The following is a 57,671-nucleotide window of genomic DNA, read 5'->3' on the forward strand; positions in this document are numbered from 1 at the left end:
GCGCAGCGCTGGCGGCGCCGCGCCGATCATCCGCTCAACGATCCGTTCACCGCCCGGGCCTGCCGGGCCGCGGTGCGCAGCGCCGAGGCGATCGTCGCGCTCTACTCCGCGCGGCCCTGACCGGATCGGGCCCGGATCAGGGCGACTCGGTGACCGTCTGGGTCTGGGTCTCGGTCTGGGTGACGGTGCTGGTGCTGACCGAGACGCTGGGACCGGTCGTCGTCTCGGTCGTCGTCTCGGTGGTGGTCGGTGTGGTGGTGGTCGTGGTGGTGGTCGGCTCGGTGGTCGTCGGCTCGGCCGTGACCGTCTCGGTCACCGTCGACGGCGCCACCACGGGCGCCGAGGTGGAGGTCAACGGCGTCAACGGTGTCGGAGTCTGGTCGGTCCCCGGGCCGGAGTCACCGGTGATCGCGCGGGCCAGGCCGTAGACCACCAACGCGATCAGCACCGCGCCCAGCGCGCCGAAGGACACCAGCGCGACAGGCTTGCGGTACCACGGGACGTCTCCGCCGGCCGGCGGGTACGGCGCCTGGCCCGCCGCGTCGCCGTAGCCGCCGCCGAGACGCCTGGTCGGCTCGTTGTCGGGGTAGTTCGGGTCGTCTGGTCCGTAACGTGCCACGAAGCCCGATAGTAGGCGCTGGGGTCAGGGCTCCGACGGCGTTCTCTGGGTGAGCCTGGGCCGGCGGGTCGTGGTCGCGGTCAGGTCGGTCTCCTTGGTCCGGGGAGGCCGGGTGGTGAGCGTGGACGGGCCGGACTCGGTGGTCTCGGTGATGACGGGTTCGGGGTTGATGTCGGTGGTCACCGGGGGGCTGGTGCTGGTGATCGTCGCGGTCGTGGTCGGTGTGGTCACGCTGCGGTCGGTCACCGAGTAGGTCGGCTCGACGAAGTTGGTCGGCGCCGGGTCGGGTTCGCTCGCCTGGCGCACCACGTAGCTGATCGACCAGACCAGAACCGCGAGCACCGTCAGCGCCGCGATGCTGACTCCGAGCAGCGTCGATGTCCGGTTGTGCCACGCCACCGGCGGCGCATCGTCACGATCGCGGCCAGTCACGGGCACCGATAGTAACCATGACCTCAGCTGCGACGCTGGGTCAGCGCAGCCGGGTGGCCACCTCGTCGGCGACGAACTCGATGTGTTCGAGATCGCTCATGTCCAGAACCTGCAGGTAGATCCGCTGGACTCCGGCCTGCAGGAACGGGCCGAGCTTGTCGACGATCTCGTCGGGAGTGCCCACGGCGGGGGAGTTCGAGCGCAGTTCGGCGACCTCGCGGCCGATGGCCGCGGCCCGGCGGGCGATCTCGGACTCGTCGCGGCCGGCGCACAGCACGAAAGCCGCCGAATAGGTCAGCGAGTCCTTCGCCCGCCCGGCCTCGTCGACGGCGGCGGCCACCCGCGCGTACTGCCGGGTGAGCGTCTCCAGGTCGACGAACGGGGTGTTGAACTCGGTGGCGAAGCGCGCGGTCAGTGCCGGGGTCCGCTTGGCGCCCAGCCCGCCCAGAATGATCGGCGGGTGCGGCGTCTGGGTGGGTTTGGGCAGTCCGGGCGAGTCGGCGACGGTGTAGTGCGTGCCCGCGTAGTCGAAGGTCTCCCCGATCGGGGTGTCCCACAGTCCGGTGAGGATCTCGAGCTGTTCGGTCAACCGGTCGAACCGTTCACCCAGCGGCGGGAACGGGATGGCGTATGCGCGGTGTTCGGCCTCGAACCATCCGGCGCCGATACCGAACTCGACGCGGCCGCCGCTCATCTCGTCGACCTGTGCCACCGAGATGGCCAGCGGGCCGGGGTGGCGGAAGGTGGCCGAGGTGACCATGGTGCCGAGCCGGATCGAGGACGTTTCGCGGGCGATGCCGGCCAGCGTGACCCACGAGTCGGTCGGGCCGGGCAGCCCGTCGCCGCTCATCGCGAGGTAGTGGTCCGAGCGGAAGAACGCCGAGTACCCGCAGCGCTCGGCGGTGCGGGCGACGGCGAGCTGATCGGCGTAGCTCGCTCCCTGCTGGGGTTCGACGAAAACACGGAAATCCACGGGGTCCACGGGTCGCCAGCCTAGAGCCCGGCCCGGGACTTCTTGACCGCATCCACGGCGTCGGCGGGACCGTCGACACCGACCCTGGCCTCGTCACGTCCCGCGGCGAACATCAGCAGCTCGCCCGGATCGCCGGTGACGACGACCCGGGGCCCTTTGCCGACGGTGGCCAGCGTCCGGCCGTCCGGGGTGGCGAACTCCACCGTGGCCGGGGAGTTGCGCAGCGTCATCCGGGCCATCATCCCCACCGGCCGGCGCAGGGCCGAGGCGGTCTGATCGTCGATCGGGCGGGGCTCCCAGTCCGGGCGGGCCCGCCGGACGTCCTCGTGGTGGATGAACATCTCGGCCACGTTGGCGATCGGGTCGAGCAGCTTGAACGGCGAATACAGCGGCGGCCCGGAGGCCACCTGGTCGAGCAGCTCACCCCAGTCCGAGGACGCCGAAACCTTCTTCTGCACCCGCTCGGTGTAGTCGGCCAGCGCGGGGATCAGGATGCCGGGTGCGGCGTCGAGGCGCCGCTCCCGCACCACCAGGTGCGCGACGAGGTCGCGGGCGTCCCAGCCCTCGCACAGGGTCGGGGCGTCGGGCGGGAGGTCGCGCATGGTGGCCACCAGGGCGGCACGCTCGCGCTGTGCAACGGTCATCTGAACTACCTTCCCTCGTGCGGTCATGTGAAACACCGTCAACCGAGCGCGCGGTCGAGGTGGTACCGCTGACTGTTCAGCGTAGAGCTCGGCGTGACCGGCACGCGGCGCAGTCATCGGGTGGGTTTCCCGATGTCGAGCAAGAAGATCTGGATCAGTGATGCGGGCGTGTTCGCCGAGGATGTGCGCCCCCGGGATGCGGTCCGACGCGGCGTCGGTGAGTACCTTGCACAGCCCGGTGCGGGTCTTGCATCGCCCAGCCGTAGGCGACGTCCTCGTAGCGGGCCACGCCCACCCGGTAGTCCGGGCCCGCCAGTCGCGGGGTGGTGAACACCGCCGACGGCACCGGGCCGTGGTCGACGTGTCTGAGCGGTTTCGCGGTGCTGATGTCGCCGAACGCCCGCTGCGGTTTCCGGGGCGGGTTCGGAGTCAAACCCTGCCGGGAGAACTGTTGCGGCTCAGAAGCTCTCGACGCCTTCGATGCTGATGACCATGCCGTGCCCGGTGCGGTCGTTGGTGAATCGGGTGCCGTTGACGTCCGCGTCGATCGTCCAGCCGACGGCCGAGTAGGTCCGGTAGTCCAGGGTGACCGTCGGGATGGCGCCGAGATTGCCCAGTACCCAACTGATGTCGCCGTCGGTGTTGAGACGCACTCCGTTGGCGGGCATGCCCTCGATCTCGGGAGCGTTGACGAACGAGGATTCGCAGCCCACCTCCTGCGTGTCGAGCTGGCAGCGGGTCTTGCCCGACTTCGTCTCGATGAACACATAGCCGTTCTGCGGGCGCAGGACCTCGGCGCCCGGCGCCGGGGTGGCCGACGGGTCGGGTCGCGGTTCGATCGTCGAGGGCGTAGGCGGTTCGGGCAGCGGCCGGCTCGGCCGGGTGGTGGGGAACTCCGGCTCCTCGAACGAATCGGGGCTCCTGGTCGCGGTGCCGTCGATGGAGGTCGAGCAGCCGGCGAGCAGCGTGCACGCCCCGATCACTCCCGCGACGACCAGTCGAGCCTGCATCACCCCAGCGTACGCAAGCTGTTGCCAGAGTGACGGGAGTGACCCGCGGTGCCGCGCTGGATCTAGTCCTGCCCCGATGCGCCGCGACGCCAGCCGCTGATCCTGCGGCCCACACTGTCGACGGCGGTGGTGGCCGCCTGGCCCACGCCGGTGACGATGCCGCCGACTCCCTCGCGAATTCCCTTGACCAGCGGATCGTCGGACTGATCGAAGCTGCCCCGATAGTGGTCGGACGCCGCGCCGACGTCTTCGGCGAACCGGGCATCCTCGTCGCGGGTCGGGTAGTCGCCCGCCAGGACCGCGCCGTACCCGCCGGAATCCACCCACTGCATCACCGCGTCGGCGCGCAGCGCCGAGAACGGGTGTGTCTGCAGCTCGAGGTTGAGCAGCTTGAGCACACCGTCACGCATGTCGCCGGTGCGTTCGTACTCCCGGGCCTGGGCCAGGAAGGCCTGGGAATCGAGTTTGTCCAGCCGCCGGCCCCCGGCCAGCTTCATCTCGACCCGGATCGCGGTGTCGACGTCCTGGGTGCACAGCAGGCCGGCCCGGTCACCGGACAACTCCGACTTGCGCTGCCACTCGAGCAGCGCGGCGACGATCGCCCGCAGCGCCCAGCCGCCCAGCGGCACGAAGCCGAACGAGTCGGCCACCCGCATCAGGTGCATCAGCATCGTGCGGTAGACGGCATGGCCGCTCAGCGCGTGCCCGAGTTCGTGCCCCAGGACGAAGCGCATCTCCTCGTGGTCCATCAGGTCGCACAGGCCGGAGGTGACGACGATGAACGGGGTGTCCATCCCGATGCAGAACGCGTTGGGCTGCGGGTCCTGGTAGACGAACAGATCGGGTCTGTCGGTCGCGTCGAGCACCGCCACGCAGTCGTCGAGCAGCGCGTCGAGGTCGGCGAACTGGCGCGGGCCCACCTTGGCGGCGCTGGCCAGGTACAACAGCCGATGCTGGCGTTCGCGCAGCATCGCCGACATCACCTTCAGGACCTGGTCGAAGCCCCTCAGGTGGCGCAGCGCGCTCAGCGCCACCCGGTCGGCCGGGTGTTCCCAGGCGCGCGAACTGATGCCGGGGAAGTTCCTGCGCACCGGTGCGGCACCGGTCGCGGGTTGTTGGGTCATCATCGTGCCCTTCGCCGCCCGTTGCCTGCCATCCGCCAGGATAGGCGCGCTGTGGTGGGCCGGATCGCGGCCGGTGACCGGGGGTGTGCGCCCCCGGTCGGCGCCGGGAATCGACGGGATGGACAATAAAGTGGCCCCGCGGCGGTGCGGCCGACGGAGGTCCGGCGGCCGTCGGGGCGGCGCTGAGAGCATGGCGCCGCATGTGGGGATCGGCGGCAGATTCGCTTCACCGGCCCGGCGCGGTGTTGCCAGGGCGCCGGAGAGTGACTTACGACACGTCTTGGATTGACGGCGCCGTCGAATGTGCGGTCTACCTCGACAGGCGGATTCGTGGCCGTTCGGCAACGGCGCTGGTCCGGGAAATTTTTTTGGACTCGAACGGGACCGGAGCTCAGCGGTCCGGTGTCGGCATCGACGTTGCTGGCAGCGCAGGTCGGGACGGAATTGCGGGAACTTGCGGCATTGCTGACGCCCTTGGGCGCTCTCGTCGTGAATTCAATTTGCCCGGCGTACTCCGTCCGGATCTGCCGGTATTGCACCTTGTTATGATCTTGAAACTTCGAAATACGGCGATTGCGGTGTATATTTGCTCCATTTCGTGCTCGGCGCTGGGGGTAGCGCTGAGGCCGTGGGAGGGCTTTCTCAGCGAGGTTCGTTCGTTCGCTCGCCGACAGGTCGATTCCCGTGGTACCAACTACACTCATGCTCTCATCGAGAGGTGCATTGAGAGGTGTGCAAGGTGTCTCGTGTAGGTGTAACGCCGGTCGCGGTCGTCGGTATGGCGTGCCGGCTGCCGGGTGGAATTGATTCGCCTGAGCAACTCTGGCAGGCGTTGCTGCGGGGTGACGACCTGGTCACCGAGATCCCACCGGGCCGGTGGGACGCCGAAGAGTACTTCGACCCCGAGCCGGGCGTTCCGGGTCGCTCCGTGTCCAAGTGGGGCGGCTTCCTCGACGACGCCGCGGCGTTCGACGCCGATTTCTTCGGGATCTCCGAGCGTGAAGCGGTAGCCATCGACCCGCAGCACCGGCTGCTGCTCGAGACCGCCTGGGAGGCGGTCGAGCACGCCGGCATGGACCCGGCGGCCCTCGGCGGGGCGCTGTGCGGGGTGTTCATGGGACTCACCCACAACGACTACGCCTATCTGGCGGCTGACGCCGAGGCGCTGGAGGGGCCCTACGGCTTCACCGGCACGAGCTTCAGCCTGGCGTCCGGCCGCGTCGCCTACGCGCTCGGCGTGCACGGCCCGGCGATGACGGTGGACACGGCATGTTCCTCCGGCCTGAGCGCCATCCACCTGGCCTGCCGCAGCCTCGCCGAGGGTGAGAGCGACATGGCGCTGGCCGGTGGCGTGTCGGTGCTGCTGGAGCCCCGCAAGGCGGCCGGCGGCTCGGCGGCGGGCATGCTCTCGCCGACCGGCCGGTGCCACGCCTTCGACGAGGCGGCCGACGGGTTCGTCTCCTCGGAGGGATCGGTCGTGCTGACCCTCAAGCGGCTCGACGACGCCATGGCCGACGGTGACCGCGTCCTGGCGGTCATCCGGGGAACAGCGGCCAACCAGGACGGCCACACCGTCAACATCTCCACCCCGTCCTCCGAAGCGCAGACCTCCGTCTACCGGTCCGCGCTGGCGGCCGCCGGCGTCGAGGGCCCGACCGTCGGGCTGGTGGAAGCCCACGGGACGGGTACCCCGGTCGGCGACCCGCTCGAGTACGCCAGCGTGGCCGCGGTGTACGGCACCGACGGCCCCTGCGCCCTGGGTTCGGTCAAGACCAACTTCGGGCACACCCAGTCGGCTGCCGGCGTCCTGGGCGTGATGAAGGCGGTGCTGTCGGTGCAGCACGGCGTCATCCCGCGCAACCTGTACTTCAGCCGGCTGCCCGAACAGCTCGAATCGGTCCAGACGGAGCTGTTCGTGCCCCAGGCGACCACGGCCTGGCCCGTCTTCGGCGACCATCCGCGCCGGGCCGCGGTGTCGGCCTACGGTCTGTCCGGCACGAACGTGCACGCCATCGTCGAGCAGGCCCCGGCACCGGTGACGGAATCGCCGGCCGGCGACCGCGCATCCGGGCCGTTGCTGTTCCCGCTGTCCTCGACCTCGGCGCCGGAGCTTCGCCGCACCGCGGGCCGGCTGGCCGACTGGCTGGCCAACAGCGGTGACGGTAACGGCCGCGGACCCGCGATCGATCTTGTCGACGTGGGCTACACCCTGACCCGTCGGCGCGGGCACCGTCCGGTGCGGACGTCGGTCGTCGCCGAGGACCGCGAAAGCCTGATGCAGGCACTGCGGGCCGTCGCCGAGGACGAGGCCCCGTACCTGCCCGCAGTGGCCCAGGACGCCACCGGACCGGTGTGGGTGTTCTCCGGGCAGGGCTCGCAGTGGGCCGGCATGGGTGCCGAGCTGCTGCAGGCCGAACCCGTCTTCGCCGCCACGGTCGCCGAACTGGAGCCGCTGATCGCGGCCGAGTCCGGCTTCTCGGTGACCGAGGCGATGTCGGCGCCCGACGTGGTCACCGGCATCGACAAGGTGCAGCCGACGATCTTCGCCATCCAGGTGGCGCTGGCCGCCGCCATGAAGGCGCACGGCGTGGCCCCCGGGGCCGTCGTCGGGCACTCGATGGGCGAGGCGGCCGCGGCGGTGGTCGCGGGCGCGCTGACGCCCGAGGACGCCGTGAAGGTCATCTGCCGGCGTTCCAAGCTGATGACGACCATCTCCGGCTCCGGCGCGATGGCCTCGGTCGAGCTGCCCGCCCAGCAGGTGCTCTCCGAGCTGGCTGCCCAGGGCATCAAGGACGTCGTCCTCTCGGTGGTGGCCTCGCCGCAGTCCACGGTGGTCGGCGGTGCGACCGACGCGATCCGGGATCTGGTGGCGATGTGGGATGCGCGCGGTGTGATGGCCCGCGAGGTGGCCGTCGACGTCGCGTCCCACTCCCCGCAGGTCGACTCGATCCTCGACGATCTGATCGACGAACTGGCCGACATCGAGCCCACCGATCCGGTGATCCCGTACTACTCGGCGACGCTGTACGACCCGCGTGAGATCCCGCTCATGGATGCCGATTACTGGGCCGACAACCTGCGGCACACGGTGCGGTTCAGCGCCGCGATCGGTGCCGCGCTCGAGGACGGCCACCGGGTCTTCGCCGAGCTGTCACCGCATCCGCTGCTGACCCACGCGGTCGAACAGGTCGCGCGCTCGTCCGATGTGCCGTTCGCCGCCATCGCGGGGATGCGCCGCCAGCAGGAGATGCCGCACGGGCTGCTCGACCTGATCGCCGATCTGCACAGCGTCGGAGCGGCGGTGGACTTCGCCACGCTCTATCCGTCCGGGCGCCTGCTCGACGCTCCGCTGCCGTCGTGGACCCACAACCGGTACGAGTTCGAGTCCGATGCGCTGCACGTGTCGAGCCGGGCCGGCTCGATGGTGCCGGTGCACCCGCTGCTCGGTTCGCACGTGGCCCTCCCCGAGGAGCCGCAGCGGCATGTGTGGGAAGGCGAAGTCGGCACCGGCTCGCATCCCTGGCTCACCGATCACCTCGTGCACAACGTGGCGGTGCTGCCCGGTGCGGCCTTCTGCGAGATGGCCCTGGGCGCCGCGCGTCAGGCGCTCGGCGAGGCCAGCGTCGTGCACGACGTCTCCTTCGAGGAGATGCTGCTGCTCGACGAGGTCACCCCTGTCGCCGCATCCGCCGCTCAGCTGCCCAGCGGGGCAATGGAATTCGTGGTCGAGACGCACAGCGACGGCGAACGCTCCACCCGGGCACGCGCCCAGCTGCGCGCCGACGAGGCGCTGGACAAGCCGCTCAGCCGCGACCTGGACGCGCTGCTCGCGCTGCACCAGAACCACGTCGACGGCGCAGACCTGCGCTCGGCCTTCAAGGCCGTCGGCATCCACCACGGCCCCGCTTTCGCCGGTCTGGCCAACGTCTACACCTCCGACGAGGTGCTCGACACGGTGATCGCCGAGGTCGCGCTGCCCGGCCCGCTGCGCTCGCACCAGGGCGGCTATTTCGTGCATCCGGCACTGCTGGACGCCTGCTTCCAGTCGGTGATGGCCCATCCCGACGTCCAGAACGCGACGGGTCTGCTGTTGCCGCTGGGTGTTCGCCGGTTGCGCGCCTTCGCGTCGGCCCGCAGCGCCCGGTACTGCTACAGCCACATCATCAAGGCCGATTCGAGCGGGGTCGAGGCGGACTTCGACGTGCTCGACGAGCACGGCGAGGTGCTGCTCAGCGTGACCGGTCTGCAGCTCGGTGCCGGTGTCTCCGAGGCGGCCCAGGCCGATCGGCTGCTCAACCAGCGGCTGCTGGCGCTGGACTGGCAGAAGCGCCCCTTCCCCGAGTCCGACGTGGCCGGGCAGGGTGACTGGCTGCTGATCGAGCTGGGCGACGAGAGTGACGCGTTGAGCACGCAGCTCTCCGAGGCCCTGCAGTCTCGCGGTGCCGACTGCGTGACGCTTTCGTGGTCGGGAAGCTGCGACCACGCCACCAACGTCGACACCCTCACCGCCCTGCTACGCGAGCGGACGTTCGCGGGCGTGGCGCTGCTCAGCGGGCCGGTCGAGGGTGGTCCGGACGACCGGACACCTTTCCGGGGTGGGGATTTCGTCCGGCTGCTGGTGCGAATCACCAAGGAGATCACCGAGGCCGCGTCGCGGCTCTACGTGCTGACCCGCAACACCCAGAGCGTGCTGGACGACGATGTGCTCAACCTCGAGCACGCGGGTGTGCGGGGCCTCATGCGCGCGATCGGGATGGAGTACCCGAGGCTGCAGGTCACCCAGATCGACACGGATGCCGCGACCGACCCGCAGCTGCTGGCGCGCCAGCTGCTGCTCGACTCGCCCGAGGACGAGACCGCGTGGCGGGACGGACAGTGGTACACCGCCAGGCTGTGCCCCTCTCCGCTGCGCGCCGACGAGCGGCACCGGATCGTCGCCGACAACGCCGGCGACGGCATCCACCTGCGGGTCGGCACCCCCGGTGACCTCGAGTCGCTGGAGTTCGTGGCCTTCGACCGGGTGACGCCGGGGTTCGGCCAGATCGAGGTCGCGGTCACCGCGTCCAGCATCAACTTCGCCGACGTCCTGGTCGCGTTCGGCCGCTGCCCCAGCTATGACGGGCGGCTGCCCGAACTCGGCTCCGAGTTCGCCGGCACCGTAACGGCCGTCGGCCCCGGGGTCACCACGCACAAGGTCGGTGACCGCGTGGGTGGGGTCTCGCCCAACGGGTGCTGGGGCACCTACGTGCTGTGCGAGGCGGAGCTGGCGACCAAGCTGCCCGACGAACTCTCCGAGTCGGCCGCGGCGGCGGTCGGGCTGGCGTACGCGACGGTGTGGCTGGGCCTCGAAGAGCTGGCCAGGATCCGTACCGGCGACAAGGTCCTGATCCATTCCGCGACCGGCGGAGTCGGTCAGGCCGCGATCGCCGTCGCGCGGGCTGCGGGTGCGGAGATCTACGCGACCGCGGGCAGCGAGCAGCGGCGGCAGTTGTTGCGCGACTGGGGAATCCAGAACGTCTACGACTCACGCACCACGACGTTCGCCGACGAGATCCGCGCCGACACCGACGGCTACGGCGTTGACGTGGTGCTCAATTCGGCCACCGGAGCGCTGCAGCGGGCCGGTCTGGAGCTGCTCGCCTTCGGCGGACGGTTCATCGAGATCGGCAAGCGCGACATCTACGGCGACACCCGGATCGGACTGTTCCCGTTCCGGCGCAACCTGTCCTTCCACGCGGTGGACCTCGCGCTGATGACGGTCACCCACCCGAGCGAGGTTCGCAGGCTGCTGGATGTGGTGTACCGGCTGACCGCCGACGGAACCCTGCCGCTGCCGGACATCACCGAGTACCCGTTGACCGACGCGGCGAACGCGATCCGGCAGATCGCCGGCGCGCAGCACACCGGCAAGCTGGTGCTCACCGTGCCGCGTACCGGCAGCAGCGATGCCGTGCTGCCGCCCGAGCAGGTGCCGGTGTTCCGCCGCGACGGCTCCTACATCGTCACCGGTGGTCTCGGCGGTCTCGGGTTGTTCCTGGCCGAGAAGATGGCCGCGGCCGGGTGCGGACGCATCGTGCTCACCTCGCGCAGCGACCCGTCGCCGAAGTCGCTCGAGATCATCGAGCTCATCCGGGCCACCGGCGCCGACATCGTCGTCGAGTGCGGTGACATCGCCACGGCCGGCACCGCCGAGCGGCTGGTCGCCTCGGCGACGCGCACCGGCCTGCCACTTCGGGGCGTATTGCACGCCGCGGCCGTGGTCGAGGACGCGACGCTGGTCAACATCACCGACGGGCTCGTCGAGCGCGACTGGGCACCGAAGGCGTACGGCGCGTGGAATCTGCACCTGGCCACCGTCGCCGAACCGCTCGACTGGTTCTGCTCGTTCTCCTCGGCGGCGGCCCTGGTCGGTTCGCCCGGGCAGGGCGCTTATGCGGCGGCCAACAGCTGGCTGGATGCGTTCATGCGCTGGCGTCGCGGGCAGGGCCTACCGGCCAGTTCGATCGCGTGGGGCGCGTGGGGTGAGATCGGTCGTGGCACCGCGATGGCCGAAGAGGACGCCGCGATCCTGCCCGACGAGGGCGCGCAGGCGTTCGAGACTCTGCTCCGCTACGACCGTGTCTACACGGGCTATGCCCCCATCCTCGGCGCTCCGTGGTTGACCGCGTTCGCAGAACGCAGCCCGTTCGCCGAGCTGTTCAAGTCTGCGTCCGAAGGGGCGATGGAGTCCAGGAAGTTGCTCGTGGAATTGGCAGCGCTGCCGAAAGAAGAATGGGCGACGCATCTCCGCCGGCTGATCTCCGAACAGGTCAGTCTGCTGTTGCGCCGTCCGATCGATCCCGACCGTCCGCTGTCGGAATACGGTCTCGACTCACTCGGCAATCTGGAGTTGCGCACGCGAATCGAAGCTGAGACAGGCGTTCGCGTGAGCTCGATGGACCTGACCACCGTTCGCGCGTTGGCCCAGGTTCTATGTGACTCCCTGACCGTCGACGAGGTCACGTCGGCTCCGTCCTGAGTCGTCGCGACCACTTTCGCAAGAAGGGAAGCAGTTCATGTTCGAGTTGGCACCCATCCATGAGTGGGAAGGCGATCCCGGCGCACATGTGTCCTGGGTCGCCTCGCCCGCGACATTGGCGAAGGCTCAGCAGGCTCCCATCAGCCCGGTACCCGTCAGCTATCAGCAGGCGCAGCACCTCCGCAGCTACCGCGAGCATCGGGCACGCGGCACCGAGATGGCGCGGTTGACGATCCTGTCCTGGAACATCGACGGGCACTGCGACGTCCGGGCGATGACCTACGTGATCAACGCCTACCTGCGCCGGCACGACACCTATCGCAGCCGGTTCGAGTTCACCGAGGACGACCGCCTCGTCCGGCGCACGCTGCCGAACCCGAGCGACATCAAGTTCGTGGCGAAGAAGCACGGCGAGCAGACCGCACAGGACTGGTGTGCCGACATCCTGGCCACGCCGGGTCCGTTGCAGTGGGACTGCTTCAGGTTCGGGATCATCCAGCGGGAGGACCATTTCACGTTCTACATGAGCGTCGACCACGTCCATGTGGACGCGATGTTCATCGGTCTGCTGTTCGTCGAGATCCACCTGATGTACGCCGCGCTGATCGCCGGCGGTGGACCCATCGCACTGCCGGAGGCCGGCAGCTACGACGACTACTGCCTGCGGCAGCGCCAGTACACTTCGACGTTGACGACCGATTCCCCGCAGGTGAGCGAGTGGATCGAGTTCGCCAAGCGCAACGACGGTACGTTGCCGCGTTTCCCGCTGCCGATCGGCGACCCGTCGGTGCCCTGTGAAGGTGACCTGATGACCTTCGAGCTGATGGACGAGGTGCAGTCGGACCGGTTCGAACAGGTCTGCACCGCGGCGGGCGCCCGCTTCATCGGCGGTGTGTTCGCCTGCGCCGCAATCGCCGAACACAGGCTCACCGGCAGCGCGATGTACCACACGATCACTCCCACGAGCACCCGCGGTCCGGAGGAGATGATGACCACCGGGTGGTTCACCGGCACCGTTCCGATCACGGTCCCGGTGAACCCGTACTCGTTCGCCGAGACCGTCCGCGCCGCGCAGGCGTCGTTCGATTCCGGTCAGCGCCTGGTACACGTCCCGTTCCAACGGGTTCTCGAACTGGCCATGCACGAAGGCGAAGTGCGTAGACCGGACGCGGGGGTGCCGATGATCTCCTACCTCGACGCAACCGTGGCGCCGTTCTCACCGGACGTCGTCGCGCAGTGGAACGCGGTGGGCGGCAAGATCTACAGCGAGATGGGTGCGGCCAATCAGGTCGGCATGTGGGTCAACAGGTTCGGGACGGGCACCACGGCTACGGTCGCGTTCCCCAACAACCCGATCGCGCGGGAATCTGTGACCCGCTACATGTCCGCGATGCGGTCGGCGTTCCTCGGTGTGGTCGACGGCCGTCGCGACGCTGCGTCGACCCGGGTCTCGCTCAACGAGCCCCTGGGATCCGGGATGGCATGAGCATTTCGTGGGGACTGAGGCGTGGTTTCCTCAGTGACTGAGCAGGTGCTTGACCCGGCCGACGACCTGCTCTCGTTCACCGATCAGCTGTTGGTTCTCGGTCAGCACGCCACCGGCCAGGAGCTGGTCATGCAGGTGATGTGGCTCTACGAGCGCCCGATCGACCTGGATGCCCTGAAGCGGTTCCACCGCGACTTCGGCCACGGCTTGCTCGGCCGTCTGGTCGAGCGCTCACCGCTGGGGTTCGGGCGGCACCGGTGGGTGGCCGCACCCGGACCCGCCGGTGGCATCGACTTCGCCGACACCAAGCGGCCCCGGGCCGAACTGTCCGACTGGGTCGAGGAGTGCGCGCAACTGCCTGTCGACCCGGAGCGCGGACCGGGCTGGCGGATGGGCGTGCTGGAGATGGACGACGGCGCGACCGCCGTCAGCCTGGTGATGTCGCACTGTCTGTCCGACGGGATGGGGGCGCTGCTGACGATCGCCGAGACGGTCCGGGGCGAGGTGTACCAGTTCGGCTATCAGCCGCCGCACGCGCGGCCCCGCGCCCGCGCGTTGCGGTCCGATCTGTCCCAGACGGTGCGCGACATGCCGGAGGTGGCCCGGACGCTGGTGGCAGCCGCCCGGGTCGGGTTCGGTCGTCGCCACGACATCGCCGGTTCGAAGCCTCCCCGCGACGGTGCTGCCCGCCCGACGGCCGGTGCTACCGGCGGGGACACCAACGTCGTCCTTCCGTCGATCACCGCTCATGTCGACCTCGATCAGTGGGATTCCCGGGCGGCCGCGCTCGGCGGAACCAGCCACGCCCTGGTCGCCGGATTCGCGGCGAGGATCAGCGAGCGCATCGGGCGCCGCCGGGCCGGCGACGGCGCGGTGACGCTGCAGATCCCGATCAGCGACCGGGAACCCGGTGACACCCGGGCCAACGTGGCCTCGCTGGCCTACGCGACGATCGACCCGACCGACGTGACGACGGATCTGTCGGGGGCCCGGCGCGCGGTCAAGGAGGCGCTGGCGACGCTGCGGGACTCTCCCGACGAGACGCTGGAGCTGCTGCCGCTGACCCCGTTCATCCCGAAATGGGCCGTGCGGCGAGGGTCGGACGTCGTGTTCGGGCTGGCCGATCTGCCGGTCTCGTGCTCCAATCTCGGCGATGTCGACCCGATGGTGGCCCGGGTGGACGGCAGTGACGCCGACTACGTCATGCTGCGCGGGGTGGACCGCCGGGTCAGCCGCGATTTCCTGGAGAAACGCCGTGGCCTGCTGACGGTGCTCGCCGGCCGTCTCGCTGGCAAGATCGCGGTCACGGTCGTCGCGTACCCACCGGGCGGGAAGTTCACCAGGGAACAATTGCGCACGTTGGTGGCGGAAACGCTGGATGAATTTGGCATCGTGGGCGTGGTGGACTTCGAGACGGGGCCACGATGACGAGGGGAGGTGCCCGGATGGCAGCCGACACCTGTCCGCGCCCCGACGCCGACACGGCGACGAACAGCGCCGAGGCCGGCCCGGACAACCGCCTGACCCTGCTGGACCACGCGGGCATCCAGTTGGTGCGCGCCACCGGGCGCAAGCAGCTGATGCAGGTCGCCTGGGTCTACGAGCACCCGGTCGACTTCGACCGGCTCGAGCAGTTCCACCGCGGCCTCGGCTACGGCCTGGCCGGCCGCCGGGTCGAGCGTTCCGTGCTGCCCTTCGGCCGGCATCGCTGGGTGTCGGTGACGGGCCCGCAGGCGCCGCTGGAGATCTCCCCGCGCCGACGCGACCGTAGTGAGCTGTCGGACTGGCTGGACGAACGCGCCCAGGTGCCCGTCGACCCCGAACGCGGCCCCGGCTGGCATGTGGGTGTGCTGCAGATGACCGACGGGTCGACCGCGATCACCATGGTCGGCTCGCACAACCTGGGCGACGGTGTCGCCGGAGTGCTCTCGGTCCTGCAGGCGGTCGCGGGCACCAAGCCCGACTTCGGCTATCCGCCGCCGCGCTCACGGCGCCGCTTCCGCGCCGCCGCCGACGACTTCCGTCAGGCCGTCCGCGAGCTGCCCGAAGCGGCCCGGGTGGCCGCCGCGGCTGCCAAGTTGGTGGTCGGCAGCCGAGACGAGGCCGCACCGGCGGCAGCAGACGACCGGCGCCGCCGCACGTGCGACTGCACCGTGGCCGTGCCGGCCATCACGATCGTCGTCGACGTGTCGGCCTGGGACGCCCGCGCCGAGGCGCTCGGCGGCAACAGCTACTCGCTGCTGGCCGGGGTGGCCGCGAAGATCGGTGCACGGATGGGACGGGCCCGGGCCTCCGACGGAAAGGTCACGCTGTCGATCGCCCTCAACGAGCGCACCGGTGTGGACGACACCCGCGCGCTGGCGCTGTCCTTCGCCAAGGCGAGCATCGACCCGGCCTCGGCGACCATCGACCTGAGCGAGGCCCGCACCACGCTGCGCCACGCCCTCAAGGAGGCGCGCGAGGCCACCGACGCGGCGCTGGAGCTCCTGCCGGTGGTGCCGTGGGTTCCCAAGCGGCTGCTCGCGCGCTACGCGTCCCAGTTCCACGGATCCACCGAAGATCTCTCGGTGTACTGTTCCAACCTCGGCGACCTCGACGCGGCGGTCGGTCGGCCCGACGGCACCGACGCCGAATACGTTCTCTTCCGGGGAGTCGACCAGGACTTCCGGCGCCACGACATGGAGGAGGCCGGTGGCCAGCTCGTGGTCGTATCCGGCCGGGTCAACGGCAAGATGTCCATCGGCATCACCGCCTACCAACTCGACTCCGACAACTCCAAGGCCCGCCTGCGCGAGGTCGCGGCCCGAACGCTGGCTGAATTCGAGCTGTCCGGCGTGATCGACTAGAAGGGTTGACTTCTGTGGCCTATTCCGCCGTGACCGACGTACTCCGCGAGCGCGCCAGCTTGCAGCCCGACGACGTCGCGTTCACCTTCATCGACTACGACAGCGACCCGGACGGCGTCGCCGTCGCGCTGACCTGGTCCCAGCTGAGTCGGCGGGTGCTCAACTTCGCCCACCAGCTCCGGGCCCGGGGCGCGGTCGGCGACCGCGCCGTCATCCTGCTCCCGCAGAGCCTGGACTACATCGTCGCCTTCCTGGGCTCGCTGCACGCCGGTCTCATCGCCGCCCCGCTGTCGGTTCCGTTCCCGGGCCACCACGACGAGCGGGTCAGCGCGGTGCTCCGGGACGCGACGCCGACGGTGATCGTGGCGACCTCGGCGGCCGCCGGCTACCTCTCGGAGTACACCGCCCCGCTCGAGGACCAGGCCAAACCCACGATCATCGAGATCGACGCGCTGGATCTTGACTCGCCGAGCCCGCGTACGCTGCGGCGTCCCAAGACCACCACGGCCTACCTGCAGTACACCTCGGGATCGACCCGCACACCTGCCGGGGTGATGGTGACGCAGCGCAACCTGAGCGCCAACTTCGAGCAGATCATGGCCGGGTTCTTCCCCGACAAGGTGGCCCCGGCGGACACCACCGCGATCTCGTGGCTGCCCTTCTACCACGACATGGGGCTCATGCTGGGTGTCTGCGCCCCGATCCTCGGCGGCTGGCACACCGTGTTCACCTCGCCGGCGGCCTTCCTCACCCGCCCCTCCCGGTGGATCCAGCTGCTGGCCTCCTACCCGTCCACGGTGACCGCGGCCCCGAACTTCGCCTTCGAGCTGGCGGCGGGACGGACCTCCGACGACGACCTCGCCGGCCGAGACCTCAGCGGTGTGCGCTGCGTGTTGAGCGGCAGCGAGCGGGTGCACCACGCCACCCTGAAGCGGTTCGTCGAGCGGTTCTCCCGGTTCAACCTGGCCGAGGAAGCCCTGCGCCCCAGTTACGGGCTGGCCGAGGCGACGCTGTACGTCGCGACCCGCGAACCCGGCCGGCCGCCGCACATCGTGCACTTCGCCGGCGAGAAACTGTCCGCCGGCCACGCCAAGCGCTGCGACAACGAGTCCGGGACGCCGCTGGTCGGCTACGGCACCCCCGAGTCACCGCTGGTCCGCATCGTCGATCCGGAGACCAGAGCCGAGTGCCCCGCCGGGACACTGGGCGAGATCTGGGTGATGGGCGAGAACGTCTGCGCCGGCTACTGGGAGAACCCCCAGCAGTCCGAGGAGACGTTCAACGCCCACATCGAGGCCGCCTCACCCGACACCCCGGCCGGTCCGTGGCTGCGGACGGGCGACCTGGGCTTCATCTCCGAGGACGAGTTGTTCATCGTCGGCCGGATCAAGGACGTCGTGATCGTGCGCGGCCGCAACCACTATCCCGACGACATCGAGGCCACGATCCAGGAGATCACCGGCGGCCGGGTCGCAGCGATCTCGGTGCAGAGCGAGCACACCGAGGAACTGGTCGTCATCGCCGAACTGAAGACCCCGGCGAATCCGGATGCCGACGCGATCGAGCACATGCGCGACAAGGAGCGTGAAGTCACCTCGGCTCTGTCCCGCTCGCACGGCCTCAGCGCAGCCGATCTGGTGCTGGTGCCCCGCGGGTCGATCCCGATCACGACCAGCGGAAAGGTCCGCCGTTCGGCGTGCTCGCAGATGTATCTCGAGGACGCGCTGACCCGCCTCGTACCCAAGTAGCCGGTGTCGCCGATGCCAAGCGCAATGCCGGTGATCGCCGCGATCCCGAACTACAACATGGCCGACAACCTGCGCAGGTTGCTCAGCCAGCTGCTTGAGGAGCAGGGCTACGACGCGATCTTCGTGCTCGACGACGCCTCGAGCGACCACAGCGCCGACGTCGCCGGCGAGTTCGGCGACGCGGTGACGTTCGTCTGGGGCGGGCAGAACAGGGGCGCCGGGGCCAACCGCAACCAGATCATCGGCGTCGTCGACGACGGGGCGATCATCCACTTCATCGATGCGGACATGGAGCTCGAGACGCCCCGGGCGGCCGAGGTGGCCAGGGATCTGTTCGCGCAGTACGCGCCGAGCGGGGTGGGCGCGATCGGCGGACTGGTGGTCCGCGGGGACGGCACCCAGGAGCCGCACAACTACGGTGCGTCGTTCTCGATGTGGGGAAACGTGACCTCGGGGCTACCGCTGGCGGTCGACCGGCTGGGCGACCGGCCCGGGCTCGCCCGTGCGGTGCAGCGGATCGCCGGGCCCCTCATGCACGACTGGCCGAACCTGTTGGCGCCGCCGGCGCCGACCCCGGCGTACTGGCTGCACGAGGGAAACATGCTCATCGAGTCGACCGTGTTGCGCGCGATCGGTGGGTACGACCCGCAGCTGCGGTCCCACGAAGCCCAGGATCTGGCGATCCGGTTGGAGAAGAGGGGTATCAAGCGGCAGTTCGACCCGAGCATCAAGGTGCTGCACCATCACATCGATGTGCGCGGCAAGAACCGGATCAAGTGGGAGAACGACGCCGCGCTGTACCTGGTGCGCAAGCACGGCGTCTACCGGTGGCTGACCGACCGGTAGCGGGTCGTTCAGAGCGCGGCGACACCCTGGAACACCATCAGGGCGCCGAAGATGGCGAACGCGGTCGCCCAGATCCGGCCGCGGAACTCGCGCATCCAGATCTGGAGCTTCTCCACCACGAACAGCGTCTTCGACGGTGCCACCAGGTAGCTGATCAGCGGGATCTCGGCGACCGCGAACGCGATGACGGCGAAGAGGATCACCGCGCTGATCTGGGTGCCCAGCGCCGCACCTGAGGCCAGGATGGCGAGCAGCACCAGGCAGTACTCGAGCGGGGGCGTCGCGGAAAACAGCCCGGCAGCGAACGCAATTCCCAGGGAATCCCCCCGGGCACCGTTCAGCAGGGCGGACCACGACAGCCGTGACGCTCCGTTCGGTCGCTGCTCCTCGTCGGTCAGTGCCGGGGGCGCGGAGGCTCCGGCACCGACGAGGACGGCGGGCTCGACTCGGCGTGCCCAGGCACGTTTGGCGATGAGCGCTGCGACGGGCACAGCCAGCAGCCCGAAGGCGATCTGAGTCGGGGCCACCACGGGATGGTGGGTGGCAGACCGCAGGGCTTCGGTGAACGGCAGAACGTGCCGCGGTAGGACGAGCAGGACGAACACCGCAACGCCGATGCCGGTCGCCATCAGACCCAACCAGTACACCAGGAGGTTGGCCATCGGCCGCGACCGCGACACCAGCAGGGTCGTGATCCCCACACGGACAGGGTCGAGTATGGCGATGACCGCCAACAGCACGACCGCTCCCCACATAGCCGAAGACCTTACCGTGCCGCTGGCAAACTCGTGCCCTGGTGCGGGCACCGAAAATCAGGTTCAGTCATCTTCGCTCGCATCCGAACCGCTGTCGGCCGCCGATGTGGCCGTATCGGAAGCCGACGACGTGGTCGTGGAGGCCGCGGTGCGCGCGCCGACGAGTCGGCGATCGTTTGCCCCGTCGTCGCTGCGGTCGTCGTCGCCGCCCTGGGTTTCCGCCGGGGAGTCCTGCTCGACGGTGTCCGCGCCGTCCTGTTCATCGGAGTCGGTGGCCGGCTCGTCGCTCTCGGTCGGTTCGTCGAGGACCTCGGTGTCCGATTCGGTCTCGGTCTCTTCGGTCTCTTGGGTCTCGGTGGCTGTGGTCTCTTCGCTGGTCTCTTCGGTGGTCTCGGTCTCTTCGGTGGCCGTCGCGTCGGCGTGCTCGTCGACGGACACCGAAGTCGTGGCGGCCATCAGCTCTGCATCTGCGGTGGTCTCTGCACCGGTGTCTGTGGCGGCGTCGGACTCCCCGGACTCCTCCGATTCCTCGGCCGGCGGGTTGAGCCAGGTGACCTCCGGGCCGCCGATGCCGTACGGCCCCGGGACGGTCGTGCCGAACGGCCGTACGTCGAAGTAGTACTCGATTCCGTTGTCGAGTCCGGTGGGTATCGACAGTGCCAGGTTGCAGACGAATTCGATGGGATCGGGTCCGTAGAAGATGTTCCACGACGTCGGCTCGCCGGGGCTGGTCTCGCGGTCGTAGGCCGCCTCCACGATGACGCGGAAGAACGGATCCAGCGTCTGGGCCATGGCTTCGCCGACCAGCGGGATGGCCTCCAGCGGGGTCAGCAGCGGCAGGGTCTCGGTAGCGGCCAGATAGTAGGAGGTGTCCCCGTACTGGCCCTGGTCGATGATGCCGGGGTCGTCGAGGCTGTAGTCCGGATAGTTCCGATGCAGTTGCTGGACGGCCATCATCGCGTTGGCCCACGCCAGCAGGTTGAGCGGGTTCACCGGCCCATCGGCCCAGAGGTCGTACTGGATGGCGAAGTCCACCGTCGGGTACTGCGTGTCGGTGGGGGTCGGGCCGCTGAACGTCGCCCCGCCGTAGGTCAGGCCCAGCGGAATCGTCACGCCCTCGGGTCCACGGGCCAGGAAGCCGCCGTTGGGGCGGTTGCCGTTGCCGATCAGGACGAACGACACGACCGGTCCCTCGCCGTCGGCGTAGGTCGCCGCCAGCTCACGCTTCTCGAAGGTGGCGATGGTCGCGCTCTGTGAGTAGCCGAAGACGACGAAGACATCGTCGAGGGCCGGGGCCGCCGAGGCGGACACGTCTCCGTTGTAGACGCACGTCCCCGCCGGACCGACGATGCAGGCGTCGAGATTCTCCAGGCCCTCGGCCACCGACTCGTCGAAGGTCAACGTGCCCACATCGGGGGCGAACTCCTCCGGCGTGATCACCGCCACCGGGTTGTAGCCCTCGGTGCCGCCACCGGGAATGCCGGACCCGGGCAGGGTGGAGGCCGGCTGCACGAAATTGTCCACCGCCTTGCCCAGGTACTCCTCGACGAACTCGAGGCCGTCCTCGTCGGTGGTCAGCGGGTCCCCGGACCCGCCCATCACCAGGACGGTGGTGCGCGCAGCGAGAACGACCAGGGATGACGCCGTGGACATCAGTGTCAGCAGGACCGCGCCGGCCACGGCCAGGAGCGCCATGCCGGCCGAGGTCAGCTTCACTCGCACGGCGGGTCCTCCCTTGCCTTGTCGGCGTGGACGATCGGCATCATGTCGGCATCATGGTCGCTGTTATGTCCACCGCGCAGCGGGGTTGCCCGGCAAACAGCATCTCTTCGACGGAGATGGTAGTCCGTCCCGCGGGCCGCCGCTGGGCGAGGGTCCAAAAAAGTTTTGCCCAGTGTCGTTGCGCTCGCTCGGCGGGCGGAACGGGCGAGTGACCGTTGGATCCGGCGTACCGGCGTCCAGCTAACTGCTCGACATAGCGGGAGAGATTCCGGCTGCGGTCCCGGACAACCCGGTCACCCGGCGGCTAGGCCCAGTTGCTCGGCCAGCGACGCATAGTCCGACGTCAGTCGCCGGCGCAGACCGGCAACGGCGGCTCCGGTGGTCGCCCTGATGGCCGATGCGTGCGCCACCGCGCCATTGACCTGTTCGACAACCGCGGCGCTGGTCAGCGTGTCGGTGCGCAGCAGAGCATGTTCGTTGTCGATGGACATGGCGAAGTCGCGGCACTTCGGCTGGTACTCCAGCGCAACGGTCGGGGTGGCCGACACCGCGGCCAGGATGCCCGCGTGCAGTCTGCCCACCACGACCGCCGAGCAGCGGGCCAGCGTGCGCACCGCTGCCACCGGGTCTGCCGGCTCCACGATCTCGGCGGGGAGGTCCGCGAGTGCCGTTGCGGTCCACTGTCGGTCGCTGCCGTTCATCAGAATGCCGACGAACCGGTACCCCTGTCCGGCCAGCTGGCGCATGGCCGCCGACATCTCGCGTGCCACCGCCAACGGATCATGTCCCCAGAGGTCGTCGCCGAATCCCAGGTTCACCCCGATGAGGCCGTCCTCGACCGCGACGTCGGGTTGGGGGAGCAACAACGCCGGATCGCCGGCCACGGCGACCTCCAGACCGGCGTCGGCAAGCAGTTCGGCGCTGCGCGGGCCGCGCACCGATACGATGTCGAACTCCGAGAGCAGTGGCATCCAGCGATTCAGCTCGGCTCTGCCCGAACCGCTCTTGCGCCCGACGAACGCCGGGTCCTCGACGCCGACCCCGATGGCGAAACTGCCCCGACGCCGGGTCAGCGTCAGGCCGCGGCGGACCAGTCGCCGCCAGTGAGCCCGGCCGACGAGGGTGCCGCCGCCGACCACCAGCGCGCTGTGCCGCAACGGCCCCAGCCCGGTGGAGCACGCCGCGATCAACTCCCTGGTGAGCACCGGCAGATCGAGAAATGCGGCCCCGGGGAGCTGTGAGCGGACCGCGTCGTAGATGGCGTCGTCGCCGATATTGCCTCTGCCGTGCCAGCCGAGGTAGGCGACCCGCGCGTCCTGGGCGCCGGTCATCGTCGGCGACTCGACGACGCGGTCGACCTTTGCGCGGTAGTCATCGCTCTCCTGAGCCTCCCCGTCAGCGCCAGCCGATCGCTGGCTATCGTCACACACCTCATCCGGACCGGCACGGGGTATGCCGGGGTTTGCGCCGCGCTGTGCGCAGTGCGGCGCAGCGCAGCGATGCTAGCCTGCTGCACAGTGACGTTGGCGGGTTTGCTCAGGCCTGTCGGGAGGGTGGTCTCGTGTTGAGGGCTTTGGGTGTGCTGCGCCAGAAGACCGACTACCGGCGGTGGAGCGAACCGCGCAACATCTACGCGTCCTGGGACAGCCGGACCAAACGGGCCGCGGAGCTGATCCCGGCCGGCAGTCGCGTGCTCGAGTTCGGTGCCGCCAAGCGGGTGCTCGAGGGCTACCTGGACGCCTCGTGTGAGTACGTGCCGTCCGACATCGTGGACCGCGGGCCGGGGACGGTCATCATCGACCTCAACGAGCGACCGCTGCCGGACCCGGCGGGCGGCCCCTTCGATGTGGCCGTCTTCATGGGCGTGCTGGAGTACGTCAGCGATCTCCCGCAGGTCGTGGCGTGGCTGTCGAAGCAGGTCCCGGTCTGTGTGGTGTCCTACGCCTGTGTGGAGAACAGCCGGCGAGCCCGGCGGTCGGGCCGGGGCAGTGTCGCCCGGATGTTCCACGGCTGGATGAACAGCTACAGCGCCGACGAGTTCTCCGCGGTCTTCGAGCAGTGTGGTTACCGGCTGGACCACTCGGAGCGCTGGGAGGATCAGCGGATCTTCGTCTTCGAACAGAACAAGTCCTGAGTCCGGCGCGCACTCGTCACTTCTTGCATTCGAGCACGCCCAGCCGGCCCCGCTGACGGAACTCCACGGCGCCCGCGGCATCGCCGGACTGTGCGATTTCCATCCATGCCTCGTGCATGCCTTGGCCGAAGCGGATGTCGTCGAACAGCACCAGGCCGCCCGGGGTCATCAACGGTCGAAGGATCTCCCACTGCGCCTTGACGAAATCGTAGGTGTGGATTCCGTCGACAAAGGCGATGTCGATGGATTTCGGAACGATGTTGATGTTCTGCTCGAAGGCTCCGCGCGTCAGCGTGAAACGATTCGAGATCTGGGCGATCGAGGCCTCGGCGACATCCGCCCAGGCGTCGTTGATCTCGAAGCTGTACAGATGTCCGAAGCCGTTGCTTTCCAGGCCGTCGGAGAAGTACATGCCGGACACACCGAACGCCGCGCCGAACTCGATCACCGTCTCGGGGCGCCGTTGCCTCACCAGCCACGTGTAGAAATTACCTTGGGAGGCAGGCGATCTCACGTCCTTGGGGCTGTACTTCGCGTCGGGTAGATCGTATTCCGGAGCGACGTGCTGTTTGCCGATCCTGGCGTGATTGGCCGCCGAGATCGCCTCGATCTGGTCCTTGTGGGGTGCCGGCGGGAAACGCGCCGGCAAGTCGGCGATCCAACCGCCGCGGATGATCCACTTGTACTTCAGCGAAGTCATGAGCACTGCCGAAGTGTAACCGTGCAACCGGCCGGCGCCACCGAGACCTTGGCCGGGCGCACGGCGCCGAGCCGGGCGGGGCGGTCAGATCAGAAGTTGCTGCAGGTGTGGGCGATGGTCAGGACCAGCCCCACGTACTGCTGAGCCCCCGGCATCGCCTGCACCTGCTGGGCCAGCGCCACGCGCTGATCGGCCGGCGAGGCGAGGAACTGCTGCAACCACGCCTGCGCCATGGGCGTCTCGGCGAGCTGCCCGGCGGCCGCCGGATCGTGCGCGTTGAGCGCGGCGACGGCCTGTGGATAGCTGCACGTGGTGTTGATGACCGGGGTCAGATCCTGAGCCGCCGCCGTACCGACCGCAGCGGTCGAGAACAACACCGCACCGCCGACCGCGGTGGCCAGTGCCGCCGCCTTGGGGAACTTCACCATATTCGTCGCCGCCCCTCCTCGTCCTGTGTTTTCCAGGCTACAGGGTCGGTCAGAGGCCGGACAGGTTCTCGCGGTTGACCAGGGCGGATAGTAGGACAGGCAGGTGCCCTCAGCCCCGGCGGTGCCGGCGTGCCGCGTCCTCCAGCAGGTCCGCGGTTTTGCTGACGCTGAGCGCCGGCGGGGTCATCCGGTCGGCGATGTCCCCGGCGCGGGTGGCGCTCTGCGGTGCCAGCACGGTGTCCAGTGCGGCGCGCAACGATTTCCGGGTGGTCTTGGAGAAGCGCAGCGCAGTGCCGACCCCGAGCTTCTTGACCTGCGCCGCCCAGACGGGCTGATCCGCGCCGATCCACAGGATCAGGGTGGGCCGGCCGGCCCGCAGACCGGCCGCGACCGTTCCCGCGCCCCCGTGGTGAACCACCGCGCGGCAGCTGGGGAACACCCTGGCGTGGTTGACGGCGCCGACCACCTTGACGTGGTCGGGGCAGGTGTCCGGGTCCACGGACCAGCTGCCGGCGCTGATCAGCGCCCGCTGGCCGAGCTGCGCGCAGACCTCGCTGATCATGGCGACGGCCTCGTCCGGGGACTCGACCGGCATGCTGCCGAAGCCGAAGTAGATCGGCGGCGGGCCGGCCGCCATCCAGGAGGTCACCTCGTCGTCGGCGGCGGTCTCGAGTTGCAGCGTCAGGGCGCCGACGAAGGGCCGTCTACCGCGCCACTCGTCGGCCAGGCCGGGAAAGAGGACCTCGTCGTAGGCCTGGATCTCGAGCGCTCCGCCGTCGACGATGCGCCGCACCGAACTGGTGCGCGCCGCCGGCAGGCCGAGTTCGCGGCGCTGGCTGTCCTCGGCCTGTTTGAGGATCCGCCAGTAGGCCCACTCGACGACGGCCCACCCCGGTGCCACCACCCGGGCCGGCAGGGGGACCGGCAGGACCTGGCTGTTGGCGCGGTGCGGGAAGAAGTGCAGCGCGGCGAGCGGGACGTCATGGTGTTCGGCGACGTTGGCGGCGACCTCCTGGAATGTGGTGCCGGTCAGGATGAGGTCGGCGCTTTCGGCCACCGAGGTCAGGGTCCTGCTCATCTGCGCCCAGCCCTCGACCATGTACTCCCGGCCCTCGCGCAGGGCGCGGGCCGGGTTCTGGATCTTCCAGAAATTGCGGAAGGTGGCCTGCTCGAGCTGTTTCTGGGAGTCGACGCCGTAGGAGTCCACCGGAGCCGGTGAAACGGCCTGCTCGGCGAACGCGATCAGGTTCGGGGGCACGGCGAGGTGCACCTCGTGGCCACGGCTGCGCAACTCCGCACCGACCGCCGCGCAGGGCTCGATGTCGCCGCGGGTGCCGTGAGCGGCTACAGCAAATCTCATGGTCCGCCTTGTCCGGGGGTCGTCGCTACGTGGTCGTGGTGGCTGGCAGTGTGCCCGAAACGAGCTGTGGTCGGGCCGTCGTCGCGCCGGTGCTGAGGCCATTCTGAACCGAGAGCCGGGTTGCGGTGCAGCCGCCACCGGGTTGCCGTGGCGTCGGCGAGCAATTCGATCCAGCGGTGCGAGCGTGTAGCCTTGGCGCATGTCTCGGCGCGCCGATTCAGCGGATGCGTTGACTTCTCCGGTGTTCAGCGGGTTGGCGAAAGTGATCGTGCGCCACCCGCTGGTCGTCCTTGTCCTGTGGGTCGCGCTCGCGGCCACCCTGGCCATGACGGTGCCCACGCTGTCGTCGGTGGCCGAGCGCAATCCGCCCGGGTTCCTGCCCGACGACTCGGTCGTGCTCAACGCCGGCGACGACATGCAGGAGGCGTTCGCCGAGACCGGCGCCGGCAACGTCGCCATCGTCGTGCTGAGCAACGACGACGGGCTCACCGCCGCGGACGAGGCGACCTACCGCGAGCTCGTCGCCCGGCTGCGCGCCGACACCGACGACGTGCTCTCGACGCAGGACTTCATCACGATTCCCGAAATCCGTGAAGTCATGAGCAGCGAAGACGGCAAGGCCTGGCAGCTGCCGGTCAGCGCGGTGGGCGTCGTCGGCAACGCCGAGGGGCAGACGGCGTATCGCAACATCGTCGAGACGGTCAAGGAGGTCACCGCCGGCACGACGCTGGACGCGCAGGTGATCGGGCCGGCCGCGACCTTCGACGACGTGCTCAAGATCGGCGAGTCCGATCAGCACGTCATCGAGATCGCCACCATCCTGATCGTCCTGACGATCTTGATCATCGTGTACCGCAACGTGGTCGCGATGCTGCTCCCGTTGCTGATGATGGGCGTGGCGCTGGTCGTGGCGCAGGGCATGGTCGCCGGGCTCGGGGATCTGCGGATCCTGAGCCTGGGCCCGCAGACCCTGATGCTGATGACCGCGATGATGATGGGGGCGGCCACCGACTACGGGATCTTCCTGTTCAGCCGCTACCACGAATGCATCCGCGAGAACATGACCTCCGACGAGGCCGTGATCGGAGCGATGGACTCGATCGGCAAGGTCATCGCCGGTTCGGCGGGCACCACCGCGGTCACGTTCGTCGGCCTGTCGTTCACCGATCTGGCGGTGTTCTCCACGGTGGGTCCGGCGCTGTCGGTGACGATCCTGCTCGCCTTCGTGGCGTCGGTGACCCTGCTTCCGGCGATGCTGACGCTCGTCGGGCGCCGTGGCTGGGTCAAACCCCGCAAGGATCTGACCAGCCGCTGGTGGCGGCGGTCCGGGGTGCGCATCGTGCGCAAGCCTATCGGGCACCTGGCGGCCAGCCTGGTGGTGCTGATGGCGCTGGCCACCTGTGCCTCGATGGTCGAGTTCAACTACGACGACCGGCAGAACCTGCCCGCCGACGCGTCCAGCAACCTCGGCTACGCGGCGCTGGACGAGCATTTCCCGGTCAGCAGCACCGTGCAGCAGTTCATCCTGATCCAGTCGCCGCACGACCTGCGCACTCCCAAGGCGCTGGCCGATATGGAGCAGCTGGCGTTCCGGGTGACCCAGCTGCCCGACATCGACCTCGTCCGCGGCGTCACCCGGCCGACCGGGGAGATGCTCGAACAGGCCCGAGCCACCTACCAGGCCGGCGAGGTCGGCGGAAAGCTCGGTGAAGCGTCCACCCTGATCGACGACAACGACTCCAACCTGAACATGCTCAGCGGGGGAGCCGACCAGCTCGCCGATGCCCTGGCCGAGATCAAGTCCCAGGTGGTCAACGCGATCGCCGTGGTGCGGCCGCTGATGTCGGCACTGACCGACCTGCAGCAGCGCTACGGCGGCACCAAGACCCTCGACGAGATCGACAAGACGGCCAAGCTCGTCACCAACATGCGCTCGCTCGGTGACGCGCTGGGAGTGAACCTGGCCGACATCAGCGATGTCTACGGGTGGGCAGCCCCCGTCGTCACCGCACTCAACGGCAACCCAGTCTGTGATTCGAACCCGCGCTGCGTGGCCTCCCGCGCGGATCTGCAGCGCATCGTCACAGCCAAGGACGACGGCACCCTCGACAAGATCGCCGAGCTCGGCCGCCAGCTGCAGAACATGGAGGGCGGTCAGACCCTCGACGAGGCGGTGCGCAGCCTCGGCGGCGGGATGGAGGAGGCGCTGGCCGCCGCGCGCCAGCTGGGCCTCGACGACCCGGGCAGCATCCAGAACAACCTGCAGCAGCTGGAGCAGGGGGCCGGCCTGCTGTCGGATTCCAGCCGCCAGCTCGCCGAGGGCGTCCAGCTGCTGGTCGACCAGACCAGGCAGATGGGCGACGGCCTGGACCAGGCCTCGGCCTTCCTGCAGGCGATGAAACGTGAAGCCGCCGATCCGCAGATGTCCGGTTTCTACATTCCGCCGGAGGTCCTCACCCAGGAGGAGTTCAAGAAGGCCGCCGAGCTCTTCGTCTCCGAGGACGGCCACACGGTGCGCTACCTGGTGCAGACCGCGTTGAACCCGTTCGGCACCGACGCCATGGACCAGGTCGCCGAGATCGTCGAGCAGGCCGACAGCTCGCTTCCCAACACCAGCCTCGAAGATGCGGAGATCACCCTGGTGGGGTTCTCGGCGATCCAGAACGAGCTGCGCAACTACTACAACGGCGATGTGCAGTTCATCATCATCCTGACCCTGCTGGTGGTGTTCGGCATCCTGGCGATCCTGCTGCGGTCGCTGGTGGCGCCGGTCTACCTGGTCCTGTCGGTCGTGCTGTCCTACGTCTCGGCGCTGGGGATCGGCGTGGTCTTCTTCCAGTTCATCCTGGGCCAGCAGATCCAGTGGACGGTGCCGGGCATGGCGTTCCTGGTTCTCGTGGCGGTGGGCGCGGACTACAACCTGCTGCTCATCGCACGGATCCGGGATGAATCACGGCCCGGGATGCGTACCGCGGTGATCCGGACTGTCGGGGCGACCGGCAGCGTCATCACCTCCGCCGGTCTCATCTTCGCGGCCTCGATGTTCGGGCTCACGTTCTCCAGCCTCAACGCCGCGGTCCAGATCGGCTTCATCATCGGCGTGGGCCTGCTGCTGGACACCTTCATCGTGCGGACCGTGACGGTGCCGGCGATCGCGGTGCTGGTCGGCAAGTTCAGTTGGTGGCCGGGCAAGCCGGACTGGGAGGCCGAGGACGAGTCCGCGGCGCAGCCCCGTCCGCAGGTGCCGGGCGATGACCTGGTCGGCGCCATCGCCGGCGGGGACCCAGGCGCCGGCGACCGGCGCTCCGAAGGCCCCTGGCCCGGGTTGTAGGAACCACCTGCCCGGCCCGGGCTGATTCCGGGCATCTCGAAGGCTTTTCTGTCCGCTCTTGTGAGGCTACTATTTCCACCCATGCAGAATTCTTTGCGTGCGGAAATCCCGGCCGGGACATGACCGGCCCGCTGCCCGGCAAGCACACCGGCCGGCGGCCGGGGCCCAACACCACCCGGGCGCTGATCGCCGACACCGCCCGCAAGCAGTTCGCCGCGTTGGGCTACGACCGCACCTCGATGCGCCAGGTCGCCCGGGAGGCCGACGTCGATCCGACCCTGGTCGCCCACTACTTCGGCACCAAACTGGACCTGTTCCTGGCCGTCGTCGAACTGCCCTTCGACCCGGCGGCGTTGATCGACCGGGTGGTCGGCGGCGGACCGGATCATCGGGCGGGGGCCGGGACCCGGCTGGCGAACGCCCTGCTCGGCGTTCTCGACGACGAGATGCGCCGGCGCCCCATGGTGGGGATGATCCGCGCGGCCACCGCCGAACCGGAAGCAGCCCGGCTGGTGCGCGACTTCCTGACCCGCAACCTGCTGCTGCCGATCGCCGAGCGGCTGGAGGCCGACGATCCCGAATACCGGGCCGGTCTGGTGATGTCCCAGATCGTCGGGTTCACGCTGGCCCGCTACATCGTCGGGATCGAACCGCTGGCCGCTCACCCGCGCGAACGCGTGGCCGCCGATCTGGGCGCCACCCTGCAGCGCTATCTGCTGGGTGAGCTGAGCCGGTGACCGGCAGCGCGGCCGGCCGCTTCCTCGCTCGGCGATGGATGCTGCTGGTCGCGGTGCTGGTGATCGCGGTGGCCGGGTTCGCCGTGTACCGGCTGCACGGGCTTTTCGGCTCCGGCCACGACGTCTCGGCGGGCGGTGAGTTGCCCAACGACGCGGTGTCGCTGAACCCCAAGCGCGTCGTCATCGAGGTCTTCGGCGACCCGGGCGCGGTGGCGACGATCAGCTACGTCGACGTCGACGCCCAGCCGCAGCGCGTCGACGACGTCGTCCTGCCGTGGTCCTACGACGTGACCACCACCCAGCCAGGGGTGTTCGTCAACGTCGTCGCCCAGGGCGACGGCGATTCGCTGGGCTGCCGCATCACGATCGACGGCCAGGTGAAGGATCAGCGCACGGTCACCACGCACAACGCATACACCTACTGTCTGGAGAAGTCCGGATGAGCGGCGGCCGCATCGGGGACCGGTCGGTGGTGCGCCGGGTCTCGGGCGCCATCCGGTGGTGGTCGGTGCCGATCGTGTTGGCATGGTTGTTCATCGCGGTGCTGACCAACGTCTTCGTGCCGCAGCTCGAGGAAGTCGGTGAATCCCACAACGTCGGCCTGAGCTCACCGGACGCCCCGTCGCTGCAGGCCATGAAACGCATGGGCGCGGTGTTCGACGAATTCGACTCGGACAGTTCGGCGATGCTCGTGATCGAAGGTGAGCAGCCGCTGGGAGCCGAGGCGCACCGGTTCTACGACACCTTGATCGGCAAGCTGTCCCAGGACACCGCCCACGTGCAGCACATCCAGGACTTCTGGGGAGATCCGCTGACCGCAGGCGGGTCGCAGAGCAGCGACGGTAAGGCCGCCTACACACAGCTGTTCCTCGCCGGCAACCAGGGCGAGACGCTGTCACTGGAATCCGTTGCGGCCGTGCGCGACATCGTGGAGCACACGCCACCGCCACCAGGGGTCACAGCCTACGTGACCGGCGGCGCACCGCTGTTCGCCGATCAGATCCTGGTCGGCGGCGAGGGGCTGGTGCGGGTCACCCTGATCACCATCGGGGTGATCCTGGCGATGCTGCTGCTCATCTACCGGTCGATCGTGGCCACGGTCCTCGTGTTGCTGACCGTCATCGTCGAAATGAGCGCCGCCCGAGGCGTTGCCGCGCTGCTGGCCGACTCCGGGATCATCGGCCTGTCGACCTTCGCGACGAACCTGCTCACCCTGCTGGTGATCGCCGCCGGCACCGACTACGCGATCTTCCTGCTCGGCCGCTACCACGAAGCACGCCACGCCGGCGAGGACCGCGAAACCGCCTTCCACACGATGTATCGCACCACCGCGCATGTGGTTCTGGGGTCCGGGCTGACGGTCGCCGGTGCGGTGTTCTGTCTGAGCTTCACCCGGTTGCCGTACTTCCAGAGCATGGGTCCGCTGGGGGCGATCGGCGTACTGGTGGCGCTGGCTGCCGCGCTCACCCTGGCGCCCGCCATCGTCACCGTCGCAGCGGCTTTCGGGCTGCTGGACCCGCGGCGCGCGGTCCAGACCCGCCGATGGCGGCGCATCGGCACCGCCGTGGTGCGTTGGCCCGGGCCGATCCTGGTGGCCACCGTCGCGGTGGCCCTCGTCGGCCTGCTCGCCCTGCCCGGCTACAAGACCAGCTACGACCAGCGTCGGTACCTGCCCGCCGACACCCCGGCCAACCTCGGTTACGCGGCCGCCGAACGGCACTTCTCCGCGGCACGGCTCAACCCCGAGCTGCTGATGATCGAAACAGACCACGATCTGCGCACTCCGGCCGGCATGATCCTGCTGGAACGGGTGGCCAGGGCCGTGTTCCACACCGAGGGAATCGCCCAGGTGCAGTCCATCACCCGTCCGTTGGGCACCCCGCTGGACCACAGCTCGATCCCGTTCCAGATCAGCGCGCAGAGCATCGGTCAGATCGAGAACCTGCCCTACCAGCAGGACCGCGCGGCCGACCTGCTCACCCAGGTCGCCGAGATCGACAACGCCATCGGGCTGCTCAGACAGCAGTACGCGCTGCAGCAGCAGGCCAACGCCGCGACGCACGATCAGCTCGAGGCGTTCCACGACACCGTCGCCGTGGCCGAAGAGCTGCGCGACAAGATCGCCAACTTCGACGACCAGTTCCGGCCGCTGCGCGCGTATTTCTACTGGGAGCCGCACTGTTACGACATCCCGATGTGCGCGGCGCTGAGATCGGTCTTCGACGCACTCGACGGCATCGACGCCCTGACCGACAAGCTGGGCGACGTCACCGCCAGTCTCGACGAGCTCAACGCGCTGCAGCCGCAACTGCTCGCCCTGATCCCGCCCCAGATCGCCAGCCAGCAGACCAACCGCGATCTGGCGATGACCAACTACGCCACCCAGTCGGGCATCCTCGCCTACACCGAGGAGGCCCTGGAGAACGCGACCGCGATGGGGCAGGCGTTCGACGCCGCCAAGAACGACGACTCGTTCTACGTGCCGCCCGAGGTGTTCGACAACCCCGACTTCCAGCGGGGTCTGCAACTGTTCCTCTCACCGGACGGCACGGCAGCCCGGATGATCATCACCCACGACGGCGATCCTGCGACCCTGGAAGGGATCTCGCACATCGACGCCATCCGTGCGGCAGCCGAGGACGCGGTCAAGGGCACCCCGCTGGGTAACGCCGACATCTACATCGGCGGCGCCGCCTCCACCTACAAGGACATCAGTGAGGCCGCCAGGTACGACCTGATGATCGCCGCCATCGCCGCGATGAGCCTGATTCTGCTGATCATGGTGTTCATCACCCGCAGCCTGGTCGCCGCGCTGGTGATCGTCGGCACGGTGGTGTTGTCGCTGGGGGCGTCGTTCGGCCTGTCGGTACTGCTGTGGCAGCACATCCTCGGGATCCAACTGCTCTGGATCGTGCTCGCCCTGTCGGTCATCCTGCTGTTGGCCGTCGGCTCCGACTACAACCTGCTGCTGATCTCGCGGTTCAAAGAGGAGATCCATTCCGGGCTCAACACCGGGATCATCCGCGCCATGGCCGGTTCCGGCTCGGTGGTCACCGCAGCCGGCCTGGTGTTCGCCGCGACGATGGCATCGTTCATCTTCAGCGACCTGCGCGCGATCGGCCAGGTCGGCACCACCATCGCGCTCGGTCTGCTGTTCGACACGCTGATCGTGCGGGCCTTCATGACTCCGTCGATCGCCGCGCTGCTGGGGCGATGGTTCTGGTGGCCGCTGCGGGTGCGCCCCCGCCCCGCCAGCCGGATGCTGCAGCCGTACGGATCCCGGCCCGCGGTGCGCCAACTGCTGTTGTGGGACGACGGTGACGAGTCCGCCCCGGCACACACCGACAGCGCGAAGGACTGACATGACGACGATGGGCGGCTACGGCTATCTGGCAGCGGCTTCCGCGGTGGCCGCACTGGTGTTCGGCGCGCTCGCCACGGTGTTCGTCCGGCGGCTGCTGCAGCGCCCGAGCACCCCGGCGGCCGAGGCGATCGGCGGGGTCGGCGCGCTGTTGGCCAAGGTGCGCGAGCACGGGCCGATGTCGCAGGACGAGGCGGACGCCGCGGCCCGCATCATCGCCGACCGCAGCGCGCCGCTGGCCTACTGCGTGCCCGCGGCGCTGTTCGCCGTCGGCAGCCTCTACGTGTTCGGCAAGCTCGAACAACTGCACGGCGCCACGCCGTCCTGGGCGACGTTCATCGGGGTACTGCCGATGCTGGGGGCTCTGAACATGACCGGGCAGCTGCACCGGATCGGTCGGCTGAAGCGAGCTCTGGACAGCACACCGGTGGGCATCGGGAACAAATCGGGTACCCGCTCGGTTGACTCCAGCGATAGTTGAGTGACATCGACTCAAGTCCAGCTTGACACGAGAGTGGCAGCAGAGGCAGGCTTGAGCGCGGTGCACTCAGTCCAAACGTTCTACTCAGGAGGCAGTAACTATGGCTCGTGCGGTCGGTATCGACCTCGGGACCACCAACTCCGTCGTCTCAGTGCTCGAGGGTGGCGACCCCGTCGTCGTCGCCAACTCCGAAGGCTCCCGGACCACCCCGTCGATCGTCGCGTTCGCGCGCAACGGTGAGGTGCTGGTCGGCCAGCCCGCCAAGAACCAGGCCGTCACCAACGTGGACCGGACCATCCGGTCGGTGAAGCGGCACATGGGCTCGGACTGGAACGTCGAGATCGACGACAAGAACTACACGCCGCAGGAGATCAGCGCGCGTGTTCTGATGAAGCTCAAGCGCGACGCCGAGAGCTACCTCGGTGAGGACATCACCGACGCGGTTATCACCGTGCCCGCCTACTTCAACGACGCTCAGCGCCAGGCCACCAAGGAAGCCGGCCAGATCGCCGGCATGAACGTGCTGCGCATCGTCAACGAACCGACCGCGGCCGCCCTGGCCTACGGCCTGGACAAGGGCGAGAAGGAACAGACCATCCTGGTCTTCGACCTCGGTGGTGGCACCTTCGACGTCTCGCTGCTCGAGATCGGCGAGGGTGTGGTCGAGGTGCGCGCCACCTCCGGTGACAACCACCTCGGCGGCGACGACTGGGACGACCGGATCGTCGAATGGCTCGTCGACAAGTTCAAGGCCAGCAGCGGCATCGACCTGACCAAGGACAAAATGGCGATGCAGCGGCTGCGTGAGGCCGCCGAGAAGGCCAAGATCGAGCTGTCGAGCTCGCAGAGCACGTCGATCAACCTGCCCTACATCACCGTCGACTCCGAGAAGAACCCGCTGTTCCTCGACGAGCAGCTGACCCGCGCGGAGTTCCAGCGCATCACCCAGGATCTGCTGGACCGTACCCGTCAGCCGTTCCAGTCGGTGATCAAGGACGCCGGCATCTCGGTCGGCGAGATCGACCACGTGGTGCTCGTCGGTGGTTCCACCCGGATGCCCGCGGTGTCCGAACTGGTCAAGGAGATGACCGGCGGTAAGGAGCCCAACAAGGGCGTCAACCCCGATGAAGTTGTGGCGGTCGGAGCGGCGCTCCAAGCCGGTGTGCTCAAGGGTGAGGTCAAAGACGTTCTGCTGCTTGACGTCACACCGCTTTCCCTGGGTATCGAAACCAAGGGTGGCGTGATGACCAAGCTCATCGAACGCAACACCACCATCCCGACCAAGCGCTCGGAGACCTTCACCACCGCCGACGACAACCAGCCGTCGGTGCAGATCCAGGTGTTCCAGGGTGAACGCGAGATCGCCGCGCACAACAAGCTGCTCGGCAGCTTCGAGTTGACCGGCATCCCGCCCGCCCCGCGCGGTGTCCCGCAGATCGAGGTCACCTTCGACATCGACGCCAACGGCATCGTGCACGTGACCGCCAAGGACAAGGGCACCGGCAAAGAGAACACCATCCGCATCCAGGAGGGCTCCGGCCTTTCCAAGGAAGAGATCGACCGGATGGTCAAGGACGCCGAGGCTCACGCCGAGGAGGACCGCAAGCGCCGCGAGGAGGCCGACGTCCGCAACCAGGCCGAGTCGCTGGTCTACCAGACGGAGAAGTTCGTCAAGGAGCAGCGCGAGGGCGAGGGTGGATCCAAGGTTCCCGCGGACACCCTGACTAAGGTCGACGCCGCGATCAGCGAGGCCAAGACGGCCATGGAAGGTACCGACATCGGTGCCATCAAGACCGCCATGGAGAAGCTGGGCGAGGAGAGCCAGGCACTGGGCCAGGCCATCTACGAGGCCACCCAGGCCGAGCAGGCTGCGGCCGGCGGCCAGGAAGGCGCTGCCGACGGTCCGGCCGGATCCGCCGATGACGTTGTCGATGCCGAGGTAGTCGAGGACGACCAGGAGCGCAAGTGAGTTCAGCCGATCCAGCAGATCGAGAAGAGCCGATCACCGTCACCGACAAACGCCGTATCGATCCGAACACCGGTCAGGTTCGCGAGAACCCGGCCTCCGGGCCGGCCCCTGGTGGGCCGGCACCGGACGAGTTCGCCGGCGAATCCCCGGAGGAGGCCGGCAAGGCCGCTGAGCTGCTCAGCGACCTGCAGCGCGTGCAGGCCGATTTCGCCAACTACCGCAAGCGGGCGTTGCGTGATCAGCAGGTGATCGCCGACCGGGCCAAGGCGACGGTGATCGGGCAGCTGTTGCCGATTCTCGACGACCTCGAGCGGGCGCGCAGCCACGGTGACCTGGAATCCGGGCCGCTGCGGGCGGTCGCCGACAAGCTCGTCAGTGCGCTTGAGGGCCTGGGGCTTTCACCGTTCGGCGAGGAAGGCGACGAGTTCGACCCGGGCCTGCACGAAGCGGTGCAGCATGAGGGCGACGGCACCCATCCGGTGGTCGGGACCGTCATGCGCAAGGGTTACCGGGTCGGCGAGCAGGTGGTTCGCCACGCCATGGTCGGCGTGGTGGACACGGTGCCCGACGCGGCCGGTTCGGATGCGGATTCGCAGGCCGATCCGCCTTCAGAATCGTAAGAATTGTCCAGTACGCGAACGAGCAGGTGAGGAGGTGACGCGATATGGCCCAACGAGAATGGGTTGAGAAGGACTTCTACAAGGAGCTCGGCGTCGCCTCCGACGCCAGCCAGGAGGAGATCAAGCGGGCTGCCCGCAAGATCCTCGCCGAGAACCACCCTGACCGGAACCCGGGTAACACCGTGGCCGAGGAGCGGTACAAGTCCGCGTCCGAGGCCAAGGAGGTGCTCAGCGATCCGGCCAAACGCAAGGAGTACGACGAAACCCGGCGGCTGTTCGCGGGCGGCGGGTTCGGTCGTGGCCGCTTCAGTGACGGCGGCGGCGGCGGCTTCGGCGGCTTCGGCGCGGGCGACGGCCAGGAGTTCAATCTCAACGATCTGTTCGACGCCGCCGGCCAGACCGGCGGCGCGAACATCGGCGATCTGTTCGGCGGTCTGTTCGGCCGCGGTGGGGCCCAGGCGCGTCCGTCGCGGCCTCGCCGGGGCAACGATCTCGAAACCGAGACCGAGCTGTCCTTCCTGGAGGCCACCAAGGGGGTGGCGATGCCGTTGCGGCTCACCAGCCCCGCTCCGTGCACCAACTGTCACGGCAGTGGTGCCCGGCCGGGGACCAGCCCCAAGGTGTGCCCGAGCTGCAATGGCGCCGGAGTCATCAGCCGAAACCAGGGTGCGTTCGGGTTCTCCGAGCCGTGCGCCGAGTGCCGTGGCAGCGGCTCGATCATCGAGCATCCGTGTGAGGAGTGCCGCGGTACCGGGGTGACCACCCGTACCCGCACGATCAACGTGCGGATCCCGCCCGGTGTGGAGGACGGTCAACGCATCCGGCTGGCCGGGCAGGGCGAGGCGGGGTTGCGCGGCGCACCGTCGGGCGACCTGTATGTCACCGTCCATGTCCGGCCCGACAAGGTCTTCGGGCGTAGCGGTGACGACCTGACGGTGACCGTTCCGGTCAGTTTCCACGAACTCGCTTTGGGGACCACGCTTTCGGTACCGACCCTGGAGGGAAAGGTCGGCGTGCGGGTGCCCAAGGGCACCGCCGACGGCCGGATCCTGCGGGTGCGCGATCGCGGGGTGCCCAAGCGTTCCGGGGGCAACGGCGATCTGCTGGTCACCGTGAAGGTGGCGGTGCCGCCGAACGTCGACGGTGAGGCCGCCGAGGCGCTGGAGGCCTATGCGAAGGCCGAGCGCGCCAGTGGTTTCGACCCGCGGGCCGGATGGGCGGGGAACCGATGAGCGCTCGCGCGAAGAGGCGAGGTTTTCGATGAGCGCTCGCGCGAAGAGGCGAGGTTCCCGATGAGCGCTCGCGCGAAGGGGCGAGGTTCGCGATGAGAGACGAGGCCCGGACGTTCCTGATCTCGGTGGCGGCCGAGCTGGCCGGTATGCATGCGCAGACGCTGCGCACCTACGACCGGCTCGGCCTGGTCACCCCGCAGCGCAGTTCCGGTGGAGGGCGCCGCTATTCGCAGCGCGACGTCGACCTGCTCCGGGAGGTGCAGCGGCTCTCCCAGGACGAGGGCGTCAACCTTGCCGGGATCAAGCGGATCATCGAGCTGACCAATCAGGTCGAGGCGCTGCAGTCCCGGGTTCGGGAGCTGTCCGAAGAGGTCGAGCAACTGCGTGCGCAGCCGCGGGCCAAGAGCACCGCCCTGGTGGTGTGGCAGCCGCGCAACCAGCGCTAGCGGGATCGTTCGCTACCGCGCCGAGGCCAGGGCACGCTCGGCGAGCGTGTCGGGATCAGGTTGCTCGTCGAGCAGTCGTTGAATGGGCCGAAACGATCTCTCCACGCTGACGGCTCGCAGCACCAGGTCGCGGACGGTCGCCAGCAGTCGATTGCGGGTGAACATCACTTTGGCCAGTTGCCGTGAGTTGCTTTGGGCGGCTTCGACCCGTGGGCGCTGAGCGTGTTCATACGCGCGGATCAGGCCGGGTATCCGCGACCGGTTTGCGCGTCGCAACATGCGACCGAGAACCCATGCCGACTCCATCGCCATGCCCGCCCCGATGCCTGCGGTGGGCAGGAAGCCGGCAGCGGCATCGCCCAGTAGCACGGTGCGTCGTGTGGTCCACACCGGTGCCCGGCAATCGGTGAGCGACCAGTAGTACGCGTCCGGGTGTGCGGTCGCGGCGTTGAGGGCGCGGGCCAGTCTTGCGTCGGGTGTCCTGATCGTGCGGCGGATACGGTCGACGAACGTCGAGGTATCCCGGGTCTGGGCGCGTGGCCCGGAGACGAAGACGCCCAGTTCGCCTGCGACCGGGTACATTCCGACGAAGAAGCCGGCCCCCCAGTACTCCTCGGCAGCTCCGGCGTCGGTAGCGTCGGTGTCGGGCGCCGCCCACATCACCCAGCCACCGCAATCGGTGTCGACGACCTCGACGGTGTCGTTGTCGAGTACGAGGTCGCGGGTTGTCGAGTGCATTCCGTCGGCGATGACGACGAGATCGAATTCGAGGTGGTGCATTCCACCCGCCGACTTGACGGAAACTTCTGCGGTGGATCGGCTTTCATTGAGCTCGGAGACTGTCGAGTCGAAACTGACCGCGCATCCGTCGGTGGCCAGCGCATCGACCAGCGCACCTCGGGCGATGCCGCGATAGTCTCCGAAACGGTCCAGAACGGCGGCCATCGTATCGTCACGCAGGGTGCGGCCGGTGTGTCCGTGCACGACGTAGCGTTCGAGAGGCACGCTCGTAGCGCGGTATGCCTCATGAACGCCGAGATCGTCGAGTACCGGGTCGACGATCGGCATCAGTCCGAGCATGTAGCCCCCGGGTTCGGGGCTGTCGCCTCGCTCGATGAGTACCGGATGGCGCCCGTCACGGCGGAGGAGTTGGGCGATGGTGACGCCGGCGATCCCCGCTCCCACCACCAGCACTCTGAGGTCGTCGGCGGCCGCGGCGTGGTACTGCGCGTGGAGATCGGTGGGGATGAGCATACGCATGCTCCCTTTTCTAGTAGCGGTTGATTGTGACTGTAGCAATGTGTGGACCGGTCGGTCCACACGCTGTGGACCGACCGGTTCACAGCATTTCCGGTCGGCGGTCGACTGCTACGATGCGTCCATGCGCACCGGCCGGATCGATGACATGGCGGTCGACCGCCGCCGCGAGTTGGTCGCCGTTGCCGCATGTGAATTCAGCAGTGCCGGCTACCGGAACGCCTCGCTGAACCGTATCGTCGAGACATGCAGGATGAGCAAGAGTTCGTTCTACTATTTTCTGCCGTCCAAGGCCGCGCTATTCGATTTCGTCGTTAGGGAATTGATCGGGGACCTGGCCGCGGAGGTCGCCATCGCCGCGCCTGAGGAATTCAGTGGGCCCGGCTACTGGAGAAAACTCGAGGAGTTCTTCTGGGAGCTCATTGTCGTGATGCAGCGACGCGAGTCCTACCTCGCGCTGGGCCGGATGTTCTACGCGGCGGCACCCGAGACCGCCAAGGCCGCGATCGAGGGCACCTTCGGGGCGATCCGGGCCTGGGTCGAAGAAGTTCTGCAGGTGGGGCGAAGAGCGGATGTCGTGCGCACCGACTTGCCGGAAGCGCTGCAGTACAGCCTCATCCTGGGGATTCTGCAGGTGTTCGACGAATGGACGCTGGCGCATTTCGAGGAATTCGCAGCCGACGAGCTGAGCGCTCTCGCCGCCGCGCAGTTCGCGACCCTGCGGCGGGTTCTCGAGGCGGCAGGGACCGCTAGCTCACCTTGATCCGGAACTGGGCGGTCGCCGACTCACCCGGCTGCACCTCGCGGTAGCCGCCCAGCCGAAGCGCATCGGTGGCGGCGGCCATCGGTTCGAAGCAGACGACGTCGTCGTTCGCGGGTGCGAATACCTGTGCGGCGGTGTAGCCGGTGTCGAAGTGGACCTCGATGCGCCGGTCGCCACCGGACACCGCGAACATCGATCCCTCGGGGACCTCGTCGAAGCCATCGTCGATGACTTTGTCGTCCAATGTCTCCGAGGTGGCCGGGTGAGCGATCGCCGCCCCGGTCGGGATGCCCCACGGATTGACCGGCCGGTGCCGCATCGCCGGCGTCTCGATCTGCCACTGGGCTCGTGGAATGCCCGGAAGTCGCAGGTAGGGGTGGAAACCGAAGCACATCGGCACCCGTGACCCAGTGGTGGCGGTGACGGTCGTCCGCACTGTCAGCGTGCGGTCCATCAGCGTGATGTCCAGGGTCAGCAGGTGCGGGAACGGGAACGCCGCGAGCAACCCGGGCCGTGCGGCGAAGTCCAGTTCTGCGGTCAGCTGCGATTCCAGTTCGGTGGTGACGTGCCAGTCCGGGTAGGCGGCCAGGGTGCCGTGGATCGGCACACCGTGCTCGTCGGTGCGCACCCCGCCGGTGCCCGGGGTCAACGTCACGACGGCACCGTCCACGCCGTAGCCGTTGCTGCTGAGCCGGTTCGCCCACGGATACAGAATCGGGATGCCCATCGTCTTGTGGTTGGACACGTAGGCCTGCAGGCCGCGGCGCTGGCCCAGCAGCTCTGCGCCGGCGTCGGAGAGCGAGGTGGCGATCATGCCGGCTTGAGGGACGTAGGTCGCGGTCAGGGCCGACGACGGGTCGCGCAGCGTGACGGTTTCGAACTCGGGCATGCCCCCGATCCTGCCAGGGCGGGCTCAGCTGGCCAGTGGATCGTGCTGGATTCGTTCCGCGGGGGCGCCTTTGGCGATCAGCGCGGCCCGGGTCGCGGTCACCATCGTCGGCCCCCCGCAGACCAGGATCTGGCGGTCGCCCCAGCTCCCGTAGTGGGTGACCACTTCGGGCAGGGTGCCGGTCTGGCGGACGTGCAGGCCGCGCGGCGGGGTCGGATCGGGGTAGTCGGCGGCCCACGGCGGGTCGAACGTCAGCTCGGACACCGGTGTCACCGACAGCCAGCGGTTGGTCGAGGCGATCTCCCACAGCGTGGGTAGGTCGTAGAGCTCGCACGGGTGTTTCGCCCCGAAGAACAGATGTACCCGCGGGTTCTCCGCGAACTGGGCCAGCTCCATGATCAGCGCGCGCAGCGGCGCCAATCCGGTGCGGCCGGCCACCATCAGCACGTCGCCGCCGTCACGGTCGACGTGCAGGGCTCCGTGCGGATTCGACAGCCGCCACCGGTCACCGGGCCGGGTTTCGCCGAGGATCGTGGTGGACACCATGCCGCCGGGCACCGAGCGGACGTGGAACTCGACGTAGCCCTGGGGGTCGGCCGGCATCGCCGGACTCAGGTAGCGCCAGCGGCGCGGCCACTGGGGAACCTGAACCGGGACGTACTGCCCGGGCAGGTAGCTCAGCGGATGGTCCATCTTGAGCCGGATCACCGAGATGTCGCGGGTCGGTCGAAGATGCTCGAGCACGGTTCCGTCGCTGAACGGCGGGCTGGTCTCGGCGTCGGCGGCACCGCTCATCACGCCGACGGCGAGGGCGACCACATCGGTGACGGCTTCGGCGGTCGGCGGGTCCCACCGGTCGCCGAGGTGTGTGCGCAGTGTTTCCAGCAGCGCGTCCTGCACCATGCTGTAGTGGGCCGGGGTGACTCCGTACTTGCGGTGGTCGCGGCCGAGCTGGGCCAGGAAGGCCACCGGCTCTTCGGCGCGCTGGGCGATCAACTCGTCGCACAGCCAGCTCAGGGCCTCGGCGAAGACGAGTCGCTGCCTGGTCATGTCGGGCGGGAACAGGTCACGCGCGGACAGGTCTGCGGCGAACCACCTGGTGTAGAAGTCACGGATGAGCGGTTCGGACTCGGGCCCCGGCGTCACCGCGGCACGAAGTGTGCGCAACGCCTGGCGATCTTCGAGTCCCACGCCGTTCGATCTTAAGTCACGGTGTCGGCCGTCTGCCGTGCCGCAGCGCGGCGGCGGCCAGCAGCGCCGCGCCGGCGAGCGCCCAGCACACCAGCACCGTGATCGCGGTCGACGCGCCGGCGCCGGCGAAGAACGCCGTGGAGCGCAGCAGTGTCGCGGTCGCGCCCTGCGGCAGGAACTGGCCCAGCGTTCCCCAGCCCGCAGGCAGCAGCTCCGGTGCGCTGGTCAGCCCCGAGAGCGGGTTGCCGATCAGCAGCGCGAGCAGCGCGCCGAGCGCGAGTCCCGCCTTGCCGAACAACGCCCCGAGGCCGAGCAGGAACAGTGCCGCGGCGGCCACCCCCAGCGTCAGCCCGGCGGTGACGCCCCAGAAGTTCTGCGTCGTGGAACCGAACACGAAACGAAGCAGTGCCGCGATCGTGACGCCGGACAGCGCCGCCGAGAGCAGGGCGGCTCCGAACTGGATGCCGTATCTGCGCGGCACCGCGAGGACCAACGCGATGGCAGGCAGCAATCCGGCGAGGGTCAGCGGCAGCGCCGAGGCGGCCAGGCCGGCCCCGCGCGGGTCGCGTGGTGAGGGCGGGGCGAGGTCCTCGATGCCGACGGGCATGCCGGTGCCCTGGTTGATCTGTTGGCCCAGCTGGGTCAGCAGCCCGGCGATCGCCGGGCTGGCGCCGGTGGCGATCAGCATCTCAGCCGGGGCGCCGGGTTCGGCCGGGGCCGCGATGCCGCCGTAGATCTCCCGGTCCCGGATGGCCCGCGCCAGCGCGTCGCGGCTCGGGTAGAAGGTCACGTCGAACGCCCCGGGCGCGTGCTGCTCGAGCATCCCGCTCAGCTGTCCGCCGGCGGCCTGCGGCCCGGCGGCGCCGATCGGCACGCCGTGCGGTTCGGACCGGGTCGCCGGGAGTGCGAACGCGATCGCCACGACGGCCAGTGCGGCGGTGATCGCGACGACGATGCCCGCCGCCCGCGCCGCCGGTGACGGCTGGTGTCCGGGGTGGGCGCGATGGGCGACCGGTGTCTGCGGGTGATGCGTCTGAGTCATCGTGACCACCTTTTCACTGAGTGTTGAATTAACAACCTGGTCCCGAGGTTAGGCGGCCGCTGACCAAATTTCAACAGCTACTGAAATGTTAGCCTTCGGATGTGGCTCCACCTGCACGAACAGCGCGTCGTCGTGGTCGACGAGAAGGTGAGCCGGTATCCCGGGATGCCGTCCTCACCGCAGCGAAGACACGGTTCGCCGAAGACGGCTACGAGAAGACGACGCTGCGCGCGATCGCCGCCGACGCCGGCGTGGACCCGTCGATGGTGCTCTACCTCTTCGGGTCGAAGAACGAACTGTTCCGAGAGTCCCTGCGGCTGATCATCGACCCGGGTGTCCTGGTCGCGGCCCTGCAGGGACAGTCAGCACCCGACGACCCCGACATCGGCGCCCGCATGGCGCGCACCTACCTGCGGGTGTGGGAGGCGCCGGAGACGGCTGCGAGCATCCGGGCGATGCTCGCCTCGGCGACGTCGAACCCCGATGCCCACGCGGCGTTCCGCTCCTTCATGCAGGACTACGTGCTGACCGCGTTGTCGGGCGTGCTCGGTGGGGGAGACGAGGCCCGGCTGCGTGCGGCGCTTGCCGGCAGCAGCCTGGTCGGCACCGCGATGCTGCGCTACCTGATGGCGGTCCCGCCGCTATCAGAACTGGACACCGAGGCTGTGGTCCAGATGGTGGCCCCGACCGTCACCCGGTATCTGACCGCCGACGCCGCCGAACTCAGGCTGCCCGCCGGCTTCGGCGGCTGACGCCCCCGTCACAGGCCGTGGATGCCCTTGTAGAACACCAGCAGGCCGATCACCACCAGGATCACCGCCACCAGAACCGCGTGCTGGCGCTCCATCCATTCCTTGAGCCGCTGCAGCGCGGGATCGAGGCGTTCACCCGAGATCGCGTAACTCAGGATCGGCGCCGCCACCGTGCTGGCCGCGATCAGCACGTACCAGATCTCCGCGACCCAGGCGCCCGCCGGCCGCAGCCCGGACGTGCCGATCGCCAAACCGGCTGCGGCGCAGATGAACAGCACCTTCGGATTGACAACGGTCAGCGCCAAACCGGTCCCGCCGGCCTTGGCCGGGGTCAGTGTGCTCATCTTCGTCATCCAGCTCGGCATGTGTGCGGACTTCTTGCGCTGTGTCCACCGGTAGATCCCGAAGATCACCAACGCCACCCCGACGATGATGCGCAACCACGACGCCCAGCTCGGCGGCTTGGCGCCCAGACCGCCCAGCAGGTTCGAGATCGCGATGAAGATCGCCGTCAGTGCGCTCAGGCCGACCAGCCACCCGGCCAGAAACGCCAGGCCGGTGGGACGCGGGCGCGGCGAATGCAGCACCAGCACCGCCGGGATGATCGTCAGCGGGGAGAGGGCGACCACCAGTGCCAGCGGAATGAGCTCGGTCAGGATTGCGCTCCAGATGTCCGACACCGAGCAAACCTAGCAAGTCGCGCAGCGCGGTGCTTGAGATCGTGGGACGGCGCCGGCGGCGCTATCGTCGCTGGATGACCCAGGTGCACCTCGGCCATGTTTTCCACATCGCCGGACAGCCCGCGGTGACCGAGGCCGCGCAGGCCCTGGTCGCGGTTCCCGATGGGGCCCTGGTCGTCGACGGTGACGGACGCATCGTGTTCTGCGGCCCCCGCGACGCGGTGCCGGCGCAGTACGCCACCGCCGCTGTGCACGACCACCGGCCGGGGTTCCTGCTGCCCGGTTTCGTCGACACCCACATCCATTTCCCGCAGACCTTCGCCGGCGATTCGTACGGCGGCGGGCAGCTGTTGGAGTGGCTCGAGCACTGCATCTTTCCCTCCGAAACCCGCCTCGCCGACCCGGAGTTCGCTCAGCGGGCCGCCGTCGAATTCTGCGACCGGCGGGTTGCCGCAGGCACCACGGCGGCCATGGTGTTCGGCTCGGCGTTTCCGCACGCCCAGAACGCGCTGTTCGCCGAAACCCGGCGGCGGGGTCTGCGCATCGTCAGTGGCCGCGGAATCCAGACCGTCGGCCCTTCCAGCGCTGCGGCGCTGCTCACCTCGGAGGAGGATGCGCTGCGGCTGACCGCTGAGGAGATCGACACCTGGCATGCGGCCGACACCGGTGACGTCGCCACCGCGCTGCTGCACGTCGCGATCGTCCCGCGGTTCTCCCTGTCGGTCACCGTCGCGACCCTGACCGCGCTCGGCGAACTCTACGAGTCGGTGCGTGACCGCGGCGTCTACGTGCACACCCACCTCAACGAGAACAACCGGCCCGGCACCGGTGAGATCGACAGCGTCAAACAGATGTACGGCGTCGACACCTATCTCGACACCTACGACGGCAAGTTCCTGCCCGGGTCCTCCGTGGGCGGCAAGAGCCTGTTGGGTCGCCGGACCATCCTGGCCCACTGCGTGCACTGTGCCGACACCGAATTGGAGCGGATGGCCGAGACCGGCACGTCGATCGCGCACTGTCCGGTCTCCCAGCTGTTCCTCGGTTCCGGGACGATGCCGTGGACGCGCACCGTGGAGTCCGGGGTGAACATCGCCGCCGGAACGGATTTCGGCGGCGGCGACGAGTGGCTGATCCCCCGTGTCCTCGGTGACGCCTTCAAGGTGCACATCAACGAACCGGGCGACGACAGTGTCTCCATGCACCCGGCCGAGATGTTGTTCGTCGGCACGCTGGCCGGGGCCCGCGCGCTGGACATGGAGGAACGCTTCGGCAACTTCGACGTGGGCAAGGAGGCCGACTTCCTCGTCATCGACCCGTCCGCGACACCGGCGCTGGCCGCCATGATCGGCGACGGTGTCCGTTCCGGCGATCCGGTGATGGCAGCGCACCAGACGCTTTTCGCGCTGCTGATGGGAATGCGCGAATCGTCGGTGGACCAGGTCTACGTGCAGGGCCGCCGGGTGAGCTGACACCTCCCGTAGTACGGCAGTGGTGGCCTGCCGTTCGCCGGTCGGTCACCGGCCCGACACCTGGCGAGGTCACAGTGGTTGCGTGTCAGGCGGGTTGACGCCGTCGGCAGCCGGGCCGGCGGAACCGGAACTGCGCGCACCCGAACGCTTCCATCTGTGGTGTGAGCGTGTGCTCGACCGCCTGCCGTGGCGGCTGGGCCGGCTGGTGGCCCCGACGTTCCTGGGCTTCTGCCTGATCAACAGCTTCACCTTCGGCGTGGACCTGGTGCTGCTGGTGACCCTGCACGGCCTGGCGCAGGTTCCCTACCCGGTCGCGGTGAGCGTGGCCTACGCCTGTGCGTTCGGATTGAGCTACGCACTCAACCGCTACTTCAATTTTCGGTCCCACGCCCCGGTCGGCCCGCAGGTGTCGATCTACGTCGTCGTGGTGATCGTCAACTACGTCGCCTTCATCCTCGCGGTGTCGTCGTTGCTGACCGCGCTCGGCGTCGACTACCGGCTGGCCCGCCTGATGGCCGGCGGCTGCGAGGCGGTCTACATGTACTCCGCGATGCGCTGGGTGGTTTTCCGGCGCGGCTAGCCGGGCACATTTACGACACCCGTATCACCGCTGTTACCGGCGTGAAACGGTGGCGGTCAACCCCTGATCGACATGTCCGTAGGGGGAGTCCCCGTTTCTGTCACGGTGAGGAAGGTCAGCAATGGCAGCATCTGAAGGCTCCGTGCATCAGCCGGTGGCGGCCGACAACGGCACGGGCGGAAAGCTCACCGAATCGCCGCGGGCCGCGCTGCTCGGGGCGATGTTCCTGATGGCCACCAGCGCGGTGGGCCCCGGCTTCATCACCCAGACCACCGACTTCACCATGAAGCTGGGTGCCGCATTCGCGTTCGCCATCGTCGCCTCGATCGTGATCGACTTCGCCGTCCAGCTCAACGTGTGGCGGGTGATCGGGGTGTCCGGGATCCGGGCACACGAGCTGGGCAACCGGGTGCTGCCCGGCGTCGGGTACGCGCTGGCCGCCCTGGTCGTGCTGGGCGGGCTGGTGTTCAACATCGGCAACACCAGTGGCGCCGGCCTGGGCACCGACGCGATGTTCGGCCTCGATCCGCGCATCGGCGGCGCCGTCTCGGCGCTGATCGCGATCGGGGTCTTCCTGAGCAAGCGGGCCGGTGTCGCGCTCGACCGGATCGTCGTGGTCCTCGGTGCCGGGATGATCGCGATGACGGCCTACACCGCGTTCGTGTCGAAACCGCCGCTGGGTGAGGCGCTGCGCAATGCGGTGCTGCCCGAATCGATCAACTTCCTCGCGATCACCACGATCGTCGGCGGGACGGTGGGCGGCTACATCACCTATGCCGGTGCGCACCGCCTGCTCGACACCGGAGTCACCGGCCCCGACAACGTCGGCCGGATCACCAGCACCTCGGTGTACGGCATCGTCGTCACCGGAGTGATGCGGGCGCTGCTGTTCCTGGCGATCCTGGGGGTGACCGCCGGTGGTGCCAGCCTGGCCTCCGACAACCCCACCGCGTCGGCGTTCGAGGCCGCGCTCGGCACCGCCGGAGGGGTGTTCTTCGGTGTCATCCTGTGGGCGGCGGCCATCACGTCGGTGATCGGCGCGGCCTACACCTCGGTGTCGTTCATGACGAAGTCGGACACCTCGCGGCGCACGCAGAACATCCTGACGGTGGGCTTCATCGCGCTCAGCGCCGTGCTGTTCGTGATGCTCGGCGCGGCCCCGGTGAAGTTGCTCGTCTTCGCCGGCGCCTTCAACGGCCTCATCCTGCCGATCGGCTTCACCGTGGTGGTGTGGGTCGCCTGGATGCGCCGCGACCTGCTGGGCGGATACCGGTATCCGGTGTGGCTCAAGAGTATTGCAGTGGCGGTCTGGCTGCTGACGCTGTATCTGGGATGGATGTCGTTGAGCGGCCTGTCCGACCTGTGGAGCTGAGGAACACCCATGAGACTGCTGAACTACGGCACCCGCGCGGTGCTCGTGGAGCTCGACGAAGCCGAGGACGTGCTGGCGTGGTCGACCGCGATCGAGTCGGCCGATCTGCAGATCACCGACGTGGTGCCCGGGGCGCGCACCGTGTACGTGTCGGCCGCCGGCCCCGAACACCTCGAGACGGTGCGCGATGTGATCGCCGGGCTGAGGCCCGCCGAGCTCGCGGCGACCACCGGCGAGGTGACCGAGGTGCCCACCGTGTACGACGGACCGGACCTCGCCGATGTGGCCCGACTCACCGGGCTGGCCCCCGACGAGGTCGTTGCCGCACACACGAAGCGGCAGTGGCGGGTCGCGTTCACCGGGTTCGCTCCCGGCTTCGGCTACCTGGTCTGCGACGACAACCCGCTCGCCGTTCCCCGCCGCGATGAGCCGCGCACCTCGGTCCCGGCCGGATCGGTCGGCCTGGCAGGGGAATTCAGCGGGATCTATCCGACGTCGTCCCCGGGCGGCTGGCAGCTCATCGGCCGTACCGAACTGCCGCTGTTCGATGTGGACCGCTCCCCACCGGCCCTGCTGAGCCCCGGTGGCCTGGTGCAATTCGTGGCGGTGCAGCGATGAGCGGATATCTCGACATCCTCGACGGCGGTCCGCAGAGCACCGTGCAGGACCTCGGGCGGCCCGGGCATGCGGCCATCGGGGTCGGCTGTGCCGGCGCCGCCGATCAAGGGTCCTATGCGCTGGCCAATCGGCTGGTCGGCAATCCGGAGGGGGTTGCCGCGCTGGAGGTGCTGCTCGGCGGCCTGCGCTTCCGGGCCGGCACCGCCCTGGTCTTCGCCGTCACCGGGGCCGAGGCCGATGTGGTGGCCGACACCGGAAGTCGCCGGGTGGTACTGGGGCACAACTCCCGTCACCATGTCGATGCCGGCACGACCGTCGAGATCGGACAGGCCCGCAACGGCCTGCGGTGCTATGTGGCCGTGCGCGGCGGGCTGGACGTACCGGCCGTGCTCGGCTCGCGCAGTCGGGACACCCTCGCCGAGATCGGCCCGGAGCCGCTGCAGGCCGGCGACATCCTGAGGACCGGAACGCAGGTGCTGGACCTGCCGGCCACCGACCTCGCCCCCGGTGAGCCGCTGGGTGAACAGCACACCCTGCGGGTGGTCCGCGGACCCAGAGACGACTGGCTCGACGACGCCGAGGCGCTGGTCGACACCAGGTGGGTGGTGTCGGACCGGGTCAGCCGGGTCGGCGCCCGGCTGACCCCGCAGCAGGCCCCCCGGCTGCGGCTGCGCGACCCGGATCGCCAGTTGCCCAGCGAGGGAGTAGGTCTCGGCGCCATTCAGGTTCCTCCGGGCGGTGAGCCGGTAATCTTCCTCGCCGACCACCCGGTGACCGGCGGCTATCCGGTGGCCGGCGTGCTGGTCGACGAGGACGTCGACCGGGCCGCGCAACTGCGACCCGGCGCCGAGGTCCGGCTGGCCTGGGCATGAGTATCTGCGCCGATCCGGCTGCGGTCGCACCGGCACAGGCGCGGCGGCGTTTCCGGGACGGACTCGTGGTTCCCACCGCCGGCTGGTCGGCCGGCTATGCGCAGGCAAACCTGATCGCGGTGCCGCGCGACTACGCGTTCGAGGTGTTGCTGTTCGCCCAACGCAACCCGAAACCCTGTCCGCTGCTCGACGTTCTGGACCTCGGGGCCCACGCCGGGCCGCTGTTCGCCGACGGCGACGTGCGCACCGACATCCCCGCCTATCGCATCTACGTCGACGGTGAGATGGTGGCGCAGACCCCGGACGCCACCGGGTACTGGCGAGACGACCTGGTGGCGTTCGTGATCGGCTGCAGCTTCACCTTCGAATCGGCGCTCCGCGATTCCGGGGTGCCGGTGCGCCACATCGAGGCGGGCACCAACGTTCCGATGTACCGCACCAACCGGATGTGCCGGCCCGCCGGCCGGATCCGCGGACCGCTGGTGGTGTCCATGCGGCCGATTCCGGCAGACCGGGTGGCCGACGCGGTGCGGATCACCTCGCGCTACCCGTCGGTGCACGGGGCGCCGGTCCGGGTGGGCGATCCGGCGGCGCTGGGCATCACCGACATCGAATCGCCGGACTTCGGTGACCCGGTGCAGATCCGGCCCGGGGAGATCCCGGTGTTCTGGGCCTGCGGGGTCACCCCGCAGGCCGCGGTCATGCAGAGCCGGCCACCGCTGGCGATCGGCCACGCGCCCGGCCACATGCTGATCACCGACCTGCCGGACGCGGAGCTGGTGGTGCCCTAACGGTCGGGGCTGTCCGGGTCGTAGCGGACGAACTGCACGGTCAGGCCGCCGTCGTCGGCCAGCATCGCCGAGTCCGCCTTGGCCGCCGCCATCCGGTACGGCGGCCGCCGCACCTGCAGCGGTGCCGGCGCGGCAGCCGCACTCTCGTCGACGTCGTCGACCTCGAACGCGATGTGCGCGAAACCGTCCCCGCTCGACTCGATGAGCTCGAGCTTGAAACCGCGCTCGTCGGCGAGCAGCGCGATCCGCCGGCTGGGGTCGGCGTTGAGCGTGCCGACCCGCCGCACTGCCATGCCCAGCTGTTGCAGCAGCGCGATCCGGTCGTCGAAATCGCCGACCTCCAAGGCGATGTGGTCCAGGCGACCGCTACCGTTCGGGCTCACCGGCCGGGCCCCGTCCATGCGCCGGTCACCCGCTGCCCGAGCCAGCCGATGAACCAGAACACCACGATGCCCAGCGAGGACGACGCGAAGATCGCTGCGATCAGCCCTTCGTAGTCCAGGTTCGCGCGGTAGATGTCCAGTAGCCTGCCGATCCCGGGATACCCCTGGCGGAAGAAGAAGTCGCTGACGATCGCGCCGATCACCGACAACCCGCCGGCGATCCGGATCCCGGTGAACATCGCCGGCAGCGCGTTGGGGAACGCGATGGTGCGCAACCTGGTCCAGCGCGAAGCGTTGTGCAGGGTGGCCAGGTCGTGCAGACCCGGATCGGCGGACTTGAGCCCGAACAGGGTGTTGGTGATGATGGGGAACAGGCTCATCACCACGCACACGATCACCCGGCTGGAGAAGTTGAACCCCAGCCACAGCCCGACCAGCGGCACGATCGCGACGATCGGAAGTGTCTGCACGATCACCGCGTACGGATATATCGACTCCTCGACCCACCGCGCCTGGCTCATCAGGACCGCGATCGTGACGCCGACGACGATGGCCACCAGCAGCCCGGTCAGTGCGACGGTCGCGGTCTGGGTGAGCGCGGCGAAGATCTCCGCCCGCGACACCGGGTCGATCAACCCGGTGCGGGCGACCGCCCACGGCGGCGGGAGCAGGAACCGGCGCCGTTCGTCGAGCGCCACATAGGTGACCGCCAGCCACAGCCCGAGGCCGGCGAGCAGCACCAGCGAGGGCAGCGCGATGCGGCGGATCCGCTGTGCGGCACGTCGATCCGATCTGCCGGTGGTGCCGTCGGGGGCCGAAACGCGGGGCTCCGTGGTGGTGGTGGTGGTGGTGTTCATCGGCTCACCGCCCGCAGCGCATCGGAGGCCTCGGCACACACCGCGGCGAACTGCGCCGAGTAGCGCAGTTCGGCGCCGCGCGGGTAGTCGAACGGCACCGGGATGTCGGCGACGATGCGGCCCGGACGGGGCGACATCACCACCACCCGGGTGCCCAGGTACACCGCCTCGGGAATCGAATGCGTCACGAACACACCGGCGAACGGAGCACTGCGGAAGACCTCGATGAGCTCGTCGTTGAGCCGTTCGCGGCTGAGTTCGTCGAGTGCGCCGAACGGTTCGTCGAACAGGAAGACCTCCGGACGCAGCGTCATCGACCGGGCGATCGACGCGCGCATCTTCATCCCGCCGGAGAGTTGGCGGGGATAGTGCTTCTCGAATCCGGACAGGTTGACCTTGTCGATCGCCTCCTGGGCGAGGGCGCGGCGCTGCGCACGGCCGATGCCGTTGAGTTCGGCCAGGTAGCTGACGTTGCCCAGCAGCGTGCGCCACGGCATCAGGGTGGGGTCCTGGAACACGTAGCCCAACTCGCCGCGCACCGCGACCGACCCGGCCGTGGGTGCGAGCAGGCCCGACGCCAGCTTGAGAACCGTCGACTTACCGCACCCGGAGGCGCCGACGATGCTGACCATCTGGCCGCGTGACACCTGCAGGTCGATACCGTCGAGCACCTCGGTGCCGTCCGGGTAGCGCATGCTCACCCCGGCCAGCCGCAGACCGTGGGTGGCCCGGTCGGTGGGCGGGGCCGCGACGGCGCTCACACCACGCCCTCGATCGGGTCGCGCCGGTATTTCAGCGAGAAGTCCTGGGTGGCCTGGCTGATGTGGACACACATCAGCTGATCGGCGCCGTCGGCGTCGCCGGCCTCGATGGCGTTGAGCAGGTCGGCGTGTTCCTGCCAGGACGCCGGGGCCCGATTGCCGACGTCGATCGAGTACATCCAGGCCACCTTCTTCATCAGCCCGGCGATGATGCGCCGGGCGACCTCGTTGCCGCTGGCCTGGGCCAGCAGGTCGTGGTATTCGGTGTTCAGCGCGGCCAGTTCGTCCAACCTGCCCTGGCTCATCGCGTGCCGCGCCTGGTCCATCACCCGGTGCAGCTCGGCGACATGGCGGTCGGTGCGGCGCAGGGCCGCCGAACGGGCGATGAGCGTCTCGAGGTTGGCCCGGACCTCGAGAATGCCGCGCGCCTCGTCCTCGTCGATGCGCGCCACCAGCACTCCGCGGCCGGGACGCGAGACCAGGAACCCCTCCGACTCGAGCACCCGCATCGCCTCGCGCACCGGGTTGCGCGAGACGCCGAACTCGGCGGCGACCTCGACCTCACCGAGCGCGGTGCCGGGTGGCCGCCAGCCCTTGATGATCTCCTCTCGCAGGCGGTGGGCGACCCGTTCGTGCAACGGGTCGAGCCGTGACCTGCGGGCGAGTTCGTCGGTCAACGCGGTGCCCCCTTTCGACGACGTCACTGCCGCACCAGCTTGCCGGGGTTGAGTAGACCTCGCGGGTCGAAGGCGGCCGCCGCCTCCCGGAACCCGTCCAGCCCGCCGTGGCTGCCCACCAGCCAGGTGTGCGGATTGACCACCACCACACCGAGTTCGCGCAGGGCGGAGATACCGGCGGCCAGGGTCTCGTCGTCGACCCAGGTGGACAGCAGCAGCCCGGAGAAACCCTTGCCGTACCGCCGGGGAGCGTTGCCGTCCAGATGGATTCGCGCCCCGGGCAACGTCGCCCGCACGGCCGCTTCGTGCTCGACGATGGCCGGACCGCGGATCTGCACCGCTGCCAGACCGCGATCGGAACGGTAGGCCCGCAGCGTGCTGTGGTTGTAGACGCTGCTCATCATGGCGCGCACGGCCGAGTTGTCGACCGCGCTCACCCGGCCGCCGGCGGCCTCGATGATCGACACGCCCTCCTCGACGGTGCCCACCTCGAGCATGGCCCGCAGCAGCACGGCACCGTCGTGGCCGTCGTGTGAGATGAATGTCTCCCAGACGGCCCGGTCGTCGACCGAGATCGCCCTGGGCGGCACCGGCAGGTCCATCAGCTCCCGGCCGGCCCGGGTGGCCTCGGTCAGCGTGTCGAACGCGGCGAACAGCACGGTGCGCTCCCGGCGGGGTGCGGTGGCCAGCCGGGCGCCGGTGATGATCCCGGTGGTGCCGTAGGCGTGCAGGAACCGGTCCAAGGCTTCACCCGAGACCGTCGCCGGCGCAGGATCTTCCAGGCAGCCGACCACGGTGAGTTGGCGGACCCAGCCATCCCAGATGGAGCCGAACTCGATCGACCCGATGCCCTGGTTGCCGCCGGAGAGGAACCCGGCGACGGTGCTGGTGACGGTGCTGGGCATCACGGCGACCTCGCGGTCGTGGGTGGCGAGCACCTGTTCGAGTTCGGCGAAGGTGACTCCGGCCTCGACGAAGACGCTGTCCTCGGTGACATCGGCGATGTCGGTGAGCCGGGTGGTGTCGAGCACGATCCCGGGTGCCATCGGGACCGATTGGCCGTAATTGCTGGTGCCGGTGCCGCGCGGGGTCACCGCGAGCCCGCGGCGGTGGGCGAAGGCGAGCACCGCGGCGACCTCGGCGGTGGATCCCGGGCGCACGGCGACCGCCGCGGTCACCGGGCGCAGATCGCGGGACAGGATCGGGGAGAGCCAGGAGAAGTCCCGGGACAGCCGGTCGAGCACGTCGGGCCGGGTCTCGACGCCGGTCTCGCCGACGAGCTCGGTGAGCTCGTCGGCGAGGTCAGCGGACACTGTCACAGGCCGATCTCCGGATCGATGAACTCGTTGGTGTAGACGACGGCCGGATCGTCGACCTGGACGAAGTCGGGATTGCTCTCCGCGAGGATCGGGGTGATCAGGGTGGCGAACTCGGTGACGCGGGCCGGGTCGAAGTCGCCGAGCGTGCCGTCGCTGCCGTTGCCGACGACACCGCGATCGCGCATGGTCTCGGTCGCGAACTCGTTGGCGTCGGAGGTCAGGGTCCACGAGCTGGCCAGCTCCTCGACGATCGAGACCAGTCGCTCGTTCATCGGACCCGGGTCGGTCATGTAGTCCACCTGGGCCTGCTGCAGCAGCGGCACCAGCCCGGCCAGACATTCACGTTGCTCCTCGAGCTTCTCCGGGGTGACGCCCAGCGCGTTCTCGTAGGGGTTGTAGCCGGCCTCGGCCAGCAGCAGCGAGCCCACCGGCTTGCCCCACTCCGGGAAGTCGTGCTCGTAGGTGTAGGGCTCGCTGGTGACGTAGCCCTGCTGCACGACCTCCCCGTCGCTGGCGATCAGGCGGGACGGGGAGCCGTCGTAGCTGTCGTCGATCTGATCGGCGTTGAGTTCGCCCTCGCCGACGAAATAGGTCACCCACGGATCGTCGGACCCGTAGACCAGGACCGGCAGCCCGGAGGCCCCGATGTCGGACATCGAGCCGAAGTCGTGCTTCTCGGGGTCCCACAGCAGCACCTGCGGGCTCTGCTCGAGCGGGGCGAACACCGACACGGTGGGGAACTCGGCGTTGAGGTTGAGCGCCTCGTCGGTGTTGACCTCGCCGAGCAGGATCTCGGGATCCTGGTAGAGCATCGACACCGCGGACTGATCGCCGACGTAGGGGCCGCCGACCCGGACCTCGAGGTCGACGCCGGTGGAGCCCAGCGGGCCGACGTAGGCGCCCTTGTCGACGTCGACGACGCCCTGGGTGCCGATGAGTTGATACAGATAGCCCCGCTCGGGCTGGGGGAACCAGCCGGTCTGGACGATCACCGTCTCGGGGCACACGCCGGACAGGTCGGTGCTGTAGGCCGAGGCGGCGCGCTCGTCGGAAGAACCCTCCGGGGCGGGGTCGGACGAACAGGCGGCCAGCGCGGCGACCGATCCGGCCGCCAGAAGCACCGAGGCGGTGCGGGCAATCTTGTATACAGGCATGCCCGCAATCTTGTGGGCGAGTCGTTTCGAGTGTGTGTCGCTGCTGTGAAGATCGCGTTGGGTCGCTGGCGGCCGCCGCCGCGGGTCAGCTGCCCTCGAACTGATTCCGGCCCAGGCTGTCGACGAAACGCGGCCCGACTGCGTCGAGTTCGCGGTGGTAGTCCCGGGCCCACGAGCCGAATGGATGCTCGGCCAGGTATTCGTTGCGAAAGCGGTCGTCCTCTGACACCTCGGTGGTGCAGAAGGACGGGATCGCCAGGTCGACCACCGGTCCGTCGCGCTCGACCTCGGCCAGCAGCAGGGGTGTGTTGCCGGCCAGGAAACGGTCGATGACCCAGCCGTCCTCGCCCAACCACACCGCGGAGCGCACCTTGAGGACGACGTGCGCCGCGCGCGACACGATCTGGCCGGCCACCAGTGGGTCGAGATCGCGTTCGGCCTCGTAGCGGGTGCCGCCCGCGGCGGGACCCTTGGCGGTCATGGTGCCGAGCGCGTCCTCGCCCAGTGCGGTCACGAGCTCGGCGGCGGTGGCGTCCAGGTCGGTGGGCGCCGGCCCCTGGAGGCGCACGCGTACCGCGTAGCCGTCGGCGGCGAACAGATAGGCCTGGGCGATGAGGATGGGGCTCGGGTCCGATGCCGCCACGGCCGGCATGTCGAGCAGGAAGAACTTCCGTTCGAACTCGAACTCGTCGTCGGCCATCTGCGGACGTTAACCGCGTCGGCGCCGGTGGCCGCGCAGATCGGGTCCGTGTCTGCGGGCGAAGACCGAAACAAATTCGTTAGACTTGAGCGGAACAGACTCAACCTTGACTGTGTTGGTCTAGGCGACAAGCATTTTCTCATCCGACGAATGGAGGTGTCGTGGACTCGTTCAACCCGACCACGAAGACCCAGGCGGCGCTGACCTCGGCGTTGCAGGCGGCCACGGCCGCGGGCAACCCGCAGATCATGCCCGCTCATCTGTTGATGGCGCTGCTGACGCAGAACGACGGCATCGCCGCCCCGCTGCTGGAGGCGGTCGGAGTTGACCCGGCCACGATCCGGGCCGAGGCGGAGCGTCTGGCCGGCAGGCTGCCCAGCGCCAGTGGCGCCAGCGCAACCCCGCAGCTGTCGCGCGAATCGATCGCCGCGGTGACGGTGGCCCAACAGCTGGCCACCGAGATGGACGACGAATACGTCTCCACCGAGCATCTGCTGGTCGGGCTGGCCACCGGCGATTCCGACGTGGCCAAGCTGCTGACCGGCCACGGCGCCTCGCCGGAGGCGCTGCGCGAGGCGTTCACCAAGGTCCGCGGCAGTGCCCGGGTCACCAGTCCCGATCCCGAGGGCAGCTACCAGGCGCTGGAGAAGTACTCCACCGACCTGACCGCCCGGGCCCGCGAAGGCAAGCTCGACCCGGTCATCGGCCGCGACAACGAGATCCGTCGCGTCGTGCAGGTGCTGAGCCGGCGCACCAAGAACAACCCGGTGCTCATCGGCGAACCCGGCGTCGGCAAGACGGCGATCGTGGAGGGCCTCGCGCAACGCGTGGTGGCCGGGGACGTTCCCGAGAGCCTGCGCGACAAGACCGTCATCTCGCTGGACCTCGGCTCGATGGTGGCCGGCGCCAAGTACCGCGGCGAATTCGAGGAACGGCTCAAGGCCGTCCTCGACGAGATCAAGGACTCCGCCGGGCAGATCATCACCTTCATCGACGAGCTGCACACCATCGTCGGCGCCGGCGCGACCGGTGAATCGGCGATGGACGCCGGCAACATGATCAAGCCGATGCTCGCCCGCGGTGAGCTGCGGCTGGTCGGAGCGACCACGCTCGACGAGTACCGCAAGTACATCGAGAAGGACGCCGCACTGGAACGCCGCTTCCAGCAGGTGCTGGTCGGCGAACCGTCCCCCGAGGACACCGTCGGCATCCTGCGCGGGCTCAAGGAACGCTACGAGGTGCACCACGGCGTGCGCATCACCGACTCGGCGCTCGTCGCGGCGGCCACGCTGTCCGACCGCTACATCACCAGCCGGTTCCTGCCCGACAAGGCCATCGACCTGGTCGACGAGGCCGCCTCACGGCTGCGGATGGAGATCGACTCCCGCCCGGTCGAGATCGACGAGGTGGAACGCCTGGTGCGGCGCCTCGAGATCGAGGAGATGGCGCTGTCCAAGGAAGAGGACGTCGCCTCCAAGGAACGCCTGGACAAGTTGCGTGGCGAGCTGGCCGACTACAA

50 protein-coding genes (1 of these 50 running past the window's edge) are annotated in these 57,671 nt (G+C 68.9%); 26 read left to right on the plus strand and 24 right to left on the minus strand.

All coding sequences use genetic code 11. The annotated features are described in order from the left end of the window. On the plus strand, positions 1–120 hold a 120-nt coding region (locus ACXAID_RS06060; RefSeq protein ID WP_475021332.1), incomplete at its 5' end, for a hypothetical protein. A gap of 16 nt (positions 121–136) precedes the next feature. On the opposite strand, the gene ACXAID_RS06065 is transcribed toward ACXAID_RS06060, so the two are convergent. From ACXAID_RS06065 to ACXAID_RS06090, 6 genes are all read right to left on the minus strand, one after another. Further along, positions 137–619, minus strand: coding sequence for a hypothetical protein (locus tag ACXAID_RS06065; protein WP_475021285.1), 483 nt, complete (start codon positions 617–619; stop codon positions 137–139). A gap of 24 nt (positions 620–643) precedes the next feature. Continuing rightward, positions 644–1,051, minus strand: coding sequence for a hypothetical protein (locus tag ACXAID_RS06070; protein WP_475021286.1), 408 nt, complete (start codon positions 1,049–1,051; stop codon positions 644–646). A gap of 40 nt (positions 1,052–1,091) precedes the next feature. Further along, the gene (locus ACXAID_RS06075; protein WP_475021333.1) at positions 1,092–2,024 is read right to left on the minus strand and encodes an LLM class F420-dependent oxidoreductase; all 933 of its coding nucleotides are present in this window, start codon (positions 2,022–2,024) and stop codon (positions 1,092–1,094) included. Positions 2,025–2,044: 20 nt separating this feature from the next. Beyond that, positions 2,045–2,668 carry a TIGR03085 family metal-binding protein gene (locus ACXAID_RS06080; protein ID WP_475021287.1) on the minus strand — a complete coding sequence of 208 codons (624 nt, stop codon included), beginning with the start codon at positions 2,666–2,668 and terminating at the stop codon, positions 2,045–2,047. A gap of 458 nt (positions 2,669–3,126) precedes the next feature. After that, on the minus strand, positions 3,127–3,678 hold the full coding sequence (locus ACXAID_RS06085) for a hypothetical protein (RefSeq protein WP_475021288.1): 552 nt from the start codon (positions 3,676–3,678) through the stop codon (positions 3,127–3,129). Between the two features lie 62 nt (positions 3,679–3,740). Further along, on the minus strand, positions 3,741–4,802 hold the full coding sequence (locus ACXAID_RS06090; protein ID WP_475021289.1) for a M48 family metallopeptidase: 1,062 nt from the start codon (positions 4,800–4,802) through the stop codon (positions 3,741–3,743). A gap of 739 nt (positions 4,803–5,541) precedes the next feature. Here ACXAID_RS06090 and pks2 point away from each other — a divergent pair. From pks2 to ACXAID_RS06120, 6 genes are read left to right on the plus strand one after another with little or no spacing between them, the layout of a single operon-like run. Further along, entirely contained in the window at positions 5,542–11,820 is a 6,279-nt protein-coding gene (pks2, locus tag ACXAID_RS06095) for a sulfolipid-1 biosynthesis phthioceranic/hydroxyphthioceranic acid synthase (RefSeq protein WP_475021290.1), read from the plus strand. 37 nt (positions 11,821–11,857) lie between these two features. Continuing rightward, positions 11,858–13,306 (plus strand): condensation domain-containing protein, encoded by a 1,449-nt coding sequence (locus ACXAID_RS06100; protein WP_475021291.1) that lies wholly within the window; start codon positions 11,858–11,860, stop codon positions 13,304–13,306. A gap of 33 nt (positions 13,307–13,339) precedes the next feature. Beyond that, positions 13,340–14,734 (plus strand): wax ester/triacylglycerol synthase domain-containing protein, encoded by a 1,395-nt coding sequence (locus ACXAID_RS06105; protein ID WP_475021292.1) that lies wholly within the window; start codon positions 13,340–13,342, stop codon positions 14,732–14,734. Between the two features lie 17 nt (positions 14,735–14,751). Continuing rightward, a complete protein-coding gene (locus ACXAID_RS06110) occupies positions 14,752–16,152 on the plus strand; it encodes a hypothetical protein (RefSeq protein ID WP_475021293.1) in 1,401 nt (466 codons plus the stop codon). Between the two features lie 14 nt (positions 16,153–16,166). Beyond that, complete coding sequence (locus ACXAID_RS06115) at positions 16,167–17,900, plus strand: AMP-binding protein (protein WP_475021294.1); 1,734 nt, start codon at positions 16,167–16,169, stop codon at positions 17,898–17,900. Positions 17,901–17,912: 12 nt separating this feature from the next. Next, on the plus strand, positions 17,913–18,746 hold the full coding sequence (locus tag ACXAID_RS06120; protein WP_475021295.1) for a glycosyltransferase family 2 protein: 834 nt from the start codon (positions 17,913–17,915) through the stop codon (positions 18,744–18,746). An 8-nt stretch (positions 18,747–18,754) separates the two neighbouring features. Here the strand turns inward: ACXAID_RS06120 and ACXAID_RS06125 are convergent, their stop codons facing one another. From ACXAID_RS06125 to ACXAID_RS06135, 3 genes are all read right to left on the minus strand, one after another. Further along, positions 18,755–19,501, minus strand: coding sequence for a GAP family protein (locus ACXAID_RS06125; protein ID WP_475021296.1), 747 nt, complete (start codon positions 19,499–19,501; stop codon positions 18,755–18,757). A 63-nt stretch (positions 19,502–19,564) separates the two neighbouring features. Then, on the minus strand, positions 19,565–21,223 hold the full coding sequence (locus tag ACXAID_RS06130; protein ID WP_475021297.1) for a PE-PPE domain-containing protein: 1,659 nt from the start codon (positions 21,221–21,223) through the stop codon (positions 19,565–19,567). 293 nt (positions 21,224–21,516) lie between these two features. Beyond that, a complete protein-coding gene (locus ACXAID_RS06135) occupies positions 21,517–22,554 on the minus strand; it encodes a polysaccharide pyruvyl transferase family protein (RefSeq protein WP_475021298.1) in 1,038 nt (345 codons plus the stop codon). Positions 22,555–22,784: 230 nt separating this feature from the next. Here ACXAID_RS06135 and ACXAID_RS06140 point away from each other — a divergent pair, with 230 nt between their 5' ends. After that, positions 22,785–23,357 carry a class I SAM-dependent methyltransferase gene (locus ACXAID_RS06140; RefSeq protein WP_475021299.1) on the plus strand — a complete coding sequence of 191 codons (573 nt, stop codon included), beginning with the start codon at positions 22,785–22,787 and terminating at the stop codon, positions 23,355–23,357. Positions 23,358–23,373: 16 nt separating this feature from the next. Here the strand turns inward: ACXAID_RS06140 and ACXAID_RS06145 are convergent, their stop codons facing one another. From ACXAID_RS06145 to ACXAID_RS06155, 3 genes are all read right to left on the minus strand, one after another. Then, the gene (locus tag ACXAID_RS06145; RefSeq protein WP_475021334.1) at positions 23,374–24,057 is read right to left on the minus strand and encodes an O-methyltransferase; all 684 of its coding nucleotides are present in this window, start codon (positions 24,055–24,057) and stop codon (positions 23,374–23,376) included. An 89-nt stretch (positions 24,058–24,146) separates the two neighbouring features. Then, a complete protein-coding gene (locus tag ACXAID_RS06150) occupies positions 24,147–24,485 on the minus strand; it encodes a hemophore-related protein (RefSeq protein WP_475021300.1) in 339 nt (112 codons plus the stop codon). 109 nt (positions 24,486–24,594) lie between these two features. Continuing rightward, positions 24,595–25,845, minus strand: a complete 1,251-nt coding sequence (locus ACXAID_RS06155; RefSeq protein WP_475021301.1) for a glycosyltransferase — start codon at positions 25,843–25,845, stop codon at positions 24,595–24,597. A 199-nt stretch (positions 25,846–26,044) separates the two neighbouring features. Between ACXAID_RS06155 and ACXAID_RS06160 the strand changes: the two genes are divergently transcribed. The 9 genes from ACXAID_RS06160 to ACXAID_RS06200 all read left to right on the plus strand — a co-directional run bounded on the left by ACXAID_RS06160 (position 26,045) and on the right by ACXAID_RS06200 (position 38,022). Then, positions 26,045–29,176 carry an MMPL/RND family transporter gene (locus ACXAID_RS06160; RefSeq protein WP_475021302.1) on the plus strand — a complete coding sequence of 1,044 codons (3,132 nt, stop codon included), beginning with the start codon at positions 26,045–26,047 and terminating at the stop codon, positions 29,174–29,176. A 119-nt stretch (positions 29,177–29,295) separates the two neighbouring features. Beyond that, positions 29,296–29,913: a TetR/AcrR family transcriptional regulator gene (locus ACXAID_RS06165; protein WP_475021303.1), complete on the plus strand. Its 618-nt coding sequence runs from the start codon at positions 29,296–29,298 to the stop codon at positions 29,911–29,913. A gap of 38 nt (positions 29,914–29,951) precedes the next feature. Beyond that, positions 29,952–30,356, plus strand: a complete 405-nt coding sequence (locus ACXAID_RS06170; RefSeq protein ID WP_475021335.1) for an MmpS family transport accessory protein — start codon at positions 29,952–29,954, stop codon at positions 30,354–30,356. Further along, entirely contained in the window at positions 30,353–33,274 is a 2,922-nt protein-coding gene (locus tag ACXAID_RS06175) for an MMPL/RND family transporter (RefSeq protein ID WP_475021304.1), read from the plus strand. The genes ACXAID_RS06170 and ACXAID_RS06175 overlap by 4 nt, the downstream gene beginning before the upstream one ends. Position 33,275: 1 nt before the next feature. Continuing rightward, complete coding sequence (locus ACXAID_RS06180; RefSeq protein ID WP_475021305.1) at positions 33,276–33,755, plus strand: hypothetical protein; 480 nt, start codon at positions 33,276–33,278, stop codon at positions 33,753–33,755. A 100-nt stretch (positions 33,756–33,855) separates the two neighbouring features. Continuing rightward, a complete protein-coding gene (dnaK, locus tag ACXAID_RS06185) occupies positions 33,856–35,724 on the plus strand; it encodes a molecular chaperone DnaK (RefSeq protein ID WP_475021306.1) in 1,869 nt (622 codons plus the stop codon). After that, a complete protein-coding gene (gene grpE / locus ACXAID_RS06190) occupies positions 35,721–36,344 on the plus strand; it encodes a nucleotide exchange factor GrpE (protein WP_475021307.1) in 624 nt (207 codons plus the stop codon). The genes dnaK and grpE overlap by 4 nt, the downstream gene beginning before the upstream one ends. Positions 36,345–36,388: 44 nt before the next feature. Continuing rightward, a complete protein-coding gene (dnaJ, locus tag ACXAID_RS06195; RefSeq protein ID WP_475021308.1) occupies positions 36,389–37,576 on the plus strand; it encodes a molecular chaperone DnaJ in 1,188 nt (395 codons plus the stop codon). 92 nt (positions 37,577–37,668) lie between these two features. Then, positions 37,669–38,022, plus strand: a complete 354-nt coding sequence (locus tag ACXAID_RS06200) for a heat shock protein transcriptional repressor HspR (RefSeq protein WP_475021309.1) — start codon at positions 37,669–37,671, stop codon at positions 38,020–38,022. Positions 38,023–38,034: 12 nt separating this feature from the next. Here the strand turns inward: ACXAID_RS06200 and ACXAID_RS06205 are convergent, their stop codons facing one another. Then, positions 38,035–39,282 (minus strand): FAD-dependent oxidoreductase, encoded by a 1,248-nt coding sequence (locus tag ACXAID_RS06205; protein ID WP_475021310.1) that lies wholly within the window; start codon positions 39,280–39,282, stop codon positions 38,035–38,037. A 121-nt stretch (positions 39,283–39,403) separates the two neighbouring features. Between ACXAID_RS06205 and ACXAID_RS06210 the strand changes: the two genes are divergently transcribed. Continuing rightward, positions 39,404–40,042 carry a TetR/AcrR family transcriptional regulator gene (locus ACXAID_RS06210; RefSeq protein ID WP_475021311.1) on the plus strand — a complete coding sequence of 213 codons (639 nt, stop codon included), beginning with the start codon at positions 39,404–39,406 and terminating at the stop codon, positions 40,040–40,042. Here ACXAID_RS06210 and ACXAID_RS06215 read toward each other — a convergent pair. Genes ACXAID_RS06215 through ACXAID_RS06225 form a run of 3 tightly spaced genes read right to left on the minus strand, consistent with a single transcriptional unit; the run spans position 40,029 to position 43,164 of the window. Continuing rightward, positions 40,029–40,931: an aldose 1-epimerase gene (locus ACXAID_RS06215; protein WP_475021312.1), complete on the minus strand. Its 903-nt coding sequence runs from the start codon at positions 40,929–40,931 to the stop codon at positions 40,029–40,031. The genes ACXAID_RS06210 and ACXAID_RS06215 overlap by 14 nt on opposite strands. A 24-nt stretch (positions 40,932–40,955) precedes the next feature. After that, positions 40,956–42,122, minus strand: a complete 1,167-nt coding sequence (locus ACXAID_RS06220) for an FAD-binding oxidoreductase (protein WP_475021313.1) — start codon at positions 42,120–42,122, stop codon at positions 40,956–40,958. Positions 42,123–42,138: 16 nt separating this feature from the next. Then, positions 42,139–43,164, minus strand: a complete 1,026-nt coding sequence (locus tag ACXAID_RS06225; RefSeq protein WP_475021314.1) for an ABC transporter permease — start codon at positions 43,162–43,164, stop codon at positions 42,139–42,141. A 101-nt stretch (positions 43,165–43,265) separates the two neighbouring features. Here ACXAID_RS06225 and ACXAID_RS06230 point away from each other — a divergent pair, with 101 nt between their 5' ends. Beyond that, complete coding sequence (locus tag ACXAID_RS06230) at positions 43,266–43,916, plus strand: TetR/AcrR family transcriptional regulator (protein WP_475021315.1); 651 nt, start codon at positions 43,266–43,268, stop codon at positions 43,914–43,916. An 8-nt stretch (positions 43,917–43,924) separates the two neighbouring features. On the opposite strand, the gene ACXAID_RS06235 is transcribed toward ACXAID_RS06230, so the two are convergent. Beyond that, a complete protein-coding gene (locus tag ACXAID_RS06235; RefSeq protein ID WP_475021316.1) occupies positions 43,925–44,596 on the minus strand; it encodes a GAP family protein in 672 nt (223 codons plus the stop codon). A 74-nt stretch (positions 44,597–44,670) separates the two neighbouring features. On the opposite strand from ACXAID_RS06235, the gene ACXAID_RS06240 reads away from it, so the two are divergent. The 6 genes from ACXAID_RS06240 (at position 44,671) to ACXAID_RS06265 (ending at position 50,301) form a co-directional block, all read left to right on the plus strand. After that, positions 44,671–46,068, plus strand: a complete 1,398-nt coding sequence (locus ACXAID_RS06240) for a guanine deaminase (protein ID WP_475021317.1) — start codon at positions 44,671–44,673, stop codon at positions 46,066–46,068. 82 nt (positions 46,069–46,150) lie between these two features. Then, the gene (locus ACXAID_RS06245) at positions 46,151–46,648 is read left to right on the plus strand and encodes a GtrA family protein (protein WP_475021318.1); all 498 of its coding nucleotides are present in this window, start codon (positions 46,151–46,153) and stop codon (positions 46,646–46,648) included. Positions 46,649–46,769: 121 nt separating this feature from the next. Continuing rightward, the gene (locus ACXAID_RS06250) at positions 46,770–48,020 is read left to right on the plus strand and encodes an NRAMP family divalent metal transporter (RefSeq protein WP_475021319.1); all 1,251 of its coding nucleotides are present in this window, start codon (positions 46,770–46,772) and stop codon (positions 48,018–48,020) included. Positions 48,021–48,029: 9 nt separating this feature from the next. Then, the gene (locus ACXAID_RS06255) at positions 48,030–48,638 is read left to right on the plus strand and encodes a 5-oxoprolinase subunit B family protein (RefSeq protein ID WP_475021320.1); all 609 of its coding nucleotides are present in this window, start codon (positions 48,030–48,032) and stop codon (positions 48,636–48,638) included. Beyond that, positions 48,635–49,510, plus strand: coding sequence for a 5-oxoprolinase subunit C family protein (locus tag ACXAID_RS06260; protein WP_475021321.1), 876 nt, complete (start codon positions 48,635–48,637; stop codon positions 49,508–49,510). Before ACXAID_RS06255 ends, ACXAID_RS06260 begins: the two co-directional genes overlap by 4 nt. Continuing rightward, positions 49,507–50,301, plus strand: coding sequence for a putative hydro-lyase (locus ACXAID_RS06265; protein WP_475021322.1), 795 nt, complete (start codon positions 49,507–49,509; stop codon positions 50,299–50,301). The genes ACXAID_RS06260 and ACXAID_RS06265 overlap by 4 nt, the downstream gene beginning before the upstream one ends. Here the strand turns inward: ACXAID_RS06265 and ACXAID_RS06270 are convergent. The 7 genes from ACXAID_RS06270 to ACXAID_RS06300 all read right to left on the minus strand — a co-directional run bounded on the left by ACXAID_RS06270 (position 50,298) and on the right by ACXAID_RS06300 (position 56,152). After that, positions 50,298–50,684, minus strand: a complete 387-nt coding sequence (locus tag ACXAID_RS06270; protein WP_475021323.1) for a VOC family protein — start codon at positions 50,682–50,684, stop codon at positions 50,298–50,300. The genes ACXAID_RS06265 and ACXAID_RS06270 overlap by 4 nt on opposite strands. Next, entirely contained in the window at positions 50,681–51,541 is an 861-nt protein-coding gene (locus ACXAID_RS06275) for an ABC transporter permease (protein ID WP_475021324.1), read from the minus strand. Before ACXAID_RS06275 ends, ACXAID_RS06270 begins: the two co-directional genes overlap by 4 nt. Then, positions 51,538–52,302, minus strand: a complete 765-nt coding sequence (locus ACXAID_RS06280) for an ABC transporter ATP-binding protein (RefSeq protein WP_475021325.1) — start codon at positions 52,300–52,302, stop codon at positions 51,538–51,540. Before ACXAID_RS06280 ends, ACXAID_RS06275 begins: the two co-directional genes overlap by 4 nt. Beyond that, positions 52,299–53,006: a GntR family transcriptional regulator gene (locus ACXAID_RS06285; RefSeq protein ID WP_475021326.1), complete on the minus strand. Its 708-nt coding sequence runs from the start codon at positions 53,004–53,006 to the stop codon at positions 52,299–52,301. The genes ACXAID_RS06280 and ACXAID_RS06285 overlap by 4 nt, the downstream gene beginning before the upstream one ends. Beyond that, positions 53,003–54,298, minus strand: a complete 1,296-nt coding sequence (locus tag ACXAID_RS06290; RefSeq protein WP_475021327.1) for an FAD-binding oxidoreductase — start codon at positions 54,296–54,298, stop codon at positions 53,003–53,005. The genes ACXAID_RS06285 and ACXAID_RS06290 overlap by 4 nt, the downstream gene beginning before the upstream one ends. Next, the gene (locus ACXAID_RS06295; RefSeq protein ID WP_475021328.1) at positions 54,295–55,452 is read right to left on the minus strand and encodes an ABC transporter substrate-binding protein; all 1,158 of its coding nucleotides are present in this window, start codon (positions 55,450–55,452) and stop codon (positions 54,295–54,297) included. Before ACXAID_RS06295 ends, ACXAID_RS06290 begins: the two co-directional genes overlap by 4 nt. An 85-nt stretch (positions 55,453–55,537) precedes the next feature. Next, complete coding sequence (locus tag ACXAID_RS06300) at positions 55,538–56,152, minus strand: CYTH domain-containing protein (RefSeq protein ID WP_475021329.1); 615 nt, start codon at positions 56,150–56,152, stop codon at positions 55,538–55,540. A 161-nt stretch (positions 56,153–56,313) separates the two neighbouring features. Between ACXAID_RS06300 and clpB the strand changes: the two genes are divergently transcribed. Beyond that, positions 56,314–57,671, plus strand: partial view of an ATP-dependent chaperone ClpB gene (clpB, locus tag ACXAID_RS06305; protein WP_475021330.1) — the 5' portion only. Its footprint extends 1,189 nt past the window's final position; the window shows 1,358 of its 2,547 coding nt (coding positions 1–1,358); it begins with the start codon at positions 56,314–56,316; its stop codon lies off the right edge, out of view.

It is taken from the genome of Mycobacterium sp. ABE4_509, from assembly GCF_056160785.1.

Excerpts from the sequence above, each read along its gene's own strand:
- ACXAID_RS06155 (WP_475021301.1), bottom strand. The coding sequence starts at position 25,845 with ATGAGATTTGCTGTAGCCGCTCACGGCACCCGCGGCGACATCGAGCCC.
- ACXAID_RS06295 (WP_475021328.1), bottom strand. The coding sequence starts at position 55,452 with ATGCCTGTATACAAGATTGCCCGCACCGCCTCGGTGCTTCTGGCGGCC.
- ACXAID_RS06125 (WP_475021296.1), bottom strand. The coding sequence starts at position 19,501 with ATGTGGGGAGCGGTCGTGCTGTTGGCGGTCATCGCCATACTCGACCCT.
- dnaK (WP_475021306.1), top strand. The coding sequence starts at position 33,856 with ATGGCTCGTGCGGTCGGTATCGACCTCGGGACCACCAACTCCGTCGTC.
- ACXAID_RS06180 (WP_475021305.1), top strand. The coding sequence starts at position 33,276 with ATGACGACGATGGGCGGCTACGGCTATCTGGCAGCGGCTTCCGCGGTG.
- ACXAID_RS06300 (WP_475021329.1), bottom strand. The coding sequence starts at position 56,152 with ATGGCCGACGACGAGTTCGAGTTCGAACGGAAGTTCTTCCTGCTCGAC.
- ACXAID_RS06145 (WP_475021334.1), bottom strand. The coding sequence starts at position 24,057 with ATGACTTCGCTGAAGTACAAGTGGATCATCCGCGGCGGTTGGATCGCC.
- ACXAID_RS06255 (WP_475021320.1), top strand. The coding sequence starts at position 48,030 with ATGAGACTGCTGAACTACGGCACCCGCGCGGTGCTCGTGGAGCTCGAC.
- ACXAID_RS06080 (WP_475021287.1), bottom strand. The coding sequence starts at position 2,668 with ATGACCGTTGCACAGCGCGAGCGTGCCGCCCTGGTGGCCACCATGCGC.
- ACXAID_RS06150 (WP_475021300.1), bottom strand. The coding sequence starts at position 24,485 with ATGGTGAAGTTCCCCAAGGCGGCGGCACTGGCCACCGCGGTCGGCGGT.
- ACXAID_RS06090 (WP_475021289.1), bottom strand. The coding sequence starts at position 4,802 with ATGACCCAACAACCCGCGACCGGTGCCGCACCGGTGCGCAGGAACTTC.
- ACXAID_RS06200 (WP_475021309.1), top strand. The coding sequence starts at position 37,669 with ATGAGAGACGAGGCCCGGACGTTCCTGATCTCGGTGGCGGCCGAGCTG.
- ACXAID_RS06240 (WP_475021317.1), top strand. The coding sequence starts at position 44,671 with ATGACCCAGGTGCACCTCGGCCATGTTTTCCACATCGCCGGACAGCCC.
- ACXAID_RS06170 (WP_475021335.1), top strand. The coding sequence starts at position 29,952 with ATGCTGCTGGTCGCGGTGCTGGTGATCGCGGTGGCCGGGTTCGCCGTG.
- ACXAID_RS06135 (WP_475021298.1), bottom strand. The coding sequence starts at position 22,554 with ATGACCGGCGCCCAGGACGCGCGGGTCGCCTACCTCGGCTGGCACGGC.
- ACXAID_RS06100 (WP_475021291.1), top strand. The coding sequence starts at position 11,858 with ATGTTCGAGTTGGCACCCATCCATGAGTGGGAAGGCGATCCCGGCGCA.
- ACXAID_RS06210 (WP_475021311.1), top strand. The coding sequence starts at position 39,404 with ATGCGCACCGGCCGGATCGATGACATGGCGGTCGACCGCCGCCGCGAG.
- ACXAID_RS06085 (WP_475021288.1), bottom strand. The coding sequence starts at position 3,678 with ATGCAGGCTCGACTGGTCGTCGCGGGAGTGATCGGGGCGTGCACGCTG.
- ACXAID_RS06215 (WP_475021312.1), bottom strand. The coding sequence starts at position 40,931 with ATGCCCGAGTTCGAAACCGTCACGCTGCGCGACCCGTCGTCGGCCCTG.
- dnaJ (WP_475021308.1), top strand. The coding sequence starts at position 36,389 with ATGGCCCAACGAGAATGGGTTGAGAAGGACTTCTACAAGGAGCTCGGC.
- ACXAID_RS06250 (WP_475021319.1), top strand. The coding sequence starts at position 46,770 with ATGGCAGCATCTGAAGGCTCCGTGCATCAGCCGGTGGCGGCCGACAAC.
- ACXAID_RS06265 (WP_475021322.1), top strand. The coding sequence starts at position 49,507 with ATGAGTATCTGCGCCGATCCGGCTGCGGTCGCACCGGCACAGGCGCGG.
- ACXAID_RS06160 (WP_475021302.1), top strand. The coding sequence starts at position 26,045 with ATGTCTCGGCGCGCCGATTCAGCGGATGCGTTGACTTCTCCGGTGTTC.
- ACXAID_RS06275 (WP_475021324.1), bottom strand. The coding sequence starts at position 51,541 with ATGAACACCACCACCACCACCACCACGGAGCCCCGCGTTTCGGCCCCC.
- ACXAID_RS06120 (WP_475021295.1), top strand. The coding sequence starts at position 17,913 with ATGCCAAGCGCAATGCCGGTGATCGCCGCGATCCCGAACTACAACATG.
- ACXAID_RS06110 (WP_475021293.1), top strand. The coding sequence starts at position 14,752 with ATGGCAGCCGACACCTGTCCGCGCCCCGACGCCGACACGGCGACGAAC.
- ACXAID_RS06205 (WP_475021310.1), bottom strand. The coding sequence starts at position 39,282 with ATGCGTATGCTCATCCCCACCGATCTCCACGCGCAGTACCACGCCGCG.
- ACXAID_RS06175 (WP_475021304.1), top strand. The coding sequence starts at position 30,353 with ATGAGCGGCGGCCGCATCGGGGACCGGTCGGTGGTGCGCCGGGTCTCG.
- ACXAID_RS06165 (WP_475021303.1), top strand. The coding sequence starts at position 29,296 with ATGACCGGCCCGCTGCCCGGCAAGCACACCGGCCGGCGGCCGGGGCCC.
- ACXAID_RS06225 (WP_475021314.1), bottom strand. The coding sequence starts at position 43,164 with ATGACTCAGACGCATCACCCGCAGACACCGGTCGCCCATCGCGCCCAC.
- ACXAID_RS06260 (WP_475021321.1), top strand. The coding sequence starts at position 48,635 with ATGAGCGGATATCTCGACATCCTCGACGGCGGTCCGCAGAGCACCGTG.